This window comes from Clostridium sp. FS41, assembly GCF_000954015.1.
GTDB lineage: Bacteria > Bacillota > Clostridia > Lachnospirales > Lachnospiraceae > Enterocloster > Enterocloster citroniae.
This window is the reverse complement of record NZ_JYHN01000081.1, coordinates 1-57,671: the sequence shown is the minus strand read 5'-3', so window position 1 is coordinate 57,671 and position 57,671 is coordinate 1. Positions and strand designations below refer to the sequence as shown.

Sequence of the window (57,671 nt, the reverse complement as noted above, 5' to 3'; positions counted from 1 at the left end):
CCAAAAAGCATGCCGTCACAAAAACCTTCCTTCACAGCGCCTGCGGTAAACAGATCCGCATATTGTCTCAGGTAAGTAGGTGCAGAGCCATATACCACCATTCCCGGAACAGCATTTTTAACAGTTCCAATCCCCTGGATTATCCTGGCAATCCCTGTTAAAGGATGCTCATCCGGTACATATTTTCCCATGTCGTAAGGTCTGGTCACATGGGTCGTAGCATAAGGATTTCCCATTGTCAGATCGACCATGGCTAATCCATAATCCTCATACAGCTCTTTTACAAGGCGGATCGGTTCAGTAAGATCCGGACTCAGCCCGGAGGTCTGACTCACGCCAAATCCATAGGGATATGCATATCCGTCATAAATTCCCAGTCTGGAGGTCACCTGGAATGTATCGTTCTCATAAACCTTTGCAGCTTGTATGCTATGTTTCAGCAATCTGGTGCGGTTCTCATAACTGCCGCCGTAATTACCCGGTCTCGTGTAGGCGGAAGAAAGTTCGGCCAGAAGATATCCGTGGCAACATTTAATATCCACTGCATCAAAACCAGCTTCTTTGGCCAGCTTTGTAGCTTCACCAAACGCTTCTTCCAGTCCCTTCAAATAATCATCCGTGACAATACAGGAGTCATCGGCAGCCCTGTATTGTTCAAGGTACGGATGGCGGTAGGCGGTCATTGGCGCCGGTCTGTTATCCGGATTAGAATAACGTCCGCTGTGGTTTGCCTGCATGATCAAATACGGTGCATATCCGTTTTTCTTCCTGCCGGCCTCTTTCACTTTTTCAGTCAGGGCCTTATAGTTCTCCAGATTATCCCTTGAAAGAAGCAGCTGTGTCTTTGAGGAGCGCCCTTCTTGCACAATGGAGATTGCCTCAAACCAGATGACGGCACTGCCGCCAATTGCTTCGTTTATATATCTGCGCATGGTATGATCAGATGGCGATCCGTCCGGCATTGAATCCGCCCCCTCCATGGGAGCGATCCCCAGGCGGTTAGGCATTGTTATATGTCTCACCTTAAGCGGTGCTGCAAGAATACCGGTGTCCTCTGCAAAGGGGAGGCAAAGATCCAGTTCATTCAGCTTATTTATTAAATCTTCCAAGCATCCATAATGGAACTTTTCATGTGCCATGATTGTTTTCCTTCCTGTAAAATTGTTTTCTGAATTTACTCGGTGATAAATTTGTATGTTTTTTAAATTTTTTAGAAAAATATGTAAAATCTGTATACCCGCAATCGGATGCAATATCAGAAATGCTCCTGTCTGTCTCTGTAAGCATTGCCTTAGCCCGATTCATCCGCAGAGAAACTGCATAATCCATAAGGCTGTATCCCGTCTCGTCCTTAAAAACATGGGAAATATAGTGCTTGTTCATATATAGGGCAGACGCTACCTTATCAACCGAAATATCCTCGGCATAGTGGTGGTCCAGATAATTGAGCACCTTGTATGCTATGGTTGCGCCCGCTCCTATCTTCATCGCAGAAAGAATATCCGCACACTCTCTGAAAATGGTAATAAACATCCGGCGCAGATCAGCGCCAACATACATCTCCCAATATTGGCGCTTCCCAAGGTACTCCTTTTCCATCTCAAGTATTAATTCATATAAATAGTTCCAGACAGGATCAGTCAGGTGCAGCAGATGTGAAAAATCTGCGGGCCGTTTTATGAAGACGGATATGATTTCCGGATACCGCACTTCATTCTGGAAAAATGTGGGATTAATCTGAATAATATAGCGTTCATATGGATATTCCAGAACCGTAAGTGTATGCTCTTCCAATGTATTGAGCACAATGATCCCGCCTCTTCCAGCTTCATATGTCTTTTCCCCTACCTGATATTCGATCCTTCCCGACAAAAGGAACAGTATCTGATATGTATGTTCATAATGGTGCGGAAGTGTATAATTACAAGAACTATAGCGATGTTCAATCCAGAAATCCTCCATAGGAACCTCCTTACATAATTGTGTACTCCCGGCGTATCCGAGAGCACACGGTTTTCCTATATACAAAAATCATTGTAACATACCTTTACAACATAATATTAAAAAATATAGTTGCAAGCAGAACATTTGCAAGGATTGCAAATGGCTGTGCGGCACCATATCCCGCAGTCGGTTCTTCTGAGCCAATGGAACTGATGGCAGCGCCAAGACCGGGAGCAGAGGTGCACCCGCCTGCGATTGCACCGCTCAAAATGATCCAGTTTAAACCAAATAATTTGCGGCCAATGAAAAAGCTTACAAGCACTGCGGTCATTTCCACAAAAATCGCTGCCACTGCAAGAGCCAGGCCGGAACCCATCAGGGATGTAACTACATCGTACCCATAGCGCAGACCGACTACTGCCATGAAAAATGTCAGCCCCATCTGGTACATGATTCCGAGAGCCTTGGAGTCCATCCTGAAATTCACGGGACCGATCTGGCCAATATAACTTAAGATCAGGGCTGCCAGAAGCACTCCGCCGGCTGCTCCCATTGAAAAACTGCCAAAGCTGCCCAGCGGGATCGTGATGCTCCCCACAATAATACCAATCACAGCAACGAGAGACATCACCATGAAGTTAAGCGGCGGCTCTTTGGCAGTCTTTCCACCCCCGGACACTTCGTTCATTTCTTTTTGATAATTTTCCTTTTCCCGCTCCATATCAATACGGAACAGTTTGGGGAGGGCCGAAAGCATGACAACGATGACCAATACTCCCATAGGAAATGCAACCGTATAGCCCAGGCTGATTGCGGATGAAGCAGCTTCCTTGTACGCTGCAATCTGTTCCTCGTTTAACGCTGCCGTATCTGTTCTTGACAGCGTGCCTGACGGGTCGATCTTCAGCAGCATTTTATCCTTATCTTCCTCCGATGCTTCTTTATAAAGAGTTCCATAATCAACATGCCCGGCTGCATCCAAAGCAGTTCCGTAGCCCGGGGTTGTTGTCATGGAACCGGCATACATTCCAATTGTCTCAAATGGTGTGATGGACTGATTAGAGGACAATACACTTCCATAGAGAACACATGCCACAAGCATGGATACAACCGGAATGGAAATGCCGATCACCACAAACTTCATTCCGTATTTTTTAAATATCGTCCCAATGCTGCTCCCCACCTTCAGCCCGATAGAAACCAAGAACAGCAATAGAAAAAAGGTAAAGAACACCTGCGCCACAACGCCTGTGGACAGAATCCTTTTCGCGTTCGCATATCCCACTCCGCCCTCTGAGACCGTATGAGCCCATCTGGTAGTCAGGTATCCGATGACAATCCCTGTAAATATGCCGCCGGACACTCCCAGAGAAAAACTTTTGATCTTGATCCTTCCAATCAAAAGCCCTGTTGCAATTGAAAGAAACATAAGAAAAAACTGATTCGTCAGAATCGAATTAACGGTTTTTAACATTTGTCAAACCCTCCCCCTATATTATACATGAAATATTCGTTTTGCATTGCCAAATAAAATGGCCGACTGATCTTCCGCCGAGAGATCCAGGCTGTCTATTGCCTTTAAAGTACGGTCAATATAACCCGGCCCTTGTTCCGGGTCAAAAGGCATATCGCTGGCAAACAGGACATGATCTTTTCCGAAAAACTCAATACCGCACCGTATGGCGGCAGCTGAACCAAAAGAAGCTGTATCTACATAAAATTTCTCAAAGGTATCCAGGGGATTGCCTTTCATCCTGGTCCTTGTAAGCTTTTCTTTCAGTTCCGGAGCGGTCCTTCCGCCATACATCTTTAACCCGTTTTCAATTCTCCCTTCCAACATGGGAATCATTGCGCCCACATGGTGCGTAACTATCTTTAAATTTGGGAAATCTTCAAAGATTCCTGCAAATGCGAGCCTGCTTATGGCAACTGTAGTCTGATACGGCCATCCAATCAGAAACCAAAGTTCATACTTTGACGCATCCTCCGCGGGAAATTCCGGTACTTTCTGCCCTCCCACCGGATGGATCAGTATGGGAAGATCTAACGTTTCACATATTTCATAAATAGGCCAGAATTTCTCCTGGTCGATTGCCTCTCCATTCATATGTGCATAAATCTGGACTCCTTTTGCCCCCATGTCTTTGCACCTTTTAATTTCCATGATAGAAGCTGCAACATTGTTAAATGGTATTCCTGCAATAAACCCCTCATAGCTTTCCGGATGTTCATCCGTGATTTTCTTGATCTCATCATTGCCAACCGCAGCAATCCCCGGCGACTGATCCGGGCCTGCAAACAGCTCCACGGGCGGTGACACAATATTGGGGATCTGTTTATATTCCGGAAATTTTGTTATGACGGTCTGACGATACTCCATATCAGACATGGCCCGCATCTTTAACGCTCTCAAAAACATATGTGACTTATTGGGCGATTCTTTCATCGCCAGCTCTGCATACCGCCTGGGCATAAGGTGACAGAATACATCGATTGACTTCATGTTGATTCTCCTTCTCCTGCACTTTCATCAATTCTGATAATGTATGGCCAACTATTATCATCTGTTTCACATGATAATGATACCATTTCCGGATATGGTATTTCTGGTAGAATCCTGTTACAAATATGCATTTTACTGTCATATTATCCGTTTTTATCCCATCTCACAACACGCAAAATGAGCCAGGTCCCAAAAGACCCGGCTCCCCGCACAAACCGATCACATTGCCTTTAAAACAGCCGTCAAAATAGAATCATACTTGTCCTCCGGCGTATCCGTACGGCTTGTCATGATCACCGCATTAGTTGTCCCGTTTAATGTCCCCGCACTGAGTAGTTAAAGTTTTTGTCCAGAGAGGAAAAGGTCCGCCTTGTCTCAGGGACAGGATCCGGCTTTGCCTCTGCCGGACTGTTTTTCACAAAGTATCCCCTGGGAGCTTTAGATGAGGCATACACCAGACCTTCCTGTATCAGCATTTCATAAGCCTTTTTAACCGTGTTGCGGTGGACCTGCAGTTTTTCCACCAGCTGGCGCTCCGAAGGCAGCTTAAATCCGTCCGCCAGCCGGCCTGACAGTATCTGATCCCTTATATTATTGCGCAGCTGTCTGTACAGCGGAGTGCTACTGCCCCGTTTTAACTGGATCTCCATAAATATCCCCTCCCCACGTTTTATCTTCTGAGACACCCCCAAGTCTTGAGATGAACACATCCATCTCCTGGGTCTTCCACTTACATCTGTGATAAAATATCTGCTGGTACATGATAACGTCCAGGTCCCGAACATCCAGCCGGATCAGCTCTCCCCTGCCAATGCTCTCCTCAACGGCAAAACCCGGAAGATAGGAAATCCCCCCATTCTCCTTTAGCATCTTAATGATAAAATCAGTATTGCTGATCTCCACGGAAGGGATCAGTTCCAATTCCTGTGTTTCCAGAAATGAATCCAGCTCTTTCCTGTAATTCTCGTTTTTTTCAGTGAGAAAAAATGGTTCTCCTATCATGTCCTTAAGGCAGATGCTTTTAGGGCGGTCTCCCCAATAGCACGGGGATGTGACAAATACAATGGATTCCCTCCGGTCCATGGCCTTGATCCAATTTTTATTATACCTGGCCCTGTCCAGAAGGTATATCAGATCCAGCTGGTTCTGCTCCAGCATCTCATAAAGTTTCCCAGGCGGCGCTGTTGTGACCTTGATCGGGACCCGGGGATGATTTGCCCTGAAATAGCCGAGCACGGGCGGCAGCTTTGCAAAGCATAAAGACTCCAGCGTACCGATGTGCAGCGGGTTCTTCAGGTCTGTTTCTTCCCTGACGCTCTCCTTTGCCTGGTTGATGTCCTGAAGGATCAGCTGGCTCTGCTCAAGAAAACGCTGTCCCTGGGCGGTCAGTGCGATCTTTCGGCCAAGACGGTCGAACAGTCTGGTATCAAGTTCTTCCTCCAGCAGCCGTATCTGCACCGTCACTGCGGACTGGGAATAACCTAAAAGCTCCGCGGTCTTTGAGAAACTTTCCAGACGGGCCGCCGTGACAAAGGTTTTTAACTGCCTGAATTCCACGTTTCTCCTCCTTTGTTATTAATTTATTTCAATTATATCATAAAATCTATGAAATTGTTTTATTTATTTTCCATGCTACAATAGGTACATAAAGTTGTCCCATGCGCACAAGACACTTCAATTTAATGAAAAAGAGGGGAAATTTATGTCTTTTATCAGTATCTTTGACGTTTTGGGTCCTAATATGGTGGGACCTTCCAGTTCCCACACCGCCGGAGCCTGCTCCATTGGCCTTATGGCCCGAAAATTGCTGGGCGAGCCGGCGCGGGAGGTGGAATTTATCCTTTACGGTTCTTTTGCAAAAACATATAAAGGCCATGGCACGGACCGGGCACTGCTTGGGGGGATCATGGGTTTTTCCACAGATGACGTACGCATTCCAAACGCATATGATCTGGCCGGCGAACAGAACATCACATGGACATTTACCCGCAATGAGATTGAGACGGAGCTCCACCCCAATACAGTGGACATCCATATGACCGGTGTCAGTGGAAAGACGGTTTCACTGAGAGGCGAGTCCATTGGCGGCGGGAAAATACGGATCGTGCGCATAAACGGCATTGAAGTGGATTTTTCAGGCGAATACAATACCCTGATCGTGGTCCACAGGGACTGTATTGGCATGGCTGCCCATATCACAAGCTGTTTAAGCAAAGGAAAGGTCAATATTGCTTTTATGAAACTCTTCCGGGAAGCCAGGGGGAACCGGGCTTACAGCATTGTGGAGTTTGACGGCTCGCTTCCGGAGGCCACACAGCAGAGGATCAAAGAGAATCAGGATGTTGAAAATGTCATGCTGATACAGATACGGGAGGTGGGATGATGGATTTTAAAAATGGAGCGGAGCTGATCCTGCTCTGCGATACATACGGGTGCCCTGTTTCTGAAATCATGAAACACAGGGAGTGCAGCCAGACAGATACCACCCGCGAAGCGCTGGACGAAAGGATGAAGCAGGTTCTCACTATCATGAAAAATGCGGCATCTGAGCCCATCCAAAGGCCGCGCCCTTCCATGGGCGGACTGATCGGCGGCGGAGCCGGGCTGGTGGAACGCCATCTGCGGGAAGGAAAATCCATTTGCGGCGGACTTCTTTCCAGGGCAATCTCTTATGCCATGGCTGTGCTGGAGATTAACAGTTCCATGGGACTGATCGTGGCAGCTCCCACAGCCGGCTCCTCAGGAGTGGTGCCCGGAGTCCTATTAGCCCTTTCAGAGGAACACGACCTCCCTGACAGCACCATCCTTCCGGCACTGTATAATGCCAGCGCCATTGGGTATCTCGCCATGCGGAATGCCACCGTGTCAGGAGCAGTGGGCGGCTGCCAGGCGGAGGTCGGAGTAGCCTCGGCCATGGCTGCCAGCGCGGCAGTGGAGCTTATGGGCGGCACCCCGGCCCAGTGCCTGGAAAGCGCCTCCACCGCACTGATGAACCTTCTGGGTCTGGTGTGCGATCCGGTTGGCGGACTGGTGGAATACCCCTGCCAGAACCGGAATGCCATTGGCGCAGCCAATGCCCTGACATCAGCAGAGCTGGCCCTAAGCGGTGTCCGGCAGTTGATCCCCTTTGATGAGATGCTGGCCGCCATGTACAATGTGGGGAGACGGCTCTCTCCGGATTTCAGGGAAACAGCCATGGGAGGATGCGCGGTCACACCTTCGGGATGTGCGGCATGCGGGGGGTGACGGGGGTAGGGAGCGGGCGGTTCTGTTAGAATTCAGTGGATACATGGCTTCATAGTCCCATGGTAAATCCCGGCCTTCCTCATACCGCCACCGCTTTCGGCATAAACCAGACAAACAGACGGCCGGTGTTCTTCCAGCCGTCTGTTTTATATTTTTATAAAATCAAAACCTGTTTTTTGATAATTCGTAAGCAACATCAACAATCATATCTTCCTGACCGCCCACCATGCCGCGGCGCCCTAATTCTATGAGAATATCTTTGATATCGATACCAAACTGTTTAGCAGCCCGGCGCGCATGGAGCAGGAAGCTGGAATAGACACCTGCATACCCCAGCATAAGGGAATCCGTACGGATTGCCTGCGGGCGATGCATCAGTGGCTCCACTGTTGTCTGAGCCACATTCATCATTTGATAAATATCCGCATGAATATCATAACCCATGCGGTTAAGAACCGCACATAACACTTCCATCTGGGTGTTTCCCGCACCGGCTCCCAGCCCCCTGCATGTTCCGTCAAGATACTCTGCTCCTGCCTCAAGAGCAGCCAGACTGTTCCCCATGGCCAATCCCATATTATTATGGGCATGAAATCCGATTGGAACACTGACCGATTCCTTTAAGGCTGCAATACGCCTGTGCACGTCATTTGGCAACATATATCCGGCAGAATCAGCCAAATTAATATAATCGACTCCCTCTGCTTCAAAAATTCTGGCCTGTTCCACAATCTTCTCAGGTTCTGCCATATGGGACATCATCAGAAATCCAACGACAAACAGGCCTTTACTTTTAGCATACCGTATATGCTGGACCGATACATCCGCTTCAGTAACATGAGTTGCCACCCTCACTGCGCCGATTCCTGTTTCCTCTGCCCGCTTTAAGTTCTCTATAGTGCCTACTCCAGGCAGCAGCAGCACTGTAAGTTTTGCATTTTTGATTACTTCCCCTGCCGCACGCAGCAGTGTAAGTTCATCCACAGCAGAAAATCCGTAGTTAATAGAGGAACCGCCAATTCCATCTCCATGGCTCAATTCTATGAAATCTACCCCTGCCCTATCTAATCCTTCTGCCACTGCTTTTACCTGGTCAACGGTAAAACTATGGCTTACGGCATGGCTGCCATCCCGCAAGGTTGTATCTATAAGCTTAACCTTTCTTCTGATCATACCATTTTACCTCTTTCCACCCAACAGCCTGCCTGCCACCTTTTCAGCTGTTGCCACAGCAGCCTGATTAATAATATCCAGATTCCCGGAATAGGCCGGAAGAAAATCGCCCGCACCTTCCACTTCCACAATAACCGTAACCTTATTTCCATCAAGGACCGGCGGCACCCGCAGGCGGTAGCCGGGAACATAACTTTTTACTTCCTTTACGATTGCTTCTACTGAATCCTTTATCCTTGCCTCATCGGGATTCTTAACCAATGCATAGACTGTGTTAGTCATCATCAACGGAGGATTGGCCGGATTCAATACAATAATGGCCTTTCCTTTATCAGATCCCGCCACTATCTCCAATGCCTTGGATGTGGTCTCTGTAAATTCATCAATATTGGCCCTGGTACCTGGCCCTGCACTCTTTGAAGAAATTGCGGACACGATCTCGGTATATTCCGAATCAGCGACACGATTAATTGCATAAGCGATAGGAACCGTGGCCTGGCCTCCGCAGGTCACCATATTGAAATTATCCGTATCAAACGGAAGGCTGTCCATATTGACACACGGTACCACATAAGGACCAACCGCAGCCGGTGTCATATCCATAACGATCTTCCCTGCTTTCTTTAATATAGGGGCATTATGTAAATGTGCTTTTGCACTGGTTGCATCAAATACAATGCGGATTTCAGTATCTGCAGCTATTGCATCCACGCCCTCAATTGAAGTATCAAATCCCAGTCCTGCGGCCCGCCTGATCCCTTCTGATTCCACAATACCGGCCATCAGCTTCATTTCCAAGCTGCTGCTCTTCATGACCTTATACATTAAATCCGTTCCTATATTGCCCGGACCGATGATACCTACTTTAATTTTTTCCATGAAAATGCCTCCCAAAACTAAAATGTAAACCCTAATACACCATAGACAATCGTTGCCACTGCCGTCATGCTAAATCCGATCAGAGACTCATATGGAATGATCTTAAGCCTTTCCTTGATTGACATCTGCAGCGTTCCTGCACTGATATGGAAGAAACTCCCGTGAGGCAGACAGTCAAACACACAGCAGCCCGCATGAATCATTACAGCTGCCTGGACTGCAGTCACTCCAAATGAAAGGATGGTTGGACCGAAAACCTGGGATGCCACGGTAGCTCCTGCCACACAGGAAGCGGTGGCTCCACCCATAACAATGCCTGACAATGGCGCAAGGATATATCCAGTGTTAAATTACTATTACGAGGAGGAATGTTATGGCAACAACAAAAATCATACAGTCTTTAGAGCGGGCCATGTCCATCTTAGAACTGTTCCAGAATAATGTGGTAGAATTAAGTTTGAAGGATATCTCTGAAAGGCTGGAATTAAATAAAAGTACTACCTTTGGCCTTGTAAACAGTCTGTCCTCCCTTGGGTATCTATTGCAAAATGAAGAGAATCAGAAGTATTGCCTGGGGCCTAAGATATTATCTCTATCCAATGCCCTAAAGATGAATAATGTCCTGATACGGATTGCACATCCTTTTCTTGAACAGCTCTCTCATAAATATCATGAAACAGTACACAGCGCTGTACAGTCTGATAACAGTGTCATTTATCTGGACAAAGTAGAATCGGATTCATCTATTTTTATCAACACTCAAATGGGTGTTAAAAACTACATGTATTGTACCGGTGTAGGAAAATGTCTTTTGTCCTATAAATCGGAAGCACAAATTGACCAGATTCTGTCTTTTCCACTTAAGGCTAAGACTTATAATACGATCACCCAGAGAGATGCGCTTTTACATGAACTGAAACTGAGCAGAGAGCGCGGATATTCTATGGACAATGAAGAGATAGAAATAGGCCTTACATGCATAGGTTTTCCGGTTTTCAAAAGCTTTGAGGAGCCTGGCTTTGCCATCAGTATTTCCGGGGCAACGGGCAGAATTCTGGACAAGCTTCAAAATACTGACCTGATACATGATATGCGGTTAGCTGCCGCGGCAATGTCGCGGCAAATTTATAATTACCAGGCCCATTAATGTATGTCTGGAGGTTTTATTCTCCGCAGATTCATCCAGTATCTAACGAAAGCCGCCATGTATGATCCGGTATCCTGTATCAGGATACCGGATATCCTTTTTTAGAAATAAAAAAATCCCCTAATCCAATACCCAGACCAGGGAATTCAAACAATATATCCTGTTTTATAGCTGGCTGATCTTCAGCCGTTGGCTTTTTTTCCAATTTTTTTAAAAAACCGGCATTCCATAAAAACCTTCCCTCCTCGGCGTAAAAACAGCATACATAGGACCCTTATCCTATTCAGCACAAAATCCTCCACAAACTCATATGTCTCATTAGTAATAGATATTTCTGTCTATTTCTTTAGAAGCCATTCCAAAACATTAATCTGCTTGATACCATTATAGGATGTCAGTGGCGTATAATCCATAGTAAGAAGATACTTGGGATTATGGTCTTTTATTGCATCCAGTGATGAAAGTTCCCGCTTTAGTGTCTGCTCTTCCAATACGGTCTGAGATACTTGATAATATTCTTCCCCTTCGGCGCCAATGGCAATAAAATCAACCTCAGCATCTCCAACTTTTCCTATATGAACTTCATAACCTCGTCTTATAAGTTCCAGGTAAACAATATTTTCTAAGATATGCCCCATATCTGCCTGTTTCGTGCCTAATATAAAATAATGAAGCCCTATATCCGCTGCATAATATTTCGATCCTGTAACGAGATACTGCTTCCCTTTTATATCATATCTTCCTACCTTATATAGAATAAAACTGTCACAAAGAGCAGAGAGATAGTTTTCCACAGTAGGTACGCTGATTTTCCTTCCTGATGATGTCATTGCATTTGCAATCTTAGTGGCGGAACACATATTTCCAATGTTATCAAACATAAATTCCACCACGCTTTGAAGCATAGATGGATCAGATATTTTCTTTCTGGTAACGATATCTTTGAGCAAGATTGTATTGTAAATTCCCTCAAGATAAACTCTGATATCTTGTTTTCTTGCAAGTTCAAGCGTTCCTGGAAAAGAACTGTTTTGTAAATAATTCATATACAGTGCACCTGTATTTGTGTTTCCAGGATATGCTGATATATATTCCTTAAAAGAAAGAGGAAGCATTTTTATCTCAACGTACCTGCCAGAGAGCAATGTGGCAAGTTCTCCGGAAAGCAGGAACGCATTAGACCCCGTAATATATAAATCTACATTTTTCTTTACATAAAGCCAGTCTACTGCTTCCTGGAAATTTTCAACTTGCTGTACTTCATCTAAAAATACATAGTTCTTATTGCTCTTTACCAATTTACTTTCCACATATTGATATAGCTTTTCTGAGGTGCGAATACCACGATAATCACCGTCCTCCAAATTAACGGTTATGATTTGTTCCTCTTCTACTCCATTCTCTTTTAAATAGGACTGATACAATTCAAACATCGTTGACTTACCGCAGCGGCGAATTCCAGTTATTACTTTTATTAGGTTTTTATCTTTAAAACTAATTAAACTTTCAAGATAATCATTTCGTTCAATCATTTGTTACACCTCCCCATAGTTTTTATAAACCAACAATAACATATCTTCTCATTTTTGTAAAGTTTGTAATAAACATTTTACAAAGTTCACCGCTTTGCGAAATTTGTAAGATGTGTTATTATGCTATTTTCTCACTATTGTACGCAAGAAGCACCTTGCTGATGATTTTAATCCGAATGACAATTACAAAAGTATTTTTCCAGGCTGATGTAAATGGTGGGCCCAGTATAAAAAGAGAGAAAAAACGTCCGGCGGCTATCGAAGAACCGCTACCTTAACATATTGAAATCTTTGATGCAAAAAGTGGTACAAAGCGAAAGACAGGATTAACAAATGGAGTGATAAATGTATATAAATAATAGTGGAAATCCGAATAAAATAATGGTAAAATTCGACAAGATACGTATGGAATATTGCCAAATAATTATAAAAGTTCCACAACTGGGAGGGGGTATTTCAAATTGACTTCCAACATACATGACCTTAGAATGAAGACGAAATAAAACAACAATCTCGAGGAGGAATAAGGCATGGATGTAACAAGAAACGATGTGGAACGGATGATCGATGCTTCCCTGGGTGCAACGCCGGCGCCTACCCTGGCACAGGTGGAGGAGTTTGTGCGAAAAACACTGAATTATAACTTTGCCACCACATTGACAGAACCATTTTTCATCCGGGGAAATGCAGACATACTTCACCAGGCAGGCAAGGAACTGGTCAGCGTAATCTCCTATCCCCTGGGCGGTATGACCCATGAAGCAAAACTATACCAGGCGAAACAGGCACTTAAGGACGGAGCGGATGAACTGGACATCTCCATGGATGTCAGCGCCTTTAAATCAGGCAGGTATGATTATGTCAAGGAAGATCTGAAGCCTTTTGTGGATATGATGGAAGGCAGAATCATGAAAATGATTTATTTTGCCAGTCTCTTAACCGAAGACGAACAGCTGCGGGCTGCCGAGATGGCAATTGAATTGGGAATTCCCTATCTTAAGACAAATACAGGCTTCGGGTTTGTCACCACCACAGATCAGGTAAAACTCATCAAAGACCACTACCATGATGCAATAAAGGTTATGACCTCTGGCGGCGTCAGGACCAAGGAAGATGCTATCGCCATGATAGAAGCTGGAGCAGAACGGATTGCAACCAGTTCCGCATTCAAAATTGTAGACAGCTTTCAGGATTGAAACGATTGAGGAGGACAGAAAAATGAATAGAAATGAATTGGCGCGTTATATTGACCAGACAACATTAAAACCTGGAATGAACCATGACTATGTCGCCAAGTTTTGCCGGAATGCAAAGGAGAACCATTTTGCCAGTGTCTGCATACTGCCCAATATGATAGAAACGGCAGCCGAGGCACTGAAGGATTCCGACACAAAGGTGTGCACGGTTATCAGCTTTCCTCTGGGATTTGATTGGCCGGATGTGAAAATCCATGAGACAGAGGACGCCCTTGACAAGGGAGCCCAGGAAATTGACCTGGTAATGAATGTATCTGCGTTAAAGTCTGAGAGATACGACATCATAATTGAGGAACTGGATGGCGTGGTAAAGGCCAGCCATGCCAGGGGGGCAATCGTTAAGCTGATTATTGAGACCCCGCTGCTTACGAATGACCAGATTGTAAAAGCATGTGGCCTTGCGGAGCAGCATGGTGTGGACATAGTCAAGACTTCCACCGGATTTTCGGCTATGCTGCCGCGTTCCACTTCTGTGGATGATGTGAAACTAATCCGCAGCAGCGTAAAGCCTGGGACAGGCATCAAAGCGGCTGGAGGAATCCGCACCACCGCGGATACCCTTGCCATGATTGAGGCAGGGGCTACAAGAATCGGCGCCAGTGCTGGAGAGGAAATCATTGGTGGCCTGTAAAAAGGCGGAGGATCGGGATGCAGAAACTGGTAAGTTTGGATGATATAGAATTAAATGTGTCTGCAGCTGACTGGCAGGATGCGGTCATAAAATCAGGAACCATACTTTTAAATAATGGCTATGTGACCAGGGAATATGTGAATGCCATGGTCCAAACGGTCAAAAACCTTGGGCCGTATATCGTGGTGGCTCCGGGACTGGCAATGCCTCATGCAAGAAGTACCAACGGCGTCATAAAGAGCGGCATTAGTATCATGACATTGTCCCAGCCTGTGGAATTTGGCAATGAGAGCAATGATCCGGTCTACCTGTTAATCGGACTGGCGGGAAGCAATGATGATCTTCATTTAAAAATCATGCAGGCTATTGCCACCATATTTGAAGATGACAGGATGCTGGAACGGATTACAGCGTGTGACCGCCGGGAGATGGTTGCCAGGATATTCAATGATGTGGAGGTGGAGGAATAATGTTACATATTGTTACGATTTGTGGATGCGGCATGGGGAGCAGCGTAATCCTGAAGATGAATGCAGAGAAGGCGCTTAAGGACCTGGGTATAGAGGCTAGACTTGAGGTCAGTGATATTACAACAGGGAAGGGCGCGGCACGCACTGCGGATCTGGTGCTGATAGGAAGGGAACTGGCCTATCTTGTGCAGGACATTGATAAACCGATCATACAGCTTACCAGCTTTGTAAATAAGCAGGAAATAAAGGACAAGCTGCGGGAATATTGCGAAGCAAATGGAATTAAACAGAAATTGTAAGGACTTTGGGAGCAATTCATAATTAAGAAAGGAATCGGACATGGGGAAATTTGAGAATAAAGTAGTAATTGTCACGGGTGCCGGTCAGGGGGCAGGAAAGAAACTTGCGATCCGTTTCTATGAAGAAGGCGCCGTGGTCAGCCTCCTGGATCTTAATGGCCAGAACCTGGATGCCGTAGTAAGAGAAGTGAACCCGGATACCGGCCGTTTTTTGACCTACGCGGTAGATGTCAGCGACAACAGACAAGTGACATCAGCCATCGATGATATAGGCAAACGGTTTGGCCGGATCGATATACTGATTAATAATGCCGGGGTTCTTCACAAGGGTATGATTGAGAGCTCTACGGATACGCATATGAAGCTCATGGTAGATGTAAACCTCATGGGTCCCATGTACTGTACTCACGCCAGCGTGCCTTATATGAAGGAAAATGGTGGAAATATCATCAATGTATCCTCCATCCTGGCAACATTCCCTAATACGGGTTCAGGGGCCTACGGGGCGGCCAAGGCTGGCATGATTGTACTTACAAAGGTCTGGGCAGCTGAATTAGCCCCATACAAGATCCGCGTAAACTGCTATGCGCCGGGCGTATTAAACACCCCAATGGCAGAAGACGTGATTAAAAACAGGGCAGAGAGCAAGCTATGCCAGATACCGCTTCGCAGGTTTGGGGAAACCGATGATGCATTTGACCTGGTCAGCTTCTTCTGCTCGGATCAGGCGAGCTATATTACAGGACAGACCATAGGACTGGATGGAGGAATATGGGCAACCCAGACGCCCACGGCAGCCTGGAAACTGTAAAGGAACGTAGGATGGAGAGGGGGATACTATGAACTTTGCAATTGATTTTATTACCAACGTGCTTGGTAATCCCACGGTAATGTTGGGTATTATAGCATGTATTGGTTTGATGTTTTTAAGAAAGAATGTCAGTGATATTGTCATGGGAACTGTAAAGACTATGATGGGATATCTGATCCTAAGCGCAGGTACAACTATTATTGGTACTCCTATCACCCTGCTGACAACCCTTGTGCAACGGGGGCTGGGCGTGGACGGCGTGCTGCCTCTGTACTGGGTGGTCTATGCCGAGTCCATGGCCAAATTTGGAACGGAAGCCGCATTAATTTTCATCATTGGATTTGTCATTAATATCCTGCTTGCCAAATTTACGCCATGGAAGAATCTGGCCATGACCGTACACCTTCAGCTTTTCTGGGCAGGCTTCATGGCAAGCATTATGGCGGGCTTCGGATTCTCCGGAATCACTTTGATAGCAATCGGCGGCCTTATTTCAGGCGTGTATTACTGGATTGCCACCACCATTTCCGCCCACTACTTAAAGCCTGTGACTACGGAGCATGCTAATTTTGTCCCCAGTGCCATTGCGCTCGTTATTGCCGGAGAAGCCGGAAGGCTGTTTAAGAAGGGTGGAAAATCCACAGAAGAGATTGAATTTCCCAGTTCGCTTAACTGGCTCAAGGACAGTATAATCGCAACCTGCATGGCCGTGCTTGTAATGAATTTTATTTTCACCTTTATTGCCGGCCCCGCGGTTGTAAGAGAGCTGGCCGAAGGAACTCCCTGGATTCTATATGTCCTAATACAGTCACTCACCTTTGGAGGAGGAATCGCAGTCATCCTCTATGGCGTGCGCATGATGCTGGCAGAACTGATTCCCGCATTCTCCGGTGTTGCTGAAAAGCTGCTGCCTAACGCGGTCCTGGGCCTCGACTATCCCACGGTATTCCCTTACGCCGGCACTGCTGTGATGCTGGGTTTCGTATTCAGCCTTTTAGGTTCCATCCTGGCTACTCTGGTTATGGCTTTTACCGGTTTCTCACCGGTTGTGGTACCTGGAGTCCAGATCAACTTTTTTGAAGGAGCACTGGTCGGCGTGTACGCCAATGCCAGGGGAGGCCTTAAAAACTGTATATTCAGCGCTCTTATAACAGGCTTTATACTCCAGTTTGCAGTGGCTCTTACCTTCCCCATGACAGGACATCTCATGGCAACAGGAGGAGCATATGAAGCTATGGACTTTAATACAATCGGATATTTGATTGCAAAGCTCATGTCACTGTTCCACTAAATAAAAATATATGGCAGGCCACGCATTCCGTAACAGAAAATGCAGGCTTGCCTGTTTCTGGATCGGAGGGAAAAATGCAGGAATCCGAACAGTACCTGGAACTGATCCGCAGGGACCCGTTCCTCCGTGCTATGCTGGCTTCATATGAAAATGTTGCTGGCAGCACGGCTGGGAAAGACGTGTTGGACTATGGCTGCGGCTATGGATGGGGCAGCTATCTGCTCTCCTGCCACTGCCGCCGGGTTACGGCATATGACCCGGACCAGGAGCGCATTGAGTTTGCGAGCCGCGTGTTCAGCCGGAAAAACATTCATTTTATCTCTGAAGAAGCATGTCTGTCCGGGAAACATTATGATTTGATCTGCCTTTTCATGGTATTACATAACATTAGGGATTGCGAAGATATATTGATACACCTGCCCGGATATCTGAATCCGGGAGGGATGATTATGTTCAGCTACAAAAGTACATACCGCGCACTTGTGCCGGTTCTGGATCAATGGGCCTGTGACTGCGGCTTTACACTGGCACATTCGAGCCAAAGCTATCTGTCGGATGAAGAATCAGTTGAGGAACGGTGTTATTACAAAAACAGGGATGAGGAATGGTTTTATGCTCTATGAACGATGTGTACGTATAATTGAAATACTGATTCAGTCACGGCAGGCCATGACAACAGGAGAGCTGGCCAGCCTGCTGTCAGTGAGTTCCCGGACCATTCGCAGCGATTTGGATGTTATCGATGAGTGGCTGGGGGGATTTTCGCATGAACCGGTGGTGAGGATTCCGGGAATAGGGATACTGTTAAAGGACATCAATGGGCAGATCCAAATGCATTTGAGGGAAAAAGGGACAGGAGGATATGTAATGTCCTCTGCCGAGAGGGTCCGTTCCATCACGGGATGGCTCCTGTCAGAAGGCTCCTCCACCAGCATTGCCGAAATGGCGGAAAAGCTGCAGGTAAGCGCTGCCACAGTTTCTAATGACCTGCAGAAGGTGAAATCCTGGATGGACCGGTCCTGCATCCATATGGTATCCAAGCCGCACATGGGAATTACGGTGCGGGATACGGAAAATAACATCCGCAGGGGATGCATCATGGTTCTGAGAGAGATGCTGGAGACGGGAACGCACCAGCAGGAGCTGATAGGTATGAGGTTCACACAGGCTGAGAGCCTGCTGCGGAAGTATCAGATGACCTCTTTCTGCAATGTATTAAATGCATGGAGGGAGAAAATCCTGTTTATAATCAGGGAACTTCAGGATAGCGCCCATGTGACCATATCGGACAATGGATTTTGCGCCATGTTCCTATATCTTCTCACCGCATTCACACGCATGGATAGAGGGCATCCAGTCAGTGTGAAAAGACAGACATTTCCCCACATTGAGGTACCATCCGGATTTGACTATAACCGGATCCATGACATGATTCTGGATCAGACTGGACTGGATGCGGATGAAAATGAGATGTTCCTGATCCATGCAGAGTGGATGTCGCTGCGTAAATTTGGTTCCTCCCAGGAAATCAATGTAGAGCATGTCCTGATCGCAAAGGAACTGATTGCCGAAGTAAAGGACTCCCTGGAAATCGAATTTGAAGAAGGGGATGATACTGTTCTGGATCTGGCTGCCCACCTCAGCGTCATGCAGTACCGCCTGTTCCTCAATATACCCGCGGAGCATAATGCTGCGCTGCAGGAGATAGAGGAAACATTCCCCGATGTCTGCCAGGTGGTCAGGCAGAAGCTATGTGCCATCCTCAAAGAACGGCTGGGAACTGTAAACCAGGAAGTGTGCAGCCGGGAAGCGGTATATATTTCTATGTATATTGTTGCCTGCATTCTCAAGAATCCGCTGGAGGCCGCGGTAAAGAAAGATGTAATCATCGTGTGCAACAGTACAGTTGCAACGTCCAGGATACTGGAGAACCGCCTGAAATCCATATTTTCCAATGTAAATGTAGTAAAATCCATATCCTACCACGAGTTCATCAGCGCTGCGCAGCCGCTCTCCTGTGACCTTATCATCTCTACTCTGCCTTTAGAAAGCACACAATACCAATGCGTCACAGTAAATCCCCTTCTTAAGCTGGAAGATATCAACAAGCTCATGGGAATGTTCATGCTAAGGATGCAGAATGTGGACTTCAACAAGTATATCAGCGCCACCATTAACATAGTAGCCCGTTCCTTAGAGCTGAAGCCGGAGGAGCGTATCAAGCTGTCCATCGAGCTAACCCGGGATATCAAAGAGGAGGTACAAGGGCTGGACAAGAGCCACAAGCCGGCCGTGAGGAATCTGCTTGACGAATCTCTGGTGGCGGTGAATGTACATGCAAGGAATTGTTATGACGCTATCCAACTGGCCGGAGATCTGTTAAAGAAAAAAGGATATATCACCCAGAGGCATATTGACGAGATGATACGCATTAAACGGAAGCTGGGCGGCTATATGGTAATTGACAAGGGAGTAGCGCTTCCTCATCTTCTTGCACCGGAGCTTTCTGGCCCATGCATGAGCGTAATTACCCTGGATAAGCCGGTCCGCTTCAACCATGCGGATAATGACCCGGTGGATTTAATTGTCATGCTCCTGTCAAATCATAACACAGCCCACATAAAGGTCCTGGAGGAACTGGTGGACCTGCTGGGGGATGCAAAAAAACGGGAGGCAATCCGTTTATCCACCAGTGCCTATGAACTTTTGAGCATCATAAGCTAACATCGGCCGCCGCTCTTGTAGAGAGTGCTGCAAATATTCATATACCATAAAATAACAAATCAACCAACATTCCAGCACCAGTAGACATTAGAATTGAAAAAACAAGGTACAGAATAAAATGCTTTGCTCCAAGAACAATTTTTACCGCCCCCAAATTGGTAAGCTTCGTAGCGGGCCCGGCAATCATAAAGGCGGTGGCGCTGCCCTTACTCATCCCCTCTCCCAGCCAGGCTGCAATCAGAGGAATCGTCCCACCGCCGCAGGTATAAAGAGGAATGCCAAGAGCCGCTGCCATCAGTGCGCCCAGTCCCTGATTCGCTCCAAATAAACCGGTAACCCACCGGGACGGCACATACCTCTGATATAGGGCAGTCAATAGAACTCCCAACAAAAAATACGGAAAGGTTATCCTTATATTGCGTCCCATATTTTTCAAAAGACGCCTCACAATATTCGCCTCACTATCTCGGTTTTCCGGCAGATCAAAATCCGTAAACTTGTAAAAGCTTCTTTGTTTAAAAAAAATATGTATGAGAAGTCCGCCTGCGCAGCCGCATATAAAGGCCGCCAGCAGACGGAGCATTGCAATCTCTGTCCCCAGCGCAAAAGAATAAAAGAACAGTTGTGGATTTAGCAGGACAGAACTCATCATAAATGCGGTTATCCAGTCCTCGCGCATCCCACTTTTAGAAAAAGAGGCGGCAATGGGAATAGTCCCATACATACAGAGCGGGGAAAGTATTCCCAATGCGGAGGCGGGAATAATTCCCCATATCCCCATCTTTCGTTTTCCCAGCGAAGACATTCTGTCATGGATATGTTTCTTGAGAAAAACAGACATCAGGGAACCAATCAGAATCCCCACCGCCCAGTAAAAGAAAATCTGCCGGAACTGCAGGTCAAAATAATACCAGATATAAATAAATTCCCTGTGAAGTGCTTCAATCATAGCTCTACCTCAATTCCAGTATTTGAAAAATTATCTTTGCAGCCATCTTTGTCTTTTACTCATCAAGATTAACCAGCGTATAGATCCTGCTCCCCAGCCCTATCTTCTCCGCCTGCTCCAGGGTGTGAATACCATTTCTGGATTCAATCCGATTCACCAGGGACTGTCCGTCCGCAGCAGCATAAACCAGGTCAACGCATGCCTGATCCAGGGCCACCGGGTCGTAGGAAGCCAGGATTCCTATATCATGCATATCCGGCTCAGCAGGGCTTGTATCACAGTCACAGTCCACACTTAGACGGTTCATCACATTGATATAGAGGATGTTCCCATTCAGAGCATCCGCAACCGATTTTCCGGCCTCCGCCATGGATTCCAGGAACGGGTCCTGAGAAGCGCTCCACATGCTCCCGCCCTTTCCTGCCGTGTGAATATGGTTTTTACCTTCCGCTGATGCAAGCCCAATGGAGATATTTTTAATTGCTCCCCCGAACCCAGCCATAGCATGGCCTTTGAAATGGGACAGTATCACATAGTAGTCGTAGTCAGAAAAATGCTCTCCCACATAATTTTCCGTCAGATTGGTTCCTCCTGTAACCGGAAGCGTCATGGAACCGTCCTCATCCATGATATCTATATCAGCAATGGCAGTATAACCATGATCTTTTGCTACCTGATAATGCATGGCCGTGTTGGACCTGGCCCCTCCATAGGCAGTGTTGCACTCTACAATTGCTGCCTGCAGGGACTGGACAAGACCGCCAATCAGGTCTGTGCGCAGATAGTTACTCCCCGGTTCTCCGGTAGACAGCTTTACCGCTACCCTGCCGGTTGGGGCCGCGCCCAGCGCCTGATAAATTTCCATAAGACTGTCTGAATTGATATCCGCCGTCATATAAACGACAGCCCCTTTCTCCGGCTGTCCTGCCATAGAGATTTCTGAGGACGTTATGTTCTGTACCTCGGAAGTGCTTTTCCCGCTGCCCTCTTTCTGGCTATTCATATTTTGAGGAACTGCCTCTTCCGGCTGCGAGCAGCCTGCCAATAAAGCGGCTGACGCAACAACCGTCACGATAAAATGTATTTTCTTGTTCATAATATCCTTTCTGCCCTCTGGCGATTACGATCGACTGCATGATTTACGTTCCATGCCCATTGCAGTTTTTAGCATTTTGGTAATCAGGAGTTCTCCTTTCCAATCTCCATCGTAATCGGACCGCATTTCTGCTCATAAGTGTCCAGCTTGTAGTTGATAACGTCAAGGCTCTCCTGCATTTCCATCAGCCTTGCCTCCAGGCTTTCCTTTGCTTCCATCAGAATCTCTTTCCTTGCCGCTTTTGTTTCCTCGCCCTTTAAGGCAAGCTGCACATACTCCCGAATTGCCTCCAACGCCATGCCGCCTCTTTTAAACCTCATAACAAAGTCAATCCAGTTTAAAACTGTATCATCATAGATGCGGATGCCAGACTCGCTGCGGGGTACTTCAGGAATCAGTAGATTTTATTATTTACTCGTCCTTTTCAATCTGCAATATTCCGGACAGGCTGTGAATATTCTCTGTTCCCGAGACAGCCTGCCCTAATTCATACAGCTGTCCGTTGGGACTGTACTCTCCGTAGAACATGACCACATCTCCCCATGGAGCATAGTAGGCCAGCGTACCCATGCCGGAAGCCGCCTGCGGGGTATCTGTGACATCCAGCTTTTCCGGAGGATAAAAGATCTTTTCATTGTTGCTGAAATTCTCAACATCCAATGACAAGGGAAGCTGCCGGTACAGGCTCTTTGCCGCCGCACTGTCATTTAATTCAAACACAATGGTGTTCTCTCCCGCCACAATACGAATCCTTGTTTTTTCATTTTCTGCCAAAGCAGGTTCGGAAGTTTCTTCCTGCAGAGCGGTTTCTATGGCTGCCGCACTGGTATCAGCCTGGTCACTAACCACACCGGGGCCGACTTTGGTTTCCATCCGGCTATTTACAATCCCGGGGCCTGCCGCTTCAGCCGTTGTCTGGGCCAGAGCGGTATTTACTCCGCTCCTCTGGCATGCTGCCAGGGTTATCATTGCAAAAGTGACCATCATAAAGCTCAAGATTTTTCTCATCTGATTTCATCCTTTCCTGTTTGACATAAGTTACTACTGTGCCCACTGAATAGACACAATTTTGTTGCTCCAGCCCTCCAGAACCGGGTTGTTCTCCACTGCCTCGCTAAGCTCCCCGGTTCCCTCAATATAACCTACTTTTGTATACTCCCCTGTCACCTCAGCGTCATGGTAAAACAGGATCATCCGGTTCGGCTCGGAATAATACACTTCCCCGGCCCGCTCCGAAGTGATGGTTTCCGGGTCTGATGGTATGGTATATCTGCCCGGAATGTCGTAATACTGCATAACTTCATGATTTTCAAAATCGTCATAATGATAAATTGGCAGATTCCAGGAAGCCTCGCCCACATCTCTCGCAATCTCTGCCGCAGTGTCATTATCATATAGACGCAGAATAAACGGCTCCCCGTCATAGCCAAATCGAATCTCCAGATCCGGCAATTCCCCCACCGCCCCGGCCTGGGCGCCTTCCTGTCCACTGTCTACGGTATTTTCAGTCTGTATGGCTGCCGCCTCTGTTTCAGCCTGCGCCTCTGTTCCGGCAGAACGCCCGGAACAGCCGGCCACCGATAAAACCAACAGCGATGCAACCAACAACACATTTATTTTTTTGAACATATCTGATACTTCCTCTCTTGTTTTCTAAATTCAGTATAACAACGTAAAAGTTCAATAGCAAATACTTATAAATAATGAAAAATCATTCTAATTAGGAATAATCATTCATTAACGCCGTCAATTCCACTTTCCTTACCCGGCCGGACACCAGATACGCAAAAAGCAGGAACAGTCCCGTCACCATACCGGCCGGCGCCACACTGCCCGCTGGCCCGAAGCCGGAATGGAATGAGCCGATTCCAAACAGCTTTAAAACCGAGGCAATCATCCGGTCCGCAAAGACGCCGCTTAACAGAACACCAACGGCAGCGCCGGAAGCGACCACTACGCCAAAACGGAGAGTAAATGCCAGACGGAGCCGCCCCGCCGTAAAACCGATACTTTTATAAACCGCCATATTCCTCTGTTCCGTGTGCAAAAGCCTGCTTCCGATCAGAAACATGACAATAAAGATAAAGAGTGCCGCCACCATGTACATGAAAATGGTCAGGGTGTGCATGGTACTCACAATTCCCTCCAGCCCGGACCAGCTATTCGTATGGACAGATACATCCACCCGGTAAGCAGCCTGCAGGGCAGCCAGCGCCTCATCCTTCCCCCCGCTGTCGGAGAGGATATAGTGATAACACCAGATAAAACCGTTTATATCTCCAATCCTTTCATAGCCCTCCCGGCTCATTCCGATATTTCCGCCCATCTCGTTGGCGCACTCATAAATCCCGCTGATTTGGTAGGACTGTTTCCGATTTTCCTCTGACACGGTCACCAAATCCCCGATTCCTGCCCCCAGATCTTCTGCTGCAAACTCCGTAACCACAATCCGGTCAGCGCCGCTGGGCGGCTCCCCGGCCAAAAGGTGAAACCGTTCCGGCTCATTGATCACATTTGCCGTATAATCCACTCCATTGACGGCAACGCTCTGCATAGCCAGCTGATAACTCTCCTCGATGGGAGAATAGGACGCAATCATCCGTTCCACTTCTCCCATATCCACGGTGCGCATGGGCTGTACCCCCAAATCGTGGTCTGCGGCGCTGAAGGCATTCATAAGCCCTTCCCCCTCCGGCCCCAGCCAGCGGTTCATCCGCCCAATCGCAGAAGAAAAGAATACCAGAAGAACCGTCACCATAAAAATCCCCATATACCGCCTTTTCCCTGAAGCCAGCTCCCGGACTGCCAGAGATAAACTCAATGCCCGGGGATTTATCCCCGTTTTCCTTCCTTCCGTTCCTGCGCCTCCTGACCCCGGCCTGCCGCTGTCATTTCCCTGTATCTGGCCATTGATGGCACGGATCGGTGAAATTCCCGCTATTCGTATGGTTTTCAGATAGATAAACAGGATAAAAATAACCAGTATCAGCAAAAAAACAAACAGGCATGTGCCATAGGGAACTGCTGTAGGAATGCGCATTCCGGTGGATGTTACCATAACCTTTGAGACAGCGTCCGCTGCAACCCCGGATACAGCCAGTCCTGACGCCATGCCAATCACAAGGAGGATTCCATACTGAGAAACCTGTACCAGCCGTAATTTTGCAGAGGTACAGCCAATCGTCTTTAAAATCCCCATATCTTTATAATCCTGTTCGATCGTGCTAACGATGCTGTGTCCCATAACAATCATGGCTACAAAGGTGAGGATAGCGGAAAAGGCTGCCAAAAAGCCCGTAAATAGATTCTGCAATACCAGCATGAAGCCATAGATTGAAGAATAGGAATACACAAACTCCGTGCCGGAACCGAAAAGAGTCCGTTCATGAAGCAGGCTGTTAAACTCTGCATAGGGCAGGAGGCTGTCTTCTGCCTGAAAGATATGGAGCATGGCCCCCTCCCTCCCAAGAACCTGGAAACTGTCCGCTGTCCTTATATCTGTAAGAACCCGTTCAAAGTCCGTCTTGCCAATTAAAAAGCTTTTCATATCAATCATGGAACTGCCCATAAACGGATCTTCAAAATAACCTTTCACTGTAAATACCGCATTCCCACCATCCCTGGCCAGCTCAAAATGAATCCGGTCACCAATCCGCGCATTGTAATGCTCCCGCATCACCGGAGACAGGTAAATATCCCCGGGCTCCATTGCCGGCTGCGCTGCATAACCGTCCAGATCAAGGCTCAAAAAGCGGTAGGGATACGCTTCCGGCTCATATGCAAGCAGCTGCCCTTCGGTGTCGGAATGAACTCCGTTTATCTCATAGCCTGCAAAAACCAGAGGCTGGACACGCACCTCATCCACCTCGTCAAGATTACCTGTTTCGGCCGCAGCAGCATCTGTCTCCACACGGCTGTTGATCCACACCGTAATGTCCCCAAAACCAAGCCGGTCCAATTCCTGACTGATATACTGTCCGGAGTTCAACCACACGGCAATGGCTGTTGCAAGGGTGAGGGACACCACAAATATCAGGACAGAGATGCCAATCCTGCTTCCCCTGCGCCCCCGCCTGCCGGCCTGTAAAAGTGTTATCACATCCATATCTCAGCCTCCGTTCTATCACCATTCCAAGTCAGCCAGCCATGCGTTTAACCGGCTCTCCCGCTCCCTGGAGGCGCTCTTTATAAAAGGTGTCAGAGTTAACTCCCCCACGTTTTTTCCATCTTCCAGGTAAATAATCCGATTGCCGCGTACAGCAGCCCGCAGGTCATGAGTCACCATAATGATACTCTGGCCATCCAGATTAAGCGCAGTCAGAAGATCCAGCACCTCCTCCGTATTCCTCCGGTTTAAGGCTCCTGTCGGCTCGTCTGCGAACATAATCACCGGTTCGTGAATCATAGCCCTGGCAATGGCGGCCCGCTGCGCTTCCCCTCCCGATACCTCGCCCGGCAGACGGCTCCCCGCTTTTTCAATCTTCATCTGCCGCAGCAGCTCATCCGCCTTACGGCGCACCCCGCCTGCTTTGGTTCTCCCGCTTATATATCCGGCCACCGCCACATTCTCGAATAAGGTCAGATTGCTGATCAGATGGGACTGCTGGAACACAAAACCAAACTCTTCTGACCGAAGTTTCGCCATTCTGCGTTCATGATAACTGCTTATCTCTTCCCCACGGTAGAATACCCTTCCGTCCGTGATCCGGTCCATACCGCTTAAACAGTATAAAAGCGTGGATTTGCCTGCCCCGCTCGCTCCCATGATCACCGTAAAATCGCCCTTGTAAATATCCGCGTCTATGTGATTCAACACCTGATTTTTAACGCCCTTCCCGGAAAATGTCTTACAGATTCCCTTTCCGGAAATGATGATTTCTTTCATAGTGCCTCCTTTCATGCTATGATCAGCGGTTTCTTCCCGGTTCTTGGGTCCGGAAGTATATGTTCCACAAACCGCACATAGAATTGTACATAGTCCAACTGCTTTTCCGAAAGAATACGCCTCATCTGCCCCATCATCTGTCTGTGGATGAAATCCATCTTTGTGCTGTCTGAAACCTCGACCAGCATCTCAAATGTATCGTTCTCAGTCTGGCGGAACTGATAATCCAGCATTCCCTCGATACAGAACCCCTCAATGGCCAAAGGGTGTAAAAACTCCCGTTTACCCGTTCCATCCATAAACCATAACAGGTCTTCGTTTCTTCCCCGGATACTCTCCGCTCTTGTAAAAGGGCAACGGCCCTCCTGACCTTCCATCAGGCAGATCCGGTCAGAAATACGGTAACGGATCAATGGCTGTGCGTAATTGTAAAGCGAGGTTAAGTACATGTTTCCGTTTTCCACCTCTATGTAATTCAAATCATCAAACAGAACCATGCCCTCGGCAGGATCTGTTTCTACGCCCAGGGCAAGGGATTCGCTGGCGCCATAAATATTGACCACCTGTGCTGAAAAAACATGTTCCAGATAGCTTCTAAGCCCCTCGCTTAAAGGCTCCCCGCAGGAAATCACCCGGAGCACCTCCATTTTGACGTTTCCATTCTCTGTCAGTTCTCCGAGAATCTTGATTGCGGACGGATATCCAATAATCATGTTAGGGCGAAACTTCTGAATCCTCACCACCCACTCTTCCAGCGGGGTTTTAATATCCAGGAATAACTGGCTGGCATGAACGCCTTTAATTCCGTCCCCTACCGCCATAGCGCCACCATAGCGTCCGTCCGTGGCCGCAATATATACAATGCGGAGTCCGCCTGACAGCATTTTTAAGATCTGCGGCATCGTCATGTTCCACAGAGCGGCCCGTATAATCCCCACCAGCATCTCATTCCACGCCTTCTCATCATAGACAAAATATCCAGGCTTTCCGGTACTGCCGGAAGAATGGACTACATGGCAGTTGTCTCTAAAACGCCGCCTGTCCGCAGGCTCCTCCTCGTCAAAACGCCGCAGTTCCTCCTGACTTAAACCAGGTATGGTCACCAGCTCATCAAAATGCTCCAAAAATTCCCTCTTGTCAATGGATGGGAACCGGTTCAGCGGAAGGTTCGGTATCTGCTTTCCGGTAATCCCGGCCTGCTCAAAGGTCCTGTGGTAATAAGCCGAGTTTTCGTATGCAAACAGAAGCAGCTTCCTAAGCTTTTTCTCCTGAAGTCTCCTAAGCTGCTCCCTGGTTTTTCCCGCGTTTCGTTTCATTTGATATAAGTTCTGTAATAGCCGAAAATAATTCATGCAGCCTCCTGTCCGTCCTGTGTTCAGGACGTTCACTGAATCCGGAATGTATAGACATTCCCATAATTTTCCCTGTGGTAATAGCGGGCTTCCCCCTGGCTCTGGTTGTAACAGATGGTCCACTCCGTAGATTCAAACTCACCGAAGTTATCCTTGCTGACACTGTCCATCGCATCCCTCAGCTCCTCCATATCCATTTCCGGTGTTTCCGACCGCTTTTTTGTCAAGATCTCATAACGGGTATGGGACTGTGTTGTGCCGATTCCCTGCTTCTCCCCTTCAGCCAGATAGAAATTAGTGACAACCGGGGAATCAGTCACTGCCATCTCCTGGTTTATATACTCCACCACAACACTGCGCCCCGCCCGGTCCGAGAGAGCAAAATGAACTGTCATTCCCATGGAGGCGTGCATATCATACGTTCCAAGAAGTTCAACAGCCTCCTCCACATCGGCCGCCTTGTCTAAGAGCAGGCGGACCGCCGTAGTCGTGGTAATATCCGGCTTATCTGTGGCCTGATCCACAGCATCGCTGTCCTGTATCATCAGCACCGCCACGCACAGCCCCATCTCGTTCATCCCGTCCATCGGCGCATACAGCGCGACACGAGTCCTCACCTGATCAGGAAGCACCGAGAGCAGCCTGCCATAACCGTTTGTCACAAAATCCATATTGACTGTGGATATGGACGCATAGCCATTTTCCGGATATGAGCTGACAATCAGTGCATTACACTTATTCCAATCAAAATTTCTTCCAAACAACTGCTCCCCATCCGGGCTTTGTACGGACAGCGCACTGCAGCCAAAGGCAGATTCCCTAAATTCCAGTCCGGCGGCCCCCATGACCACATGACGTGACAGATAATCAATGACCTCATCATCACTTGCCGCTCCTCCCTGATCTAAAAAGCCATCAAATCCATAATCCCCCTCATACCTCACCATGGAAAGACCTGGTTCCAGCTCCTCTACGTCTGCTGTGGGTATGAGAAGGGAAGAATCCATAGACAGAGCCTCCTCCGACTCCGTCCCGGTTGCGATCCCGCCCGGTTCCGCCGTTTTTTTGCCGTCTTTATCAGGAATCTCCTGCCCCCTCATATTACAGCCCCCGGTCACAAGCAGAGCCGCAGCCAGAGCAGCGCACAGCATGATTCTTTTTCTACGCTTCATTTCATTTTCTCCTCGTCTGCTTTCTTTTTTTCGTTATATTCCCGGAACAGCCGCCTGATTATCAGAATTGCCATACAGTCACACACACCGCCCACGGAGGAAAAAAGCAGATGTACATTCCCTTAACGGAAGCGCATCTGCTTTCTACTCTGGTACCTGGCATTTACCGCATGCTTGCTGCAAGTATTTCCACTATTTCATCATGATCCAGCTTCTTGTATCCTCCGTCCATGACGAAAGAGCCATCGGCAATCCCATCCAGCATGTCTACCGTCACGCCCAGTTCTTTTATATCCGTTACAAGGCCAATTTCCTTCATATAGGTTTCCATCCGGTCAAGCCCTTCCCCGGCAACCTCCTCATCGCTTCTGCCCAGTGGTTCCACGTCCCACACATTTACCGCATAGCGTTTAAACTTCGCCAGCCCATATGGACAGATATGGCGGTAATAAGCCATGGAAATGGCGGAGAGCGTCATGCCATGGGTCGCATCGGTGTATGCGCCTATTGCTGTATCTTTCATCCCCCTTTAGAAAATCTTCAGGCAGTGTAAGCAGGTTCTTGCGGCAATCCCAATCCCAATCACCGCCATTATCCCGCCACAGATCCGGTTCAGCCAGACGCTGTCCGCCGCCTTTGTTTTTCTGCTTATAAACAAGGTTCCCACGGCGAGCACGAGCCACCAGATACAGGTTCCCGTAAAGACCCCGCCCACCAGTCCCATACCACATGGAACGTTTAGGCGCCCGGTAATTCCGAAAAGCGAAAAAGCAAACAGAAATGACAGAACAGCCGCCGGATTTGTAATTGCAATCAAAAAGGAGGAACCAAAGAATTTAAAAAATCCCGATACACCGTTCACCTCACTGGCGGCTCCCCCGCCCGCTGACGCAATCCTGATTCCCATAAACAGAATCAGCACTCCCCCGGCTATTGCAATCACAGTCTGATACCGGAGTAAAAAATCAGATACAACCGTCAGCCCGAAAACACCAATCACCGCATATACCATGTCGGCGGCTGATGAGCCGATTCCGGAAACAAAACCGGCGCGCCAGCCATAAAGCAGCGTCCTCTGCACCGTCACAGCGCCGACAGCGCCCACTGGTATCCCAAAAAGCAGTCCGATAAAAATCCCGTCCAAAAAGTAACGGCCTGCCATCAGCACTGCCCGGAGGCCCATGCGCCATACGCAGCCACACTCTTTTTCAGCCGGGCCAGCCCCTCCCTCAACTGCTCTCTGGGACATGCCACATTCATGCGCAGATGCGACTGTCCGTTTCCATAGTCCTTCCCATCGGAAAGATAAAGCCCGCTGTCACTGCGTATAAAGCGGCAGAGCATCGTGGAATCGCCAATCAGCTTTCTGCAGTCCAGCCAGAGTAAGTATGTGGCGTCTGACGGGACTGCGGTAATCTCCGGTATTTCCAGGGCCAGATACTCCCTCACATAATCCTTATTGGCCTTTAAATAACTGCGCAGCTCCTCCAGCCATGCCTCCCCTTTGGTAAATGCCGCCACCGCCGCGGTGATGGCAAACACATTGGGCTCCGCCACCTCATCCGTATTCAATCCCCGATTCACCTTATGGCGCAGGTTTTCATCCGGCACCGCCACCGCCGCAGTCTGTAATCCAGCCAGGTTAAAGGTTTTTGTGGGCGCAATGCAGGTAATACTGTTTTTCCTGCACATCTCTGAGACAGAGGCAAACGGGATATATTCATGTCCGGGGTCTGTCAAATCACAATGTATCTCATCGGACAGCACCAGAACATGGTGTTTATACGCAAGTTCCCCCACCCGCTCCAGTGTTTCCCGATCCCATATCTTCCCGATGGGGTTGTGGGGATTGCACAGAATCATCATGGTTGTCTGGGGATTCTTAAACTTCTCTTCCAAATCCTCAAAATCAATCCGGTACTGTCCGTTGTCCCACCTAAGCCTGCTTTCCAGAACATTCCTGCCGTTGTTGCGGATGGAATTGAAAAAAACATTGTAAACCGGCGTCTGGATCACGATATTTTCCCCTGCCATTGTCATTTTCCGCACAATGCTTGATATGGCAGGCACTACCCCGGTGCTGAAAAGAAGCCATTCCTTTTCAATCAGGAACCCATGGCGTTTCTTCCACCAATCCTGTATGGCTTTGTACCAGGCATCCGGTACAACGGTATAGCCGAATATCCCATGGTCTGCCCGTTCCCGGATTGCCGCCATGATTTCCGGGGCTGTCTGAAAGTCCATATCCGCCACCCACATGGGAAGCTCCTGTTCTTCCACATCCCATTTCAGTGACGCCGTGCCCCTGCGATTCACGATTCTCTCAAAATCATACGGCACTTTTTAACACCTCCCCTGTAATAATCCTTGTCTGCTCCGGCACCACCTTTGTCTCATCCAGAATAATTTCCTGAATCTTATCCGCCCGGATTATTCCTGAGGCCGGATTCATCACACTGTCAATCATTCCATTGACCTGCACATCCACGGTGGAATATTCAAAGGCCTGGGTCGTATTCACCAGACGGCAGTTCTCCATCTCCAGATTCTCTATATAACACATGCCCTGAAGGCTCTCGATGACGCAATTGACAAATTTTAAGTTTCTGGAATTCCAGCCCAAGTATTCGCCTGCAATATAGGAATCATATACAGTCACATTTTCCGCGTTCCAGAAAGCATCCTTGGAAAGCATCCTTGCGTTGCGGATTTCCAGATTCTTTGCCCCGTCAAAAGAATAATTCCCCACCAGTTGGAACCCATTGATGTTCATATTACTGCAGTTCATTGCAAAATAGTCACCCCTGGCGGTCACCTGTTCCATTGTGATATCTTCACAGTTCCACAGGGTTTCGGCCGCATTCGTCATGGCCACACGTTTGAGGACAATGCCTTTCGTCCTGCGGAAATTCTTCGGCGCCTCAATAATGGTATCTTCTATGGAGATATTTTCCGTATACCAGATCCCCGCCCGCGCCATCTCAAACAGGGAACACTTTTTTAACACCACGTTTTTGGAGTACCACAGAGGATATTTCCACTGAAAGGAGCTCTCAAACAGTCCGATATCACTGCTCTCCTTTAATGGTGATTCCCCGTCAGCAAACGTGCTGTGGTTTATCTGTAAATTGCTGCCCTGAAAAAGTGCTCTTTCCCCAGTTAATAATTTCTGCTCAATCATTTTCTTCATCGTTATTCTCCCTTCGCATCTTTACTGTTCAAACCGGATATGATGGAGCCGGCAGACCTCATCTAAACTTGGGATATCCAGAATCAGGCTGTTGCCGGAATCCATTTTCCTGATTTTTTCCATATCCTCATCGGAAATGATAAAATCATCAATATCAAAATTCTGCTCCATCCTCTCTCTGTGAACGGACTTTGGAATCGCTGCGATTCCCTCCTGGCGAAGCCAGCGAAGGATCACCTGCGCCGGCGTCTTATTGTCGTCAGCTCCTATTCCCGCTAAAACCTCATTCCGGAATATTTGGTTCTTTCCCTCTGCAAATGGCGCCCACGCCATCATTCTGATGTTATATTGTTCCATCACCTTGCGAAGTTCCTTCTGCTGGCAGAAGGGATGCATCTCCATCTGGTTGACGGCAGGTACTATCTCATGGCTTAAAATCAAATCCGCCAGCCGGTCCGCAAGGAAATTGCAGACGCCGATTGCCTTCACTTTTCCGGCACGGTACAATTCCTCCATCGCCCTCCAGCTTCCATGATAATCGCCGTAGGGCATATGGATAAGATACAGATCCAGATAATCTGTCTGAAGATTTTTGAGGGTCTTCTCAAAAGATTCCATGGTTTTTTCGTAACCGGCATCCTGAATCCATACCTTTGAGGTGATGAACATTTCCTCTCTGGCAACCCCGCTTTCTTTGACGGCCCGGCCCACTGCCTGTTCATTTCCATAACAGGCCGCCGTGTCGATGAGGCGGTAACCCGTCTCCAGTGCGTCCCGGACACATTGTCCACACTGCTCTAAATCTGTAATCTGGAACACCCCGTAACCAAGCTGGGGCATTTCGATCCCATTGTTCAACTGCACTTTTACCATATTTTGCACCTCGCTTCTTTTTTATATGATTGAAATTCAGTCCTCTGTTGTAATTTTGACGGTTCCCGATAATGTCTCAATCAAATCTTTTCCGGAGATCACTGTTCCAAGTTCATATAATCCCCCGCCTTTGCCAAAATGACCGTAGAACATGACCACATTGCCCCACGGTGAATAATAAGCCAATGTTCCTTTACTGGCATTCGCCATGGGGGTTTTTGCCGTATTCAGTTTGTTTGGCGGATAAAATATTTTTTCAATGGAGCCGAAGTTTTCCACGTTAAGGTCCAGCGGAAGCTGTCCATACAGTTCTTTTGCTGCCTGACTGTCATTCAATTCGTAAACAACCTCACTTTTGTCTGCTTTTATTTTCATCTTCATCTGAACATCCCTATCCTCTCATTTTCTGTTCCAGTTCCCGGATTATAAAGTCAATGCAGTCCACCTTTTTTTGGCTTTTATGCAGGTCGTCCATCAGTGACCGCCGGCTCTTGTTTAAAAGCCGGATCTGATCCTTTGTGCGGTCCTCCTTCTCATAAGCAAGAAATTGTTCCGCTGTTCTTTCATCACATCCGCAGTCTTTCAGACATTTCACTGTTTCCTCTGCCGAACGTTGGTATTCAAACATTTCCATCACCTCTCTGTCGGTTCTTCGTTTACTACATTTAGCGTAATGCTTTTTTCTTAAAATAGCAAATAGTTATATAGAATAAATAATCATGCCTTACACGCATATTTTTCTTCTTATTTATTAAAATAAGTCTCTATTTCCTCCATCCTCTGCATCTGTCCAACATGGAACGGACATCGAAAATTGCAATGACCACAGGCAATACAATCGGAAGCCTTCTTCTCCAGATTTTTATAGTGGTCTTTTGCCAAAATATCACCGGCCCTGGACAAATCATAATATTTATTAATCAGTCCCACATCCAGCCCTGCAGGACACGGCTGGCAGTGATTGCAGTAGACGCAGATTCCCTCTGCTTCCTGTGGGGTAAAGCTGCCCAGAATGGAATAGTCTTTTTCCTCCTGAGAGGCATCGAGGAATCCGAGAATACGGTGCAGATCTTCCCGGTTGCGTACCCCGGGCAGAACCGTAAGTACGCCCGGCTTATCAAGGGCATATTCCAGACACTGGTATTCGGTCAGCGCACGCTTAAACGGGGAGGTGCCGGCATTTAAAAGCTGACCTGCGCAGAATGCCTTCATGACAGAAATGCCGACTCCCTCCGCCTCACATCTGCGGTACAGGGCCATCCGCTCGTCAACACTCCCGATTGCATACTCGCCATGCCTGTAATCATAGGCCGGATTAATGCTGAACATCAGCATATCAATCAGTCTCCGGTCCAGCACCTGGTTTACTACGGCAGGCGTATGGGAGGAAAGACCGATGTGCCGCACCACGCCTTCTTTCTTTAGCTGCCGGATATATTCCAGCGTGCCTCCGGATATCACCTTCTGCAGATCCGCTTCCTCATCAATACAGTGGATAAATCCAAAATCAATATAATCCGTTTTAAGCATATTAAGCTGCCAGTCCACAGAACGTTTGACCGCCTCTGTATTTAACGTCCAGCCATACGTTCCCGTGTGATAATCCGCACCGAAATGGATTTGAAAATATACATTTTTTCTATTCCCGGCAACCGCACGGCCAAATGCAGGAAAAGGCGCCGCATCTGCGGAAGCCATGTCAAAATAATTCACTCCATGTTCCAAAGCAAGTAAAGCTGTTGCCTCTATCTCACTTTCTCCTGCCTGCCCGATCGCACTGGTTCCAAGCCCCAAAATGCTGATTTGTTCCGTTCCTCTTGGAAATTTCCGATATTCCATATGTATATTCCTCCATATACTCTTTTTCATTAAGAAGCGAAACAACGAAAAGCACGCTTCGCGAACTTTTCATTGCCACTCAATAAGAGCAGACTCGGCTCATTTGCCCACGGGCCGAATTCTGCTCCAATGATTTATACATCCGTGTTCATTCCTGTGTAACTGCCGATAATTTAACGGATGTCCCCACCCAGTTTCTCACAAGAATCGCCAAAAATCCGATTACCAGAAAAACAAAGGTTCCAAACAGCGAAAAACGGGTATTCATTGCGGTGATAAATACACCACAGAAAAGGGTTCCCATTGTAGTCCCCAGGTTGGAGGAGGTTAAATAAACACCGTTTGAAAAATCAGGCGCCTCCGAACCGACCTCATGAATCAGATACTGATTGACATTGGAGTTAATACCGGCAAGCGCTCCGATTACCGTAATAACCAGGGCGGCCGCTGCCGTCAGTTTCCCGAAGGCAAATAATAGTCCATAAGCAGCCACTAAAGCAAAGGGCAGAATAAAGGTAGTCTTTTTTGCATCCACTGTCAGCGCTTTACCGGCAATTAAATTACCTATGATATTTGCTAAACCGTAAAACAAAAGCACCAGGCTGATCATCCTGGCGGATATGCCTGTAATGGTTTCCAGAAAATCAGACAGATAGCTGTAAAAACCGAATATTGCGCCGTTTAAAAATATGACGACCACAATTGATAAAACCATGGATGGCTTTTTCAGCACACTGACCTGTTTTCCATAGGATAAAACCTCCGTTACCGGCATGGACGGCACCAGAAAAAGGGTCAGCAGAAACACAGCGGCATTGACAGCGGCGAAAAAGGCCATTGCCATGGCAAATGAAAATTCTGTCGCGATGAGATTAGTGACCGGTACACCCAGTACCATTCCCGCCGAGACCCCGATAAATACTTTGGAAACTGCTTTCGCCGACTCATGAGGCTCCACGGACTTTCCTGCCTCCGTCAGCGCCATGGATACATAAGCCGGATGGAAGGCTGCCGGAATGATACGGGCCAACAGCAATACGGTAAAATCAGTAGCAAAGATGGAGATGACATTACTTATTGTAAAAATCCCCAATGCCAGTAACATCAATGTCTTTCGGTTGATTCTGGAGCATAAAAGCGGCATCGTTGGCCCCGCAAACGCAACTACCAGGGCAAAGCCGCTGACCAGCCATCCGGCGGTCGGAACGCTTACGTTGAATTTCTGGGCAATCAGCGGGAGGATCCCCACCACCCCCATCTCCGTATTTAAAATCCCAAAAACTCCTATGGTCAGAATCAGGATTAATAAACTGCTTTTCTTTTTCATCATAATCTCCTCTAACTATTTAGAATCAGGCTCCACTGGAATCCCCCTGAAACGAATGCGTCTCAGAGGGATTATGTATGGCTCTTTATAAAAGTTCCCCTCCATTGCTGGCAATGACTTTCTTATACCAGTAAAAAGAGGCTTTCCTCTTTCTCTCCAAAGTTCCGGTGCCGTCATCATATTTGTCTACGAACACAAGCCCGTACCGTTTTGCCATCTCTCCGGTAGAAGCGCTTACCAGATCAATGCAACCCCATGGGGTATACCCAATCAAGTCCACACCGTCTTTCACCGCCTCCCGCATCTGCTCAATATGGCCCCGCAGATAATCAATCCGGTACGTGTCCTTTATCGTACCGTCTTCCTCTATTTTGTCATAAGCTCCCAGACCGTTTTCCACCACCATGAGCGGTATCTGATATCGGGCGTATATTTCATTTAAGGTATAGCGAAGCCCCTTGGGATCAATCTGCCATCCCCAGTCGCTCTCTTCCAGATAAGGGTTCTTTAATCCACCGGTTAAGTTTCCCCCCTGAATCTGGGCGTTCTGTGTGACAGACACGCAGGTGCTCATGTAGTAGCTGAAGGTATAAAAATCCACACAGCCGTCCTTCAGCGCTTCCTTATCCCCGTCCTCCATCTGAATCCTGATTCCATGCTCATGAAAATACCGGTCCGCATAATAAGGGTATTTCCCTCTTACCTGCACATCGGAACAGAACCAGTTGGTCATCTGCATCTCCTTCTGGCACTGAAGCATGTCATCCGGATTGGGCGTCAGCGGGTACTTGGTGAGGTAACAGATCATGTTCCCCATCTGAAATTCCGGGTATTTCTCATGGGCCAGCTTCACCGCTTTTGCGCCTGCCACAAGCTGATGGTGCAGAGCCTGGTATCTCACCTGTTCATCATCCGGGAAATCCAGAATCCTGCCTGTGTATCCTTTTACCGTTCCCAGGGAAATGACATTGCCCATAGCCATGGTTCCCGCATTGATTTCATTAAAGGTCAGCCAGTATTTCACCTTGTTCTGATACCGCTCAAATACGGTTTCACAGTATCTCAGGAAATAGCCGATGCATTCCCGCCCCGCCCAGCCGTTGCACTGTTCTACCAGGGCATAGGGCATCTCATAATGGGAAATTGTGACCAGCGGCTCTATCCCATATTTCCTGCACTCATCAAACACGCTGTCATAAAAGGCCAGCCCGGCCTCATTGGGCGTCTCCTCCATCCCTGTGGGAAAAATACGGGTCCATGCGATTGACAGACGGAATACCTTAAAGCCCATCTCAGCCAGCAGCGCAATGTCCTCTTTGTAGTGGTGATAGAAGTCGGCCGCCTCATGGCTGGGATATAAAGCACCTGGTTCTATCTCCCGTGTAATCCGTTTCGGATTCTTTAAGGATCCGTTGGTACAGAGATCCGGCACCGCCGCCCCTTTCCCGTCTTCGTTCCATGCCCCTTCAAACTGGTTCGCCGCCGTTGCGCCTCCCCATAAAAAATCCGGTCTGAATGTTGAATTCATAGTGTTGTCTCCTCTCTTTTTATTGAAACATGATGAACGCCTCACCAGACGTCACATAGTCACTTTCTACTGCCGTAATTCCAGCGTAACCAGCAGCGGTCGTCACCAGGATCGGTGTCACTGCGGAAAAGCCGGCTGCTTCTATTGCCTTTAAATCAAATTCCAGAAGAAGGTCACCTTTTTTCACATAATCCCCCTGGGATACCCTGGGTGTAAAACCGCTGCCATTCATTTTCACCGTATCCATGCCTACATGGATTAGAAGCTCCACGCCGGAATCCAGCCGCATCCCTAATGCGTGGCCGGTTGGAAAGAAGCTCACTACTTCCCCGGCCGCCGGGGCGTACAGTCGCCCTTCCTCCGGCAGGATTGCGGCTCCCTGCCCCAGAAGACCACTGGAAAACGCTTCGTCCTCCACCTGGCTTAACGGGATGACACGGCCGGTAACCGGGGCGGAAATCACTTCTGGAACAGGGGAAATTCCATTTTCTACACTCCCGGCTGCTTCATTCAAGCCTTCCACAGTCTTTTTATCCTTTGGGGCCTCATCCTTATATGTAAGATAAATCACCACAATTCCTGCTGCCAGCGAAGCTGCGGAAACTGCGATTGCCTGGAACATCCCGGAAAGGTCGGAAGCCGCCGTATTGACAAATGCGGTATATCCGAATACTCCCATACCGGGAACCATGTAATACTTTGCCCCCAGAGCGGTCAAGATGCCGCCGGTTATGGCTGCAATCACACAGGTAATGGCAAACGGTTTTTTCTTCGGCAGCGTGATCCCATAGATGGCAGGCTCCGTGACTCCCGCCATGCCTGATATAATAGCCGGAACGCACAGAGCTTTTAATCGCTTCTCCCTTGTCTTTAAGTACATGCCGATCACAGCGCCGGTCTGGGCAAAGGAGGCCGCAAACATGCCTACCATCACCGTGTCAAAGCCCAGTGTCTGGACATTGTTAATCATCATCGGCGTAATGGCCCAGTGCAGGCCGAAAATCACAAGCACCTGCCACAATCCTCCTACCAGCACTCCCAGCACCACCGGGCTGAACCGGTATACAGCCATAAAACCGGCCCCAATCAGATTAGAAGCAAAGGAGGCTACCGGACCAATCACCCAGAATGTCATGCACACCGTCACAAAGCAGGTGATGAGCGGCAGGGCAAACAGCTTGATCGTATCCGGGATAAACCTTTTATACCGTTTTTCAAACCAGGCCGCAAATGCCACCGCACAGATAATTGGAACCACGCTGCTGGCGTAATCCCCGGAAGCCGGCATAATGACCGGTATTCCAAAAATATTGGAAATATCCAGCGTTCCGGAACTCAGCATGCTGGGATACAGCATTGTCGCGCCGATTACAACTCCTTCAAACTCCGGTATCCCAAATTTCTTTGCTGCTGTAAATCCCAGAAAAAGCGGCAGGTAGAAAAACAGGGAATCCGACAGCGAGTACAGAATGTTATAAGTTCCGCTTGCAGAATCCAGCACGCCCAACGCCACGAACAGCGCCAGCACGCCTTTTATGATACCGCAGGCGGTCAGGCATCCCAGAATCGGTGAAAATACCGCCGTGATAATCCCGATAAATGCATCCAGCGGCTTCTGTTTCTTCGCCGGCTGGTCTTCTTCCTGCTTTGTATCCGCAACCTCCTCCAGATGACCCACTTTTACCACCGTGTTAAATACGTCCGGTACATGGTTGCCGATTACCACCATATACTGTCCGCCGCCGCGGATTACCGTTACAATCCCGTCTGTTTCTTTTAGAACATCTGTGTTGGCCTTCCCTTCGTCCTTTAACGTAAAACGAAGCCTTGTGATACAGTGAGTCAGACTTTCGATGTTTCCTTTTCCACCTACGTTCTGAATGATGATTCTTGCCAGACCATCATATTTCCCTGCCATAATTCCTTCCCCCTTATGATTTGTGGTTTTCTTGTACTGCCTGTGATTCCTCGTTTCAGTTCCTTCCTGTATCATAAAACACATTTCATTGAATGGCAAATAGTTATGCAGAATCTTATTACATAGTTTATAGGAATGTTATTTTATTGACTTTTTACTACCATTTATCATCTGAGTTATGACTTTTCAATTAAATCAACAATTTCACAGGCAATTTCCAACAATATATCTGTGATAAATTTGTATTGAAGTTTCAATCCATGCTTTTAATCTCATAATAATGAGTAACTATAGATTGTCCGCTTTAATAGTTGACCGGAATAGATACTGTCTGTTACAATAAAGCAAAGAATGAAGGAACGATTTATTCAAAAAAGAGGTGAATTTTATGATTGAGACACGATTGCTTTACTATTTTCTAGCCATAGCAAGGGAACAGAGTATTACAAAGGCAGCTGAAACATTGCACGTGACACAGCCAACTCTCTCCAAACAGATGATGGAGTTAGAAGCACAGTTGGGGAAGCAATTACTGATACGGGGAAAGAAAAAGATTACGCTTACGGAGGAAGGCGCCTTTCTGCGCGCCCAGGCCCAGGAGATGATAAATCTGATGGAAAAGACGGAATCTGCGTTTAAAGCTGACGAGGAGATAATCGGGGGTGATATCTATATTGGCTGTGGGGAAACTCCCGCCATGGAATTCATCACGGAACTCTTTAAGGAAATCCAGACGGATTATCCAGGGATCCATTTTCATATTTACAGCGGAGATGCGGATGCCGTGCTGGAACGCCTGGACAAAGGGCTTCTGGATGCCGGTCTGCTGTTAGGCCCCATGCAGCAGGAAAAGTATGATTACATCAATATTTTTAAAAGCGACATATATGGACTGCTGATGCCGCGCGACTGTTCTCTTGCGGAAAAACAGACTGTTTCCGTTGCGGACTTATACAATATTCCTCTGATTTTTTCCGCTCAGACATATGCCGGCCATCAGCGCCTGGAATGGTTTGGCGTGGACTATGATTCCCTCAATATCGTTGCAACCTACAACCTGATATATAACGCCACCTTTATGGTGGAACAGGGAATGGGCTATGCTTTCTGCCTTGGGAACCTGGTGAGTACGGATGGTAACCGCAACCTCGCTTTCCGGCCCTTTTCACCGGATTTGAAAATCGATCTTTTTATAGTCACCAAAAAATACCAGACATTTTCACCGGCAGCGAAAATCTTTTTAAGCTATCTAAGAGAGAAATTGCAAAAACCAGCCATAACGTAACAAAATTCAAAAGTTAGGAGCATATTCATATGGTTGAGACAAGGCTGCTGCATTATTTTTTGGCAATCGCAAGGGAAGAAAATATAACAAGAGCCTCCGAGACGCTTCATGTGACACAGTCTACGCTGTCCAAACAGATGATGGAACTGGAACAGCAATTGGGGAAACAGCTCTTTATCCGCGGAAAACGTAAGCTGACACTGACGGAGGACGGCATCTTTTTAAGAAATCGCGCACAGGAAATTCTGGATTTAATTTACACAACTGAATCAGCGTTCCATGCAGATGAAAAAGGATTAAGCGGAGATATTACGATTGGCTGCGGAGAAACACCGGTTATGGGTTTTATTTCCCAGCTATTTGTTGCATTCCATGATCAGCATCCTGACATCAAATTCCATATACATAGCGGTGATGCGGATATCGTTTTAGGACGTCTGGATAAGGGCCTGGTGGATATGGGCCTTATGCTTGGCCCCGTCCGCCAGGAAAAATATGATTATCTGAAGCTTCCTCAAAGAGATATCTTTGGTCTTTTGATGCCCAAAGATTCTCCGCTGGCTGCACAAGCTTCCATAAAAATCAATCAATTAAAAAGCCTGCCTCTTATTTTTGCGGAGCAGACCTTTTACGGTCAGCAGCCGGCGGACTGGTTTGGCGCTGATTACTCCACCATGAACATTGTTGGCACTTATAATCTGGTTTACAATGCAACCTTTATGGTGGAACAGGGCATAGGATATGCCCTCTGTCTGGATAAGCTGGTAAATACAAGCGGGCGCAACTTGGCATTCAGACCGATTACGCCGGAGCTATCTGTCAGCCTTCATATTGTCACCAAAAAATTTCAGACATTTTCACCGGCTGTAAGAGTTTTCTTAGAACAGTTAAAAGGTGTAATTGCGGAATATTCATCTTGCTAAATGTAAATGCCATCAGATTCCCATTTCCAATCTGATGGCATTTACATCACTATTTCAGACCTTCATTAAAAAACCCTGCAATCCTGTCGAAAGGTATCTTTGTCACATCGTCATACAGATCCACATGGTTTGCATCAGGAACAATCACCAGTTCCTTTGCAGCCCCAATCCGTTCATATATAGCCTCGGTCATACCGCGGGTCATTGCGTTTTCCCCTGCAATCATAAGAACAGGGCGCGGCGAAATGGTTTCCAGATGTCCCAGAAGGCTGTAATTCATAAAAGCCGCCTGACTGGTGGTGGTAAAATTACCGTCTGCATTGGGATGATTGCCCCGCTCCATGCCATAGTAAGTAAAGAACTCTGCAAACAGCGGATCAAGCCCTTCCGGGATTTCGGTTAAAGGCTCATCGGCATAAACAGCCGCATAATCAGGATCTCCCTTTTCAAAGTCCGCCCAGCGCTGTTCTCCGATCTGGTCGAGGAATGTCCTGCGTTCCTCCGCTGTCATACCGTCCGAATTGCTGCTGACATCTACGATACTTGCCGTCACCACTGCTTTAATCCTGGTATCCATCTGCGCTGCGGAAAGAGCGAATCCACCGCTGCCGCAAATCCCGACAGCACCAATCCGCGTGCGTTCCACGTTCTTATGGACACCGAGGAAATCCACACCCGCGCTGAAGTCTTCTGAGAATATTTCCGGCGATGAGACGTGACGTGGTTCCCCTCCGCTATATCCATTGTAAGACGGATCAAAGGTCAGTACAATAAATCCTCTCTGCGCAAGTTCATTGGCCCAGACGCCCGGTCCCTGCTCCTTCACACCACCATAAGGGGCTCCGATTACCAAAGCCGGATATTTCTTTTCATCATCCATATCTTTTGATGTATACAAATCCCCTGCCAGTGTAATTCCATAACGGTTCTTATAGGAAACGTGCTCCCGATTTACATTTTCGCTTAGTTCAAACGTATAGTATTCATCCATTTCTGAATTCGCTCCTTCTGTTTTGACAACCGTTTCCTCCGCGGCAACCGTAGTTTCCGACTGAATAGCTGTGCTGTCCGTCTGATCAGTTGTTGTGTCTGAGTTCTGATTCGCGGATGGCGCACTGCAGGCGCTAAGTACCAACATGCCGGCAACTACAATACAGATAATCCTGTTTTTTTCATCTTAATCTCCATTCCGCCGCCCTTCAGTTGGCGGCACAAATAGTAATGAAAGTGATTCACACCTCCAAGTTTTCGTGTTACAATAGACTTGATTATAAGGGCATCCCGGCATCATTGCTTTCTTTCACACTATCCTTATGACGGTCTATTATTTTTTCAACTTGATTATAACAATTTCCTGTAATATTACAAATAGTTATTTTGAATACTTTATTATCGTTTTCAAGAATGATAATTAATGTAACTGTCACTACTATTCTTCATTTTTAAATATAATTGGTTTCTAGTCAACCAGCCGTCTTTACCGGCCTCCACATAAGAAAAGAGCACCTATACAGGCTTTATATACCTGTACAAGCGCTCATTTTATTCAGACGTTTCATCCATTTATTATCTCTAATCCCCGACCAACTTATCAGCAGCATCCAAAAATCTTTCTTCATCCACAATGCGAAATCTGTGTTTATCATAAGCAACAAGGCCTTCCTCCCGATACTGGGCCAGTACCCTGTTCAAACTGCGGATCGGGGTGCATACCTCATTCATAAGCCGGTCTTTTGTCAGATCGCTTAATGTTCCCATCCGGTCATGCCGGTACAGGCAATACAGCACGCGGTCTTTTAACTCCATGGAAGAACTCCTGATATAAGCATCTGAATTTTCCGCAATTTTCAAAGCCATCTGACGGAGCAGGAACTCACAAAACCCGTTATCCTCACGGATCCATGTTTCCACACCCTTTCTGGAAAGCTTTACAATCCTGCATGTATCAATTGCAGAAACTCCTAGGGTTGTCCGGTTTTCACAATAAAGCTCCACTTCACCGAAACAGCTGTTTTTGCCATATCGTTATATCACAAAATAAGGAGGACGAACATGAGAAAGATGATCATTGACACAGATTGCGGAAGCGATGACGCGGTAGCTCTGATGATGGCGCTGAAATCCAGGGATATATCAGTAGAAGCCATCACCGCGGTAGGAGGAAACGTACCTTTAGACTTTGCTGTAAAAAATGCCCTGATGACAATAGAGGTTACCGGCGGCCAGAAACCACCCCTATTTGTTGGCGCTGTTAAACCTTTGTTCCGAGAGCTTGTGACAGCTGTAAATGTCCACGGCAAAGACGGTATGGGGGACGCCGGGCTGATCCGCCCCACGTTACTTCCTGAAAACGAACACGCAGTGGATGCTATCATCCGAATTGTTAAATCCTGCCCGGATGAAATTGAACTTGTAACCATCGGACCTGCTACAATTATTGCGCTGGCTATTATGAAAGACCCTGACACCATGAAAAGGGTAAAACAGATCTACACCATGGGAACTTCTGGCTTTGGCCCCGGAAACTGCACTCCGGTCTCGGAATTTAATGTTTATGTGGATGCGGAAGCATTCCATATCATGATCACTGCGGGGATTCCGGTCACCATCATTGGTTTTGATCTATGTCTGGGCAAGTCCGCCCTTACCAAAACAGAATTAGATACCTTAATGAGCAGCGGGAAGAAGGAGGCTATGTTTGCGGTAACATGCAACCGGATGGTGGTCGATTATAATATCACTGCCAATGGTCAGTATTTTCTGGATCTTCCCGATGCAGTTGCCATGGGTGTCATGCTATGGGATGATATTGTACTGGAAAAAAAGCCTTGTTATGCATATGTCTGCCTAAAGGAGGAAGCCGCATATGGACAGGTAATCCTTAATGATGGCTCAAAACTGGCGATCCAGGAAGGATTTGGAGGACATAATCCCAATGTTGAGGTATGCACCAAAATTGATACAGATCTTTTTAAGAAACGATTATTATCATTGCTTATGTAATACTTAGCCTGGACTCAGAATGTCCGATATTCCGTAAAAGAGATATTGTAACATTCAAAAGGCAAAGCTTGGGTAGCTTTGCCTCTTGTTTTTATGCAGTTTCTCATTCAAATTTATATTAATCTTTGTAAAACAACTTTGACCGTCTTGATTTCATACGGATTTAAATCCACATAAATAAAATGCTTCTCTATTTTTAGGCGTCTTTCATCTTCTTCCAGCATGCTGCACTCCCAGGCATCCTGCACATTCTGGTCAAACCTGACCATTGCCTGAGTTCTCCTGTTAAACGCCTCATACATGCGCAGGATCAATGCATCGCTATCCTCTGCCTTCTTTATCACTTCGATCATTATATTATCTTTATTTACACTGACAAAAGAATACTCTTCAGGCGGCAGATCCCTGCTATCCTTTTTATTATCCTTTCCCTTATACCGTGCGATCATCGGATTATTGAATTCATATGCTTTCTGAATGGTATTGCCTTCCCGCCATCCATCTCTGTGGGGGAATATAGAATAGGAAAACTCATGCTTTTCTTTGTCTGCAGCAGGATTAGGATAGCAGGCTGATTTCAGCATAGTCAGACCAATCACCCCATTATGTATGTCACATCCGTATTTACAATCGTTTAGGATGCTGACTCCGTATCCGTTTTCCGATATATCGATCCATTTATGTGCACATACTTCAAATTTTGCCTGGTCCCAGGAGGTATTATAATGGGTAGGTCTTTGTACATTTCCATATTGGATTTCATAGCTGGCCTGGTCGGCATGGATATTAACCGGTATATAATTCCTCAGTAAAAGGTTTTTCTCACACCAGTCCACCCGATTGACAATATCAATCTTTGTCCCCTTGGAATAAACAATCACGTCCTGTTGGATCCTGGAGTCCAGATAAGTTCCGGAGATTCTGAGAACCGCCCGCACCGGTCCTCTCTCAATCACTTCAATCTCAGCCTCATCTTCCAGCACCCACGGTTTTTCCGTGTAATAGCTGTTGATATCCCAAGCATCATAATTATGCGGCCGGTCTTCATATGTAACTAACACATTGGCACAGCTGCCCGGCTTTAGAATTTCACGTTGCTCATTTTTGTCATAAATGGATGTAAACTGCCCTTTCCTGTTCCAAGCAACATGCAGTTCCTCCGTATCAATGGAGTTTTCTAAAATGTCAAATGCATCTTCCGGCTCTTTTGTTCCCTCCATCAAGCAGAATGTCCTGTATCCTCTTGAGGGAACCCCCTCAGCCAGAAAAACGCCCTTCCCATCATAAGTTTTCTGGATCGGGTATTCTATGTCTGCATATACAGCTACAGGATTTCGCAGGTTAGGGGTGTGCAGATCAGAGTACTCCAGACATACATATCCCCGGGAAACGAAACTGTTCCGGTTAAAGACAACCAGGCTCTCTCTTTTTGCATGGATCCTGGTAAGAATATGTCTGATCCGTTCCTCCTCCAAAACAGTTCCCGTTGCCAGCACTTCATTGTACTCCCGCTGTGAATCCTCGTAAACTTCCTCAATGGATGAACCGGGAAGGATATCGTGAAACTGGTTTTTTAGGACGATCTTCCACAGATGATCCAACTCCCGATCGGGGTACTGCTGCCCCCATTTGCTTTTGCCCAGGGCCGACAGAAATTCAATATTCTGTAACAGGAATTCAGATCTTCGGTTGTATTTTTTATTCCTGGCCATAGATGTGTAGGTTCCCCTGTGATACTCCAGATACAGTTCGCCGACCCATTTTGGCAGATTCCTTTTTTCTGCCACTTCCTGTTCCAATTCCTGAAAATACTCCGATACACCGGAGATTTTAGTTCGCGGGCATCCGGGAATCCCTCTGGACAGACGTCTCTGGTTTTCCAGCATATCTCTTGTTGTACCACCGCCTCCGTCCCCGTATCCAAAACACATTAAAACACTGCGGTTCAATTCCTTTTGACTGTACCGTTTCCATGTCCCCTTTACTTGGGATGGGTTCAGATATCCGTTATATGTCGTAAAATGGGCTGGCCTTTTCTTACCTTCCACCACAAGGGAAGCATGGTAATCCCGAACAGATATGAAATGTGTTAATAGTTCCGTTCCATCAATCCCCTCCCACAAGAATGTGTCATAAGGCATTTTATTCACTTCATTCCAGCTGATCTTTGTTGTCATAAAAAAATGAATGCCGCATTTCTTCATGATCTGGGGCAATGCCGCAGAATATCCAAACACATCAGGAAGCCATAAAATATGATTGTCAACTCCAAATTCTTCCCTAAAGAAACGTTTTCCTGCCATAAGCTGGCGTATCAGAGATTCACCGGAAGTAAGATTGCAGTCCGCCTCAACATACATGCCTCCCTCTGCTTCCCAGCGCCCCGCTTTTACCTTATCCTTTATTTCCCGGTATAGGCCCGGAGCGTTCTCCTTCACATATTCATATAACAATGGCTGGCTTGACATAAACACATACTCAGGATACTGTCTCATTAGTTCCAATGCCGTGGAAAAACTTCTCACCGCCTTATCCTTAGTCACCCCCAGGGTCCACATCCACGCGATATCTATGTGTGTGTGCCCCACCGCATAAACTGTTTCCCTGGACCCGCCGCATTGCTTATCATAAAATTCTTCCATATATCTCTGGGCTTTTTCCAGACTTTCGTAAAAAAGCCCGGAATATTCTTTGCGGAGATCAAGCAGGTTTAAAGATTCGGTAAGTGCTTCTGAGATCGTTAATGCCTCTTGTGAATCCTGATCCAGCAGTTCCATGACCTGGAAGGGGACACTGATGTCATAATAGTATGCCTCTATGTCCCTGTGTAAAACCTTCATTTTCCAATTCATCTGCAAATGAAAATTCTGCACCCCGGTAAATGCGGACAATACAATTTGGTAAACATCGCCTGCCTGGGCCTGTTCTGTCAGCAGTATTTCCCGATGGTTCACATCCAGCCCCTGCTTGGGATATCCGTTTAAATATACCAGGAATTGTGGATTCGTAGCATCCCACTGCCCTTCACATCCTGTTGTCAGTTCCAGGACAACGGTATTACCATTATACTGATCCGGTATGGTTACAATGAACCCAAACCAGTAATACTCGTTATGACCGCCCCAAAGCTGTCCTTGCTCCAACCGCTTCCACTGCCGTCCTTCCAGTTCTTCCAGGTTTCCGATCCGTTCTTCTGTCTTTAGGATCCATATATCCTTAACTGGAATTGTGTCTGAATAGATCAAACTTTGGATGCATGAAATCAGCTTTCTGTTCCTGTCCTCAATAAACAGCATACTCTTACCTCTAATTTTCCCCGGCCTTACACCTTATACCTCAAATGTGCAGTGCTCCCGGACATCTGTCTTTATCTCTATTCCTCTGTTGGTGATTAATTTTACAGATATATTTCCTTTTAAACCTCCGGTTTCTACCTGTACACTTCCCATATCAAATGCGGCTTTAATGAGGTGTTCTTCTCCGTTATAGTATAAAAATTCCGTATACCCTGATTCTTTACCATATACACAGATTGTCAACGCATCATCTGCCCCGGTAATATGGTCCTCCGCCTTACCTGTCGGCACAATGCTGCCGGCCTTTACGTATAAAGGCATATTATCCAGTTCCATTTTAACCGCATCATACTGCTTTCCCTGCTTTATTTCTTCTGAGAAATAATGATACCACTGGCCGTCCGGATAATAGACCTCTCTCTCACCGCCTTCATTCAAGACGGGAGCCACTAAAAATGCATCCCCAAACATCCACTCATCCTCAACACTAAGACAGTTCCTGTCATCCGGGTTAGACAGATACAAATGTTCCATAACTGGAAGCCCCTGTTTTCCTCTGGTGTAAGCGGTTGAGTAAATATACGGTATAAGCTCATACCTGAGTTTGTCAAACTTTCTGAAAATAGTTTCCGCCCTTTCACCAAAGGTCCATGGCTCCCTCGGATTATTGGCTCCATGACACCTTACATGGGAGCAGAACATTCCCGCCTGCATCCATCTGATGTACACCTCTTCGGAAGGCCTTCCCAGGAAGCCGCCCACATCATGACTCCAGAACGTGAAGCCCGACATTCCCATGGATAATCCGCTTCTGATGCTGAATCTCAATCCATCAAAATCAGTAAACGGATCCCCGGCCCAATGGATCGGATATTTCTGCCCGCCCGCATAGGTGGAACGGCCCCATAATATCGGCTCTGCAATAGACTCCCGGGACGCCTCATATGCTGCCCTTGAATACAGGTAAGGATATATGTTATGGATTTCATCCCCGTCATAGCCATGATATTTCCCTTCAACAGGAACTCCCTCTCCCATATCTGTCTTTATAACACTAACTCCCATCTGAAACAGGTTTTTCAGCTGTTCTTTATACCACTGGCAGCAGTCCGGGTTTGATAGATCAATGACCGGATTGGAGCGCGCGTCCTCCCCATATGGATTCAGAGGGATCCATCCTTTTTCCCGCAGTTGATCCCTTAATTCCGGAAGACATTCGGAAGTAACGTATGGTTTCTGCCAAAGGCTGAGCTTAATTCCCATGGAATCAAGTTCCTTTATCATCTCTTCAGGATGCGGGAAATTATGTTTACCAAATTTCCAGTCACAGGCCCAGGGAATTTCAAACCAGTCCGTATCAATATTGATCACATCACACGGAAGATCCCTTTTCCTCATCTCCCTGCCCACCTCAAGAACTTCATCCTCGGTTTTATAAGAACAGCGGCTCATCCAAAGCCCAAAGGACCACTTGGGAACCATCGGGCTTTTCCCGGTAATGTCCGTATACCGCTTCAGGATCGTTTTCGGCTCCTCACCGTAAATATAAAAAATATCAATCAGGGATTCACCGTAAATATGGCAGCTTGCACAGCGGTTGGAACGGTTCCCCATAAAAAATTTGCTTCTGTAATGTGTATTTACATACATACCATACCCACGGGTACTAAAATAAAAAGGTAGAGACACGTACGTTCTGGGTGATCCTACAGACAGCGGATCTGTAATAAACACATCCACTTCCTGCATTTTCTTATCCACCGGTGAATACTGCTCACCAAAACCAAAGTAATGCTCATCATGTTCCATTCTGCTTGAGCACACGCCGATCCGCTCACCGGTAGCTGGATTCTCCACAAATCCAAAGGGAAAGCTTTCATGGGTAAACCGGAGGACCTTATCATTGTTTTCCTGGCAGTAGACCTTTTTTCCATCCCTGCCATAAATGGAAAAACCAAATTCCGCCAGATTTACCATGGCCTTACATGTATCCGTGGTAATCCATAGCATGTCACCTTCTTCTTTTACCTCATATTGGTCCGTTTGAAGGGGCGGAACCCCCTCAAGCATAACGGTGTGATGCTGCCTCTCTCCACCCTCGCCTGCAAGAAGGCGGAAAATACCCTTTTCGTACACTTCTAGCCTGAGAAAGCCTTTAAAATGTTCTGTTTCCACAGTCTCATCTATAATAGGCCTTAATTCACCGTCACAGTCGATCTGGGTATTATGTATACAATCCCCCTCTATATCAAGAAGCAGCCCCCATGTCATCTTCTTCCAGTTCGTTATTCTGGCAAACTTCTTTAGCTTCAGATTATAATCTTTCCCCTTTCGGAAGTTATCTTGTGTATACTCATAATACATCTTGATCCTGTCAGGGCTTGGCTCCTTATAATAAACCTTTTTATCCTGTCCCTGTACACGGACTTTAATTTTTTCATCCATCATATTATCCTTTCACACTTCCCATTGTCAGTCCTTTTACAATATTTTTTTGCATTATAAGATAAAATATAACCAGTGGAAGCCCTGTTAATATAACAGCCGGAAGCTGCAGATCATAATTGCTGCTGTACTGCCCAATAAAACTGTAAGCAAACAGAGGCAGCGTTTTTACCTCCTTTTTTGTCAGCACAAGAAGGGGGAGCAGAAATGAATTCCAAAACGTAAGGATATTCAGCACGATCACTGTAGATGTTATGGGCTTCATCAGCGGGAATATGATCTTAATAAACAGTCCCACCTCACTGCATCCATCGATTCTGGCCGCCTCATCCAGCTGAACCGGAATGGATTTTATAAATCCATGATACAAAAATATGGAAAATGCAATCTTTGTACTTGCTTCTATTAATCCTAATGCAGCCAGATTGTTCAGCATATGCCATTTTTTAAGCAGCTGCACCAGCGGAAGCATGATAACTTCAAACGGCAGCAGCATGGAAACTGTAAAATAAAAGAATAACAGCCTGCTCAGCCCTGTCTTTGTCCGCGAAAGCTTGTAGGATGCAAGGGAACTTACTGCCACTACGATTCCAAGCCCCACGGATGTAGATATGACGGTGTTTAGAAAATATTTGATAAAATCCGCTTGTTTCCAAACATTTTTAAAGTTATCAAAGGTGGGATGGAAAGGAAATTTCAGAGGGTCAGCAAAAATATCCCCATACGGTTTAAATGAGTTTATGATGATCAAATAGATCGGTACTGCAAATAATACAGCCAGCAGGATCGTTATGATCAGCACCAGGCTCTGCCTTCTTTTCATCAGCTTTCCACCTCCTTTCCTTTTAATACGGCCAACTGCACGGTAGTGACAATTGCGACCAGGACAAACATAATAATTGCTTGTGCGATGGCCTGACCAAAATTATTCTTCTGGTAGGCGGTATTATAGCTTAACAATGCCAGGGTCTCGGTAGAACGGTACGGTCCCCCTCCCGTCATCAAAAATACGATTTCAAACTGTTTTAACCCATTCATAGTGATCAGAAAAACACCTACTATAATGGATGGGAGAATTAACGGCACCTTTATCCTGAACAACATCTGAAGGGGACTGATTCCATCAAGCATGGCAGATTCCACCACATTTGCATCCACTGTACTTAAGCCTGCCAGATAAATCACTGTCAAATATCCGGTTCCCAGCCAGAACGAGACTATGATCGTTGACCAGAACGCTGTCCCGGATTGGCTGAACCAGCTTCGTTCCAGCAATTCCATCCCCATCTGCTGTCCCGCTGCCGGCAGGACCTTAGTGAAGATAAATCCCCATATAAATGCCACGATTACACCTGAAAGAACATTTGGTATAAAAAACACGCCTCTCAAAAAACCTTTTAACCGATTAGTGCTGTCCAGCAGACTGGCCACGATCAGTGCACCAAAATTCTGTGTGATCACTGTCAGTACTGTAAACTTAACCGTAAACCATAAGGCTGACATAAAATGTTTATCTCTAAATAATTTCTTATAGTTCTCTATTCCCACATATAACTTATCCGGGCTGATCCCGTCCCAGTCATATAGGGAATAGTGAATTCCGCTGATAAATGGATATACTACAAATATGCTGAACAGCATCAATGCAGGAAGGACAAAAATCATCAGCCAGACATTTTCTTTTCTCCTTATATAACTTTTCTTCATGGCTTTGGCTCCTGAATTCTATGGGTTTTTCACTAATTTTCAAACTCTGTCCAGGCGGTGTTCATCTCATCAATTGCTTCCTCTTTGGAAATGTCCCCAAGCAGAAATTTGTCCATGGCTGAAATCAGTTCTGTCTCCACGCCCTGTGGAAATAGATTGCTTGCCCATGCTGATGCTTTGCCCTCGGACGTCCATTTCTGTGCATCCATCATAACTTGGGAGCCCGTAGGTGTTACGCCCTTAATCGCAGATAAAATCTCCATATCATTTGAAAGCCAATCCTTTACTTCCTGGGAAGTAACCATCCAGTTGATAAACTCCAGCGCTGCATCTCTGTTAGCCGAATCCCTGCTCACATGCAGACCGGCTGAGGCGCATGTATAGATCTTGGCATCTGCTGGGTCATTGCTCAGAGGGTAAGGCATAAGCCCAATCGTACTGTCCGGGTTTGCTTTCCTGGCATTCTGTACGATCTGATCCCCACAAATCATCATTGCAGCTTCCCCTGTTCCCAGTTTTGCTCCTGCAGTGGCGAAATCATCATTAAATGGATTGGGCTGCAGATATTTTCCCACAAGCTCCGCTCCATCAAAAATCTTATAGATAAATTCAAAATCCTTTAATTCTTTTTCTTTATTGGCCAGCTGTTCAATATTTTGTTTATAATTTTCATCTACACCAAAGGTAAAACCAAACAGCTGTTTCTTTACATAATCTGATTTATATCCCATGGCAAAAGGAATGATGCCCGCATCCTGTATCTTCCTGCATACAACGTCCAATTCTTCCAGTGTTTCTGGCGCTTCAGTAATACCAAGCTTCTCAAATACCTCCTGATTGTAAAGGACACCCCAAGCCTGGGTCACAAAAGGAATGGCTGTCAACTCCCCGTTGGATGCTTTAAATTCCGGCCCGATCTCCACTTCTTTTACAAATTCTTCATTGGAAAGATCATAGCTTACCGATGCGTAATTTTGATTTTTCATATACGGCCCACTGATAAAAATATCCGGGACCTCTCCTGATGCCACTCTTGTCTGAAGGATCTTGTCATAATCCGAACCAATACATTCTATCTTCAACTCCACATCAGGGTTCGCCTCTGCATACATCTCTGCAAGTTTATCGAACTGATCCTGATATTGTTCCAGATAGTGAAAAAAGGTCAATTCCGTTTTTGCATGGCTTTCCCCCTGTACACTGTTCTGGCCCGCGCCTGGATTTTCTTTTGCCCCATTTGCCCCACAGCCTGTCAGCAGTCCCCCAGCTGTGATAAGTGCCATCATAGCCGCCATTATACTTCTCCGTTTCATATGATCCTCCTTATTGTTTGAGTGCTCTCAGTTCTTTTGTTATATTCACATAATACAGGCTTAAGGTGCGTTTTAAAATGCTCATTTTTGACTGTCAGTTGTAATATTTTGCCTCATTTACCTATTAACTGCACAGAAAATATTACAAAAATAACTGCTCCACATGCAAACAGCACAATGAAGCAGTTCCCTTCTGTTATTTGTTTTTCCTGAAATCCTGCGGGCTTACCCCATATTTTTTCTTAAATTGCTTGCTAAAATAACTAAGGCTTTCAAAGCCAGTCCTCTCCGCCACCTCCGATACATTCATTTTTGAATTGCCAAGCATCTCCTTTGCCTTTTCCAGGCGGAGCGTATTTACATACTCAATATAGTTGATTCCAAGATATTTTACAAACATACGGCTTACTGTAGAAGCATTGAAATAAAACTGATCAGAAACCTCTGAAAGGCTTATTTTTTTATTATAATTTTTTTGAATATAATACAGGACCTCCCGCAGCTTATCCGGTATCTCTACTGCCTCTGCTCCCGAGATCTCCCATATTTCTTCCATAAACTCCTTGATCCAGCGTTGAGCAAACTTCTTTGTAAACATCAGTTTTCCTGAATAAAGCTCCTCCATCTTTTCTGAAACACGTTTTTCCATACGAAGGCCTTTCTCATTCAGTCTTCTGCCAATCTCAAAAATAAGGCCTGATATGAATATCTTTCTCTCGTAAATGGTCCTGATCCCGCTGTTTTCCATATTCTCAAACATATAATGTACCGTTTTTTCAAACTGCTCTCTGTTTCGGTTTTTACCACAATATAGCAGTTCCCCTGCCCAATAAGCCGTCTCTGATCTTGTCTGCGGCACAGGTTCCGGCCTGGCCGTCCGCACCACCCGTCCATCTTCACCTAAATCAGCATAATTTATAAATTCGCATATTTCCATATACATCTGATAAAGATCCGTCTTTGATTCATCACTATACACAGCGTAAGCGTTAAGGCCATATCGGTTCTCTAATCTGTGGGTCACACGGTTTAACGCTTCGTTCAGCCCTCGTGACTCTGTCCTGTTTACCGTAAAGAAACATGCATACTGGTAAATTTCCTCTTTAGGTGCATATGGTGTGAGGTTGGGTATCTGATGCTCCGCCTGACACATGACAAAATACTGAAGCACTTCAACCGAGCCATTATAATTTTTCTTTAAAACTGTTTGAAAATCTTCAATGAAAATCCCAAACATAATCTCCTTCTGTTCTTCATTTTCCTTATGACCATTTCCCTTTCCCGTCTGTACCTTTTTCGTCTGAATCTTTGTTGTATCTATCCTCTCATTCTGTGCCCTTCCCGTGGCCTTTTGTATGGCATCTCTGATCTGCTTTTCATCGATCGGCTTTTGAATATAATCCACCACATACTTTTTTATAATAGCTGCCTTGGTATACCGGAAATCCGTATATCCGCTGACAATGATGATCTTTGCCTGGAATGTATTCTCATCCAATATATTAAGAAGATCGGCTCCATCCAGAACCGGCATATTCATATCCAAAAAGATAAGATCCGGCTGCACTTTCTCAATCATCTGGTACCCTTCCAGGCCATTTCTTGCCTCATAAACCTCATCCCCGGATTCCGATGTCATGCCGGCTAATATCTTTATGCTCTCTCTTGTACTTATCTCATCATCTATGATCAGAACCTTCATGATAACCTCCCGGTATTGATACCTTCACACAAAACCATTGGCCTTGCTCAATCCGCACATATGCCCCCGGATACTTCTCCTTTAACCGGCAGCTTGCACTCAAAAGCCCTGTATGACCTGATGCAATATAATTCTCTCCTTTTTCCATCTCTGCGTTCAGCTTCTCCATCTGCGCAGACTCCATGCCCTTCCCGTTATCGCATATCAGGACCGTAATATCCCCGTTGTTATGGCATATATCTATCCTTACTTTATAATCTCCTGTTTTACCCTTAAAGCCATGTACAAAGCAGTTTTCCACCAGCGGCTGGAGAATCATCTTGGGAACCATACAGTCCAGGCCTGTCTCCGGCCTGTCCAACTGCAGATCCAGCTCATCAACATACCGGAATTTCTGGATATTCAGATATTCCAATACATTTTCCACCTCTTCCTCCAAAGTCACCTGCTGCTTATCCCAATCCAGACTGTAGCGCAGGATCTTCCCCAGTGATGTCAGCATTGCGTTCATTTCAAATGCTTTTCGTTTTAATGCCATAAACTGAAGTGTCTGCAGAGAGTTATACAAAAAATGAGGATTTATCTGCATGGTCAGCAGCATCAGGTAAGCTTTTTTCTCTTTATACCTTGCATCGCTCTTTTCTTCTATCAGCTGATTGATCTCATGCATCATACCGGAAAATTCTTCTGCCAGTTCTTTCATCTCATCGAGTTCCGGCTCTATTTTCAATTCCACATTTTCCGTTGTATTCCTGAAGCTGATGATCGACTGCGTAAACTTCCTGATAGATCCGCTGACAAGGCGGGACAGAATAAGAGCCAGCACAGCAATAATGATCATGATCAGTATGAACATCAGGATTAGACCGTTTCTATAAGGCAGCAATTCATCCATGAGCACCTGCATAGATATGCATTTGACCACATCATAGGGAAAATCAGCCAGCTTCTGCTTTATGACTACGTATGGCTCGTCTTCATTCATATAAGAAACTCCCTGGGGAGCTGACTGCAATGATGTCCTGATCTTATCCGGGAAATATTCTCCGAATTCTCCATATAAAAACTGACCATCGTCATCAATCACATAGTTTCCGTCCGCACCGCCTTTTGCGGGATTTGAAAAAATAGGTTCAAATATCTCATCTCCATATACAATTTCCATACGTACCAGAGAACGGTAATTCAGATCCATGATATTCTGATCCAAAACAACCAGATACTCCCCGGTTACCTGATCCTTCACCGTGCTGATATGGTATCTGACATCCTCTGCATAATAGGGATTTATAAAATAAGACTCCTGTTCCTTTTCATTCTCAATTCGGTAGAACCTGTTGCTCTCATTTCTCTTTCTGTAAATCATTAAATTCAATTTTTCCACATAGAATGTAAGTGATTTTATTTTATCATCACTGAAAAAAATCGCACTCACTTTTCCATTTAACAATTTTTGTTCATCTTCGCTTATTCCCGATCCTTTGTTAAGGATCTCCATTGTCTTTTGATCATTATAAATAAGCAGGGATTTGTCCTTTATATCGTCAAACAAGCCATCACATAATCTTGACATATATAAAGTATTCTCCTCATATGACTGGATCTGCCTTTCAATCATCTGCTCATTTGTCTTTTTCCATATGACACTCATGGCAGCAATAAGAGGGATCACAACAAAGAATGTAACACTTAAAAAGATTCTGCTCCTCAGGCTTTTTCCAAGTTTTCTCACATCACACCCCCATTACCAAGTTTTAATCAGAAGACTTAAATGAAAAACTAAATTCCAGTTGTAGACTATTCTAGTAAATTTGCGGAATTAACTTCCACTTTGTACCTTAACAAATTTATACATTTGCCTTATAATGAACCTATAAGCACCCAGTTTTGATGGTTTTTTGCATGCTAACGGGGCATCTGAAAATAGTGTGCGAGACTAAATTCCACATGCCTTTGTGCAAG

General features: G+C 46.4%; 53 protein-coding genes (1 of these 53 running past the window's edge). 14 read left to right on the top strand and 39 right to left on the bottom strand.

Annotated elements, in window-relative coordinates; all coding sequences use genetic code 11:
* From CLFS41_RS25785 to CLFS41_RS25760, 6 genes are all read right to left on the bottom strand, one after another.
* Positions 1–1,139, bottom strand: the 5' portion of a protein-coding gene (locus CLFS41_RS25785) for a hypothetical protein (RefSeq protein WP_045093953.1). 217 nt of this gene lie to the left of the window's left edge; the window shows 1,139 of its 1,356 coding nt (coding positions 1–1,139); the start codon lies at positions 1,137–1,139; its stop codon lies beyond the left edge, outside the window.
* Positions 1,129–1,962 carry a helix-turn-helix domain-containing protein gene (locus CLFS41_RS29180; protein WP_007859377.1) on the bottom strand — a complete coding sequence of 278 codons (834 nt, stop codon included), beginning with the start codon at positions 1,960–1,962 and terminating at the stop codon, positions 1,129–1,131. The genes CLFS41_RS25785 and CLFS41_RS29180 overlap by 11 nt, the downstream gene beginning before the upstream one ends.
* 85 nt (positions 1,963–2,047) lie before the next feature.
* Entirely contained in the window at positions 2,048–3,418 is a 1,371-nt protein-coding gene (locus CLFS41_RS25775) for a hypothetical protein (RefSeq protein ID WP_007859378.1), read from the bottom strand.
* Between the two features lie 21 nt (positions 3,419–3,439).
* The gene (locus CLFS41_RS25770; RefSeq protein WP_045093952.1) at positions 3,440–4,447 is read right to left on the bottom strand and encodes an amidohydrolase family protein; all 1,008 of its coding nucleotides are present in this window, start codon (positions 4,445–4,447) and stop codon (positions 3,440–3,442) included.
* A 314-nt stretch (positions 4,448–4,761) separates the two neighbouring features.
* The gene (locus tag CLFS41_RS25765; protein ID WP_007859380.1) at positions 4,762–5,097 is read right to left on the bottom strand and encodes a GntR family transcriptional regulator; all 336 of its coding nucleotides are present in this window, start codon (positions 5,095–5,097) and stop codon (positions 4,762–4,764) included.
* Positions 5,069–6,004: a LysR family transcriptional regulator gene (locus CLFS41_RS25760; protein WP_045093951.1), complete on the bottom strand. Its 936-nt coding sequence runs from the start codon at positions 6,002–6,004 to the stop codon at positions 5,069–5,071. The genes CLFS41_RS25765 and CLFS41_RS25760 overlap by 29 nt, the downstream gene beginning before the upstream one ends.
* A gap of 145 nt (positions 6,005–6,149) precedes the next feature.
* Here CLFS41_RS25760 and sdaAB point away from each other — a divergent pair, with 145 nt between their 5' ends.
* The gene (sdaAB, locus tag CLFS41_RS25755) at positions 6,150–6,830 is read left to right on the top strand and encodes an L-serine ammonia-lyase, iron-sulfur-dependent subunit beta (RefSeq protein ID WP_045093950.1); all 681 of its coding nucleotides are present in this window, start codon (positions 6,150–6,152) and stop codon (positions 6,828–6,830) included.
* Positions 6,830–7,693 (top strand): L-serine ammonia-lyase, iron-sulfur-dependent, subunit alpha, encoded by an 864-nt coding sequence (gene sdaAA, locus CLFS41_RS25750; RefSeq protein ID WP_045093949.1) that lies wholly within the window; start codon positions 6,830–6,832, stop codon positions 7,691–7,693. Before sdaAB ends, sdaAA begins: the two co-directional genes overlap by 1 nt.
* Before the next feature lie 162 nt (positions 7,694–7,855).
* Here sdaAA and dmpG read toward each other — a convergent pair whose 3' ends face one another.
* From dmpG to CLFS41_RS25735, 3 genes are read right to left on the bottom strand one after another with little or no spacing between them, the layout of a single operon-like run.
* Positions 7,856–8,866, bottom strand: coding sequence for a 4-hydroxy-2-oxovalerate aldolase (gene dmpG / locus CLFS41_RS25745; protein ID WP_007859390.1), 1,011 nt, complete (start codon positions 8,864–8,866; stop codon positions 7,856–7,858).
* 6 nt (positions 8,867–8,872) lie between these two features.
* Complete coding sequence (locus CLFS41_RS25740) at positions 8,873–9,745, bottom strand: acetaldehyde dehydrogenase (acetylating) (RefSeq protein WP_007859392.1); 873 nt, start codon at positions 9,743–9,745, stop codon at positions 8,873–8,875.
* 17 nt (positions 9,746–9,762) lie between these two features.
* Positions 9,763–10,053 (bottom strand): hypothetical protein, encoded by a 291-nt coding sequence (locus CLFS41_RS25735; RefSeq protein WP_045093948.1) that lies wholly within the window; start codon positions 10,051–10,053, stop codon positions 9,763–9,765.
* A gap of 65 nt (positions 10,054–10,118) precedes the next feature.
* On the opposite strand from CLFS41_RS25735, the gene CLFS41_RS29635 reads away from it, so the two are divergent.
* Positions 10,119–10,892 carry an IclR family transcriptional regulator gene (locus CLFS41_RS29635; protein ID WP_007859397.1) on the top strand — a complete coding sequence of 258 codons (774 nt, stop codon included), beginning with the start codon at positions 10,119–10,121 and terminating at the stop codon, positions 10,890–10,892.
* A gap of 338 nt (positions 10,893–11,230) precedes the next feature.
* Here the strand turns inward: CLFS41_RS29635 and CLFS41_RS25725 are convergent, their stop codons facing one another.
* Complete coding sequence (locus CLFS41_RS25725) at positions 11,231–12,424, bottom strand: ATP-binding protein (RefSeq protein WP_045093947.1); 1,194 nt, start codon at positions 12,422–12,424, stop codon at positions 11,231–11,233.
* A 530-nt stretch (positions 12,425–12,954) separates the two neighbouring features.
* On the opposite strand from CLFS41_RS25725, the gene deoC (CLFS41_RS25720) reads away from it, so the two are divergent.
* The 8 genes from deoC (CLFS41_RS25720) to CLFS41_RS25685 all read left to right on the top strand — a co-directional run bounded on the left by deoC (CLFS41_RS25720) (position 12,955) and on the right by CLFS41_RS25685 (position 19,906).
* Positions 12,955–13,620: a deoxyribose-phosphate aldolase gene (gene deoC / locus CLFS41_RS25720; RefSeq protein WP_007859399.1), complete on the top strand. Its 666-nt coding sequence runs from the start codon at positions 12,955–12,957 to the stop codon at positions 13,618–13,620.
* A 22-nt stretch (positions 13,621–13,642) separates the two neighbouring features.
* On the top strand, positions 13,643–14,311 hold the full coding sequence (deoC, locus tag CLFS41_RS25715) for a deoxyribose-phosphate aldolase (protein ID WP_007859400.1): 669 nt from the start codon (positions 13,643–13,645) through the stop codon (positions 14,309–14,311).
* A 17-nt stretch (positions 14,312–14,328) separates the two neighbouring features.
* Positions 14,329–14,781, top strand: a complete 453-nt coding sequence (locus CLFS41_RS25710) for a PTS sugar transporter subunit IIA (protein WP_007859401.1) — start codon at positions 14,329–14,331, stop codon at positions 14,779–14,781.
* Entirely contained in the window at positions 14,781–15,080 is a 300-nt protein-coding gene (locus tag CLFS41_RS25705; protein WP_007859402.1) for a PTS sugar transporter subunit IIB, read from the top strand. The genes CLFS41_RS25710 and CLFS41_RS25705 overlap by 1 nt, the downstream gene beginning before the upstream one ends.
* A gap of 40 nt (positions 15,081–15,120) precedes the next feature.
* The gene (locus CLFS41_RS25700; protein WP_045093946.1) at positions 15,121–15,891 is read left to right on the top strand and encodes an SDR family NAD(P)-dependent oxidoreductase; all 771 of its coding nucleotides are present in this window, start codon (positions 15,121–15,123) and stop codon (positions 15,889–15,891) included.
* Between the two features lie 28 nt (positions 15,892–15,919).
* On the top strand, positions 15,920–17,182 hold the full coding sequence (locus CLFS41_RS25695; RefSeq protein WP_045093945.1) for a PTS ascorbate transporter subunit IIC: 1,263 nt from the start codon (positions 15,920–15,922) through the stop codon (positions 17,180–17,182).
* A gap of 74 nt (positions 17,183–17,256) precedes the next feature.
* Positions 17,257–17,805, top strand: coding sequence for a class I SAM-dependent methyltransferase (locus CLFS41_RS25690; RefSeq protein WP_045093944.1), 549 nt, complete (start codon positions 17,257–17,259; stop codon positions 17,803–17,805).
* On the top strand, positions 17,795–19,906 hold the full coding sequence (locus CLFS41_RS25685; protein ID WP_045093943.1) for a PTS sugar transporter subunit IIA: 2,112 nt from the start codon (positions 17,795–17,797) through the stop codon (positions 19,904–19,906). The genes CLFS41_RS25690 and CLFS41_RS25685 overlap by 11 nt, the downstream gene beginning before the upstream one ends.
* A 37-nt stretch (positions 19,907–19,943) precedes the next feature.
* On the opposite strand, the gene CLFS41_RS25680 is transcribed toward CLFS41_RS25685, so the two are convergent.
* The 20 genes from CLFS41_RS25680 to CLFS41_RS25585 form a co-directional block, all read right to left on the bottom strand.
* Complete coding sequence (locus tag CLFS41_RS25680) at positions 19,944–20,855, bottom strand: permease (RefSeq protein WP_045093942.1); 912 nt, start codon at positions 20,853–20,855, stop codon at positions 19,944–19,946.
* Between the two features lie 55 nt (positions 20,856–20,910).
* Positions 20,911–21,786 carry a DUF362 domain-containing protein gene (locus tag CLFS41_RS25675; RefSeq protein WP_329809271.1) on the bottom strand — a complete coding sequence of 292 codons (876 nt, stop codon included), beginning with the start codon at positions 21,784–21,786 and terminating at the stop codon, positions 20,911–20,913.
* Positions 21,787–22,034: 248 nt separating this feature from the next.
* Positions 22,035–22,346 (bottom strand): MerR family DNA-binding protein, encoded by a 312-nt coding sequence (locus CLFS41_RS25670; RefSeq protein ID WP_329809270.1) that lies wholly within the window; start codon positions 22,344–22,346, stop codon positions 22,035–22,037.
* A 16-nt stretch (positions 22,347–22,362) separates the two neighbouring features.
* A complete protein-coding gene (locus tag CLFS41_RS25665) occupies positions 22,363–22,959 on the bottom strand; it encodes a cyclophilin-like fold protein (protein WP_242856919.1) in 597 nt (198 codons plus the stop codon).
* 33 nt (positions 22,960–22,992) lie between these two features.
* Positions 22,993–23,580, bottom strand: a complete 588-nt coding sequence (locus CLFS41_RS25660) for a cyclophilin-like fold protein (protein ID WP_045093940.1) — start codon at positions 23,578–23,580, stop codon at positions 22,993–22,995.
* Between the two features lie 91 nt (positions 23,581–23,671).
* Positions 23,672–26,056 (bottom strand): ABC transporter permease, encoded by a 2,385-nt coding sequence (locus CLFS41_RS25655; RefSeq protein WP_045093939.1) that lies wholly within the window; start codon positions 26,054–26,056, stop codon positions 23,672–23,674.
* A gap of 18 nt (positions 26,057–26,074) precedes the next feature.
* Entirely contained in the window at positions 26,075–26,836 is a 762-nt protein-coding gene (locus tag CLFS41_RS25650) for an ABC transporter ATP-binding protein (RefSeq protein ID WP_045093938.1), read from the bottom strand.
* 11 nt (positions 26,837–26,847) lie between these two features.
* Entirely contained in the window at positions 26,848–28,188 is a 1,341-nt protein-coding gene (locus CLFS41_RS25645; RefSeq protein WP_045093937.1) for an AMP-binding protein, read from the bottom strand.
* A 32-nt stretch (positions 28,189–28,220) separates the two neighbouring features.
* On the bottom strand, positions 28,221–29,360 hold the full coding sequence (locus CLFS41_RS25640) for a C45 family peptidase (protein WP_045093936.1): 1,140 nt from the start codon (positions 29,358–29,360) through the stop codon (positions 28,221–28,223).
* A 163-nt stretch (positions 29,361–29,523) separates the two neighbouring features.
* A complete protein-coding gene (locus tag CLFS41_RS25635) occupies positions 29,524–29,883 on the bottom strand; it encodes an iron-containing alcohol dehydrogenase (RefSeq protein ID WP_082082693.1) in 360 nt (119 codons plus the stop codon).
* A gap of 6 nt (positions 29,884–29,889) precedes the next feature.
* Positions 29,890–30,522, bottom strand: coding sequence for a LysE family transporter (locus tag CLFS41_RS25630; protein ID WP_045094021.1), 633 nt, complete (start codon positions 30,520–30,522; stop codon positions 29,890–29,892).
* Positions 30,522–31,700, bottom strand: coding sequence for a MalY/PatB family protein (locus tag CLFS41_RS25625; protein WP_045093935.1), 1,179 nt, complete (start codon positions 31,698–31,700; stop codon positions 30,522–30,524). The genes CLFS41_RS25630 and CLFS41_RS25625 overlap by 1 nt, the downstream gene beginning before the upstream one ends.
* Entirely contained in the window at positions 31,690–32,550 is an 861-nt protein-coding gene (locus CLFS41_RS25620) for a DUF3737 family protein (protein WP_045093934.1), read from the bottom strand. Before CLFS41_RS25620 ends, CLFS41_RS25625 begins: the two co-directional genes overlap by 11 nt.
* Before the next feature lie 21 nt (positions 32,551–32,571).
* Positions 32,572–33,423: an aldo/keto reductase gene (locus CLFS41_RS25615; protein WP_045093933.1), complete on the bottom strand. Its 852-nt coding sequence runs from the start codon at positions 33,421–33,423 to the stop codon at positions 32,572–32,574.
* Between the two features lie 36 nt (positions 33,424–33,459).
* Positions 33,460–33,804: a cyclophilin-like fold protein gene (locus CLFS41_RS25610; RefSeq protein WP_045093932.1), complete on the bottom strand. Its 345-nt coding sequence runs from the start codon at positions 33,802–33,804 to the stop codon at positions 33,460–33,462.
* Between the two features lie 10 nt (positions 33,805–33,814).
* On the bottom strand, positions 33,815–34,051 hold the full coding sequence (locus tag CLFS41_RS25605) for a hypothetical protein (RefSeq protein ID WP_045093931.1): 237 nt from the start codon (positions 34,049–34,051) through the stop codon (positions 33,815–33,817).
* Positions 34,052–34,167: 116 nt separating this feature from the next.
* Positions 34,168–35,262 carry an aldo/keto reductase gene (locus CLFS41_RS25600; protein WP_045093930.1) on the bottom strand — a complete coding sequence of 365 codons (1,095 nt, stop codon included), beginning with the start codon at positions 35,260–35,262 and terminating at the stop codon, positions 34,168–34,170.
* 148 nt (positions 35,263–35,410) lie between these two features.
* The gene (locus tag CLFS41_RS25595) at positions 35,411–36,592 is read right to left on the bottom strand and encodes an MFS transporter (RefSeq protein ID WP_200895118.1); all 1,182 of its coding nucleotides are present in this window, start codon (positions 36,590–36,592) and stop codon (positions 35,411–35,413) included.
* An 82-nt stretch (positions 36,593–36,674) separates the two neighbouring features.
* The gene (locus tag CLFS41_RS25590) at positions 36,675–38,117 is read right to left on the bottom strand and encodes a 6-phospho-beta-glucosidase (protein ID WP_045093928.1); all 1,443 of its coding nucleotides are present in this window, start codon (positions 38,115–38,117) and stop codon (positions 36,675–36,677) included.
* 19 nt (positions 38,118–38,136) lie between these two features.
* A complete protein-coding gene (locus tag CLFS41_RS25585) occupies positions 38,137–40,035 on the bottom strand; it encodes a beta-glucoside-specific PTS transporter subunit IIABC (protein WP_045093927.1) in 1,899 nt (632 codons plus the stop codon).
* Positions 40,036–40,423: 388 nt separating this feature from the next.
* Here CLFS41_RS25585 and CLFS41_RS25580 point away from each other — a divergent pair, with 388 nt between their 5' ends.
* Together CLFS41_RS25580 and CLFS41_RS25575 are read left to right on the top strand one after the other, a co-directional pair.
* Positions 40,424–41,320: a LysR family transcriptional regulator gene (locus tag CLFS41_RS25580; RefSeq protein WP_045093926.1), complete on the top strand. Its 897-nt coding sequence runs from the start codon at positions 40,424–40,426 to the stop codon at positions 41,318–41,320.
* Positions 41,321–41,349: 29 nt separating this feature from the next.
* A complete protein-coding gene (locus CLFS41_RS25575; RefSeq protein WP_045093925.1) occupies positions 41,350–42,243 on the top strand; it encodes a LysR family transcriptional regulator in 894 nt (297 codons plus the stop codon).
* A gap of 49 nt (positions 42,244–42,292) precedes the next feature.
* Here the strand turns inward: CLFS41_RS25575 and CLFS41_RS25570 are convergent, their stop codons facing one another.
* Both CLFS41_RS25570 and CLFS41_RS29925 read right to left on the bottom strand, forming a co-directional pair.
* Positions 42,293–43,234, bottom strand: a complete 942-nt coding sequence (locus CLFS41_RS25570; protein WP_045093924.1) for an alpha/beta hydrolase — start codon at positions 43,232–43,234, stop codon at positions 42,293–42,295.
* A 581-nt stretch (positions 43,235–43,815) separates the two neighbouring features.
* Positions 43,816–44,049, bottom strand: coding sequence for a helix-turn-helix domain-containing protein (locus CLFS41_RS29925; RefSeq protein WP_152649082.1), 234 nt, complete (start codon positions 44,047–44,049; stop codon positions 43,816–43,818).
* A gap of 246 nt (positions 44,050–44,295) precedes the next feature.
* On the opposite strand from CLFS41_RS29925, the gene CLFS41_RS25560 reads away from it, so the two are divergent.
* Positions 44,296–45,246, top strand: coding sequence for a nucleoside hydrolase (locus CLFS41_RS25560; protein WP_045093923.1), 951 nt, complete (start codon positions 44,296–44,298; stop codon positions 45,244–45,246).
* 113 nt (positions 45,247–45,359) lie between these two features.
* Here CLFS41_RS25560 and CLFS41_RS25555 read toward each other — a convergent pair whose 3' ends face one another.
* From CLFS41_RS25555 to CLFS41_RS25525, 7 genes are all read right to left on the bottom strand, one after another.
* A complete protein-coding gene (locus CLFS41_RS25555) occupies positions 45,360–48,542 on the bottom strand; it encodes a glycoside hydrolase family 38 C-terminal domain-containing protein (RefSeq protein ID WP_045093922.1) in 3,183 nt (1,060 codons plus the stop codon).
* 33 nt (positions 48,543–48,575) lie between these two features.
* The gene (locus tag CLFS41_RS29175) at positions 48,576–50,990 is read right to left on the bottom strand and encodes a TIM-barrel domain-containing protein (RefSeq protein WP_052665872.1); all 2,415 of its coding nucleotides are present in this window, start codon (positions 50,988–50,990) and stop codon (positions 48,576–48,578) included.
* Between the two features lies 1 nt (position 50,991).
* Positions 50,992–51,810 (bottom strand): carbohydrate ABC transporter permease, encoded by an 819-nt coding sequence (locus CLFS41_RS25545; RefSeq protein WP_007859414.1) that lies wholly within the window; start codon positions 51,808–51,810, stop codon positions 50,992–50,994.
* Positions 51,810–52,694 carry a sugar ABC transporter permease gene (locus CLFS41_RS25540; RefSeq protein ID WP_007859416.1) on the bottom strand — a complete coding sequence of 295 codons (885 nt, stop codon included), beginning with the start codon at positions 52,692–52,694 and terminating at the stop codon, positions 51,810–51,812. The genes CLFS41_RS25545 and CLFS41_RS25540 overlap by 1 nt, the downstream gene beginning before the upstream one ends.
* 32 nt (positions 52,695–52,726) lie before the next feature.
* Entirely contained in the window at positions 52,727–54,007 is a 1,281-nt protein-coding gene (locus tag CLFS41_RS25535) for an extracellular solute-binding protein (RefSeq protein WP_045093921.1), read from the bottom strand.
* Positions 54,008–54,203: 196 nt separating this feature from the next.
* Positions 54,204–55,709 (bottom strand): helix-turn-helix domain-containing protein, encoded by a 1,506-nt coding sequence (locus CLFS41_RS25530; RefSeq protein WP_007859421.1) that lies wholly within the window; start codon positions 55,707–55,709, stop codon positions 54,204–54,206.
* On the bottom strand, positions 55,687–57,441 hold the full coding sequence (locus CLFS41_RS25525; RefSeq protein WP_045093920.1) for a histidine kinase: 1,755 nt from the start codon (positions 57,439–57,441) through the stop codon (positions 55,687–55,689). Before CLFS41_RS25525 ends, CLFS41_RS25530 begins: the two co-directional genes overlap by 23 nt.
* Positions 57,442–57,671: the final 230 nt, after the last annotated feature.

Bases quoted from the DNA above. Each gene is read 5' to 3' on its own strand.
- deoC (WP_007859399.1), top strand. From the start codon at position 12,955: ATGGATGTAACAAGAAACGATGTGGAACGGATGATCGATGCTTCCCTG.
- CLFS41_RS25705 (WP_007859402.1), top strand. From the start codon at position 14,781: ATGTTACATATTGTTACGATTTGTGGATGCGGCATGGGGAGCAGCGTA.
- CLFS41_RS25660 (WP_045093940.1), bottom strand. From the start codon at position 23,580: ATGTTCAAAAAAATAAATGTGTTGTTGGTTGCATCGCTGTTGGTTTTA.
- CLFS41_RS25735 (WP_045093948.1), bottom strand. From the start codon at position 10,053: ATGGGTGGAGCCACCGCTTCCTGTGTGGCAGGAGCTACCGTGGCATCC.
- CLFS41_RS25710 (WP_007859401.1), top strand. From the start codon at position 14,329: ATGCAGAAACTGGTAAGTTTGGATGATATAGAATTAAATGTGTCTGCA.
- CLFS41_RS25535 (WP_045093921.1), bottom strand. From the start codon at position 54,007: ATGAAACGGAGAAGTATAATGGCGGCTATGATGGCACTTATCACAGCT.
- CLFS41_RS25675 (WP_329809271.1), bottom strand. From the start codon at position 21,786: ATGGCAGGACAGCCGGAGAAAGGGGCTGTCGTTTATATGACGGCGGAT.
- CLFS41_RS29925 (WP_152649082.1), bottom strand. From the start codon at position 44,049: ATGGAGTTAAAAGACCGCGTGCTGTATTGCCTGTACCGGCATGACCGG.
- CLFS41_RS25765 (WP_007859380.1), bottom strand. From the start codon at position 5,097: ATGGAGATCCAGTTAAAACGGGGCAGTAGCACTCCGCTGTACAGACAG.
- CLFS41_RS25615 (WP_045093933.1), bottom strand. From the start codon at position 33,423: ATGGTAAAAGTGCAGTTGAACAATGGGATCGAAATGCCCCAGCTTGGT.
- deoC (WP_007859400.1), top strand. From the start codon at position 13,643: ATGAATAGAAATGAATTGGCGCGTTATATTGACCAGACAACATTAAAA.
- CLFS41_RS25695 (WP_045093945.1), top strand. From the start codon at position 15,920: ATGAACTTTGCAATTGATTTTATTACCAACGTGCTTGGTAATCCCACG.
- CLFS41_RS25655 (WP_045093939.1), bottom strand. From the start codon at position 26,056: ATGGATGTGATAACACTTTTACAGGCCGGCAGGCGGGGGCGCAGGGGA.
- CLFS41_RS25545 (WP_007859414.1), bottom strand. From the start codon at position 51,810: ATGAAAAGAAGGCAGAGCCTGGTGCTGATCATAACGATCCTGCTGGCT.
- CLFS41_RS25620 (WP_045093934.1), bottom strand. From the start codon at position 32,550: ATGAAGAAAATGATTGAGCAGAAATTATTAACTGGGGAAAGAGCACTT.
- CLFS41_RS25665 (WP_242856919.1), bottom strand. From the start codon at position 22,959: ATGAGAAAAATCTTGAGCTTTATGATGGTCACTTTTGCAATGATAACC.
- CLFS41_RS25610 (WP_045093932.1), bottom strand. From the start codon at position 33,804: ATGAAGATGAAAATAAAAGCAGACAAAAGTGAGGTTGTTTACGAATTG.
- CLFS41_RS25740 (WP_007859392.1), bottom strand. From the start codon at position 9,745: ATGGAAAAAATTAAAGTAGGTATCATCGGTCCGGGCAATATAGGAACG.
- CLFS41_RS25645 (WP_045093937.1), bottom strand. From the start codon at position 28,188: ATGAATTATTTTCGGCTATTACAGAACTTATATCAAATGAAACGAAAC.
- CLFS41_RS25650 (WP_045093938.1), bottom strand. From the start codon at position 26,836: ATGAAAGAAATCATCATTTCCGGAAAGGGAATCTGTAAGACATTTTCC.
- CLFS41_RS25685 (WP_045093943.1), top strand. From the start codon at position 17,795: ATGCTCTATGAACGATGTGTACGTATAATTGAAATACTGATTCAGTCA.
- CLFS41_RS25640 (WP_045093936.1), bottom strand. From the start codon at position 29,360: ATGAAGCGTAGAAAAAGAATCATGCTGTGCGCTGCTCTGGCTGCGGCT.
- CLFS41_RS25575 (WP_045093925.1), top strand. From the start codon at position 41,350: ATGGTTGAGACAAGGCTGCTGCATTATTTTTTGGCAATCGCAAGGGAA.
- CLFS41_RS25600 (WP_045093930.1), bottom strand. From the start codon at position 35,262: ATGGAATATCGGAAATTTCCAAGAGGAACGGAACAAATCAGCATTTTG.
- CLFS41_RS25560 (WP_045093923.1), top strand. From the start codon at position 44,296: ATGAGAAAGATGATCATTGACACAGATTGCGGAAGCGATGACGCGGTA.
- CLFS41_RS25700 (WP_045093946.1), top strand. From the start codon at position 15,121: ATGGGGAAATTTGAGAATAAAGTAGTAATTGTCACGGGTGCCGGTCAG.
- CLFS41_RS25635 (WP_082082693.1), bottom strand. From the start codon at position 29,883: ATGAAAGATACAGCAATAGGCGCATACACCGATGCGACCCATGGCATG.
- CLFS41_RS25555 (WP_045093922.1), bottom strand. From the start codon at position 48,542: ATGCTGTTTATTGAGGACAGGAACAGAAAGCTGATTTCATGCATCCAA.
- CLFS41_RS25570 (WP_045093924.1), bottom strand. From the start codon at position 43,234: ATGGATGAATACTATACGTTTGAACTAAGCGAAAATGTAAATCGGGAG.
- CLFS41_RS25680 (WP_045093942.1), bottom strand. From the start codon at position 20,855: ATGATTGAAGCACTTCACAGGGAATTTATTTATATCTGGTATTATTTT.
- CLFS41_RS25580 (WP_045093926.1), top strand. From the start codon at position 40,424: ATGATTGAGACACGATTGCTTTACTATTTTCTAGCCATAGCAAGGGAA.
- CLFS41_RS25690 (WP_045093944.1), top strand. From the start codon at position 17,257: ATGCAGGAATCCGAACAGTACCTGGAACTGATCCGCAGGGACCCGTTC.
- CLFS41_RS25630 (WP_045094021.1), bottom strand. From the start codon at position 30,522: ATGGCAGGCCGTTACTTTTTGGACGGGATTTTTATCGGACTGCTTTTT.
- CLFS41_RS29635 (WP_007859397.1), top strand. From the start codon at position 10,119: ATGGCAACAACAAAAATCATACAGTCTTTAGAGCGGGCCATGTCCATC.
- CLFS41_RS29180 (WP_007859377.1), bottom strand. From the start codon at position 1,962: ATGGAGGATTTCTGGATTGAACATCGCTATAGTTCTTGTAATTATACA.
- CLFS41_RS25775 (WP_007859378.1), bottom strand. From the start codon at position 3,418: ATGTTAAAAACCGTTAATTCGATTCTGACGAATCAGTTTTTTCTTATG.
- sdaAB (WP_045093950.1), top strand. From the start codon at position 6,150: ATGTCTTTTATCAGTATCTTTGACGTTTTGGGTCCTAATATGGTGGGA.
- sdaAA (WP_045093949.1), top strand. From the start codon at position 6,830: ATGGATTTTAAAAATGGAGCGGAGCTGATCCTGCTCTGCGATACATAC.
- CLFS41_RS29175 (WP_052665872.1), bottom strand. From the start codon at position 50,990: ATGATGGATGAAAAAATTAAAGTCCGTGTACAGGGACAGGATAAAAAG.
- CLFS41_RS25590 (WP_045093928.1), bottom strand. From the start codon at position 38,117: ATGAATTCAACATTCAGACCGGATTTTTTATGGGGAGGCGCAACGGCG.
- CLFS41_RS25530 (WP_007859421.1), bottom strand. From the start codon at position 55,709: ATGAAGGTTCTGATCATAGATGATGAGATAAGTACAAGAGAGAGCATA.
- CLFS41_RS25540 (WP_007859416.1), bottom strand. From the start codon at position 52,694: ATGAAGAAAAGTTATATAAGGAGAAAAGAAAATGTCTGGCTGATGATT.
- dmpG (WP_007859390.1), bottom strand. From the start codon at position 8,866: ATGATCAGAAGAAAGGTTAAGCTTATAGATACAACCTTGCGGGATGGC.
- CLFS41_RS25770 (WP_045093952.1), bottom strand. From the start codon at position 4,447: ATGAAGTCAATCGATGTATTCTGTCACCTTATGCCCAGGCGGTATGCA.
- CLFS41_RS25605 (WP_045093931.1), bottom strand. From the start codon at position 34,051: ATGTTTGAATACCAACGTTCGGCAGAGGAAACAGTGAAATGTCTGAAA.
- CLFS41_RS25585 (WP_045093927.1), bottom strand. From the start codon at position 40,035: ATGGCAGGGAAATATGATGGTCTGGCAAGAATCATCATTCAGAACGTA.
- CLFS41_RS25595 (WP_200895118.1), bottom strand. From the start codon at position 36,592: ATGATGAAAAAGAAAAGCAGTTTATTAATCCTGATTCTGACCATAGGA.
- CLFS41_RS25725 (WP_045093947.1), bottom strand. From the start codon at position 12,424: ATGATTGAACGAAATGATTATCTTGAAAGTTTAATTAGTTTTAAAGAT.